This is a genomic window from Acinetobacter sp. 802_lipA, from assembly GCF_058242885.1.
Window position 1 is genome coordinate 1,730,148 of sequence record NZ_JBZAYP010000001.1, and the last position, 57,671, is coordinate 1,787,818.

Annotated in this window: 58 protein-coding genes and 1 pseudogene (2 of these 59 cut by a window edge); 24 read left to right on the forward strand and 35 right to left on the reverse strand. The window is 39.7% G+C overall.

All coding sequences use genetic code 11. The features are described from left to right. From AC4CU3_RS08560 to AC4CU3_RS08570, 3 genes are all read right to left on the reverse strand, one after another. Nucleotides 1–503, reverse strand: the start of a protein-coding gene (locus AC4CU3_RS08560; protein WP_490738100.1) for a UDP binding domain-containing protein. The gene continues 751 nt to the left of window position 1, outside the view; only the first 503 of its 1,254 coding nucleotides appear in the window; its start codon is at nucleotides 501–503; its stop codon lies off the left edge, out of view. Nucleotides 504–521: 18 nt separating this feature from the next. Continuing rightward, nucleotides 522–1,397, reverse strand: coding sequence for a UTP--glucose-1-phosphate uridylyltransferase GalU (gene galU, locus AC4CU3_RS08565; protein ID WP_004684257.1), 876 nt, complete (start codon nucleotides 1,395–1,397; stop codon nucleotides 522–524). A gap of 128 nt (nucleotides 1,398–1,525) precedes the next feature. Further along, nucleotides 1,526–2,863 (reverse strand): undecaprenyl-phosphate glucose phosphotransferase, encoded by a 1,338-nt coding sequence (locus AC4CU3_RS08570; protein WP_490738101.1) that lies wholly within the window; start codon nucleotides 2,861–2,863, stop codon nucleotides 1,526–1,528. Between the two features lie 302 nt (nucleotides 2,864–3,165). On the opposite strand from AC4CU3_RS08570, the gene AC4CU3_RS08575 reads away from it, so the two are divergent. Then, nucleotides 3,166–4,593 carry a mannose-1-phosphate guanylyltransferase/mannose-6-phosphate isomerase gene (locus AC4CU3_RS08575; protein ID WP_004684252.1) on the forward strand — a complete coding sequence of 476 codons (1,428 nt, stop codon included), beginning with the start codon at nucleotides 3,166–3,168 and terminating at the stop codon, nucleotides 4,591–4,593. A gap of 33 nt (nucleotides 4,594–4,626) precedes the next feature. Here AC4CU3_RS08575 and AC4CU3_RS08580 read toward each other — a convergent pair whose 3' ends face one another. The 24 genes from AC4CU3_RS08580 to tviB all read right to left on the reverse strand — a co-directional run bounded on the left by AC4CU3_RS08580 (nucleotide 4,627) and on the right by tviB (nucleotide 29,098). Then, nucleotides 4,627–5,778 carry a glycosyltransferase family 4 protein gene (locus AC4CU3_RS08580; protein ID WP_348937305.1) on the reverse strand — a complete coding sequence of 384 codons (1,152 nt, stop codon included), beginning with the start codon at nucleotides 5,776–5,778 and terminating at the stop codon, nucleotides 4,627–4,629. Between the two features lie 45 nt (nucleotides 5,779–5,823). Beyond that, a complete protein-coding gene (locus tag AC4CU3_RS08585) occupies nucleotides 5,824–6,876 on the reverse strand; it encodes a glycosyltransferase family 4 protein (protein WP_138742805.1) in 1,053 nt (350 codons plus the stop codon). Beyond that, entirely contained in the window at nucleotides 6,873–7,601 is a 729-nt protein-coding gene (locus AC4CU3_RS08590) for a glycosyltransferase family 32 protein (protein WP_138742806.1), read from the reverse strand. The genes AC4CU3_RS08585 and AC4CU3_RS08590 overlap by 4 nt, the downstream gene beginning before the upstream one ends. Beyond that, complete coding sequence (locus tag AC4CU3_RS08595; protein ID WP_490738102.1) at nucleotides 7,602–8,876, reverse strand: hypothetical protein; 1,275 nt, start codon at nucleotides 8,874–8,876, stop codon at nucleotides 7,602–7,604. Further along, a complete protein-coding gene (locus tag AC4CU3_RS08600) occupies nucleotides 8,876–9,955 on the reverse strand; it encodes a glycosyltransferase (RefSeq protein WP_490738103.1) in 1,080 nt (359 codons plus the stop codon). The genes AC4CU3_RS08595 and AC4CU3_RS08600 overlap by 1 nt, the downstream gene beginning before the upstream one ends. A gap of 13 nt (nucleotides 9,956–9,968) precedes the next feature. Next, nucleotides 9,969–10,892 (reverse strand): glycosyltransferase family 2 protein, encoded by a 924-nt coding sequence (locus AC4CU3_RS08605; protein ID WP_283324851.1) that lies wholly within the window; start codon nucleotides 10,890–10,892, stop codon nucleotides 9,969–9,971. Between the two features lie 30 nt (nucleotides 10,893–10,922). Further along, a complete protein-coding gene (locus tag AC4CU3_RS08610) occupies nucleotides 10,923–12,164 on the reverse strand; it encodes a flippase (RefSeq protein ID WP_283324850.1) in 1,242 nt (413 codons plus the stop codon). Nucleotides 12,165–12,178: 14 nt separating this feature from the next. Beyond that, the gene (gene rfbC / locus AC4CU3_RS08615; protein WP_490738104.1) at nucleotides 12,179–12,757 is read right to left on the reverse strand and encodes a dTDP-4-dehydrorhamnose 3,5-epimerase; all 579 of its coding nucleotides are present in this window, start codon (nucleotides 12,755–12,757) and stop codon (nucleotides 12,179–12,181) included. A gap of 43 nt (nucleotides 12,758–12,800) precedes the next feature. Continuing rightward, complete coding sequence (gene rfbA, locus AC4CU3_RS08620; RefSeq protein ID WP_153566299.1) at nucleotides 12,801–13,691, reverse strand: glucose-1-phosphate thymidylyltransferase RfbA; 891 nt, start codon at nucleotides 13,689–13,691, stop codon at nucleotides 12,801–12,803. After that, on the reverse strand, nucleotides 13,688–14,596 hold the full coding sequence (gene rfbD / locus AC4CU3_RS08625) for a dTDP-4-dehydrorhamnose reductase (protein ID WP_490738106.1): 909 nt from the start codon (nucleotides 14,594–14,596) through the stop codon (nucleotides 13,688–13,690). The genes rfbA and rfbD overlap by 4 nt, the downstream gene beginning before the upstream one ends. 13 nt (nucleotides 14,597–14,609) lie before the next feature. Then, nucleotides 14,610–15,692: a dTDP-glucose 4,6-dehydratase gene (rfbB, locus tag AC4CU3_RS08630; protein ID WP_153566297.1), complete on the reverse strand. Its 1,083-nt coding sequence runs from the start codon at nucleotides 15,690–15,692 to the stop codon at nucleotides 14,610–14,612. A gap of 181 nt (nucleotides 15,693–15,873) precedes the next feature. Then, nucleotides 15,874–17,739, reverse strand: a complete 1,866-nt coding sequence (locus tag AC4CU3_RS08635; protein WP_490738107.1) for a polysaccharide biosynthesis protein — start codon at nucleotides 17,737–17,739, stop codon at nucleotides 15,874–15,876. Nucleotides 17,740–17,796: 57 nt separating this feature from the next. Further along, nucleotides 17,797–18,972, reverse strand: coding sequence for a DegT/DnrJ/EryC1/StrS family aminotransferase (locus AC4CU3_RS08640; protein ID WP_490738108.1), 1,176 nt, complete (start codon nucleotides 18,970–18,972; stop codon nucleotides 17,797–17,799). A 35-nt stretch (nucleotides 18,973–19,007) separates the two neighbouring features. Next, the gene (locus AC4CU3_RS08645) at nucleotides 19,008–19,664 is read right to left on the reverse strand and encodes a NeuD/PglB/VioB family sugar acetyltransferase (protein WP_490738109.1); all 657 of its coding nucleotides are present in this window, start codon (nucleotides 19,662–19,664) and stop codon (nucleotides 19,008–19,010) included. Further along, on the reverse strand, nucleotides 19,657–20,256 hold the full coding sequence (locus AC4CU3_RS08650; protein WP_111810692.1) for a sugar transferase: 600 nt from the start codon (nucleotides 20,254–20,256) through the stop codon (nucleotides 19,657–19,659). The genes AC4CU3_RS08645 and AC4CU3_RS08650 overlap by 8 nt, the downstream gene beginning before the upstream one ends. Nucleotides 20,257–20,410: 154 nt before the next feature. Beyond that, on the reverse strand, nucleotides 20,411–20,950 hold the full coding sequence (locus AC4CU3_RS08655; RefSeq protein WP_325086977.1) for a serine O-acetyltransferase: 540 nt from the start codon (nucleotides 20,948–20,950) through the stop codon (nucleotides 20,411–20,413). Between the two features lie 32 nt (nucleotides 20,951–20,982). Then, nucleotides 20,983–22,122, reverse strand: a complete 1,140-nt coding sequence (locus AC4CU3_RS08660; RefSeq protein ID WP_490738110.1) for a glycosyltransferase family 4 protein — start codon at nucleotides 22,120–22,122, stop codon at nucleotides 20,983–20,985. Then, nucleotides 22,119–23,213: a glycosyltransferase gene (locus AC4CU3_RS08665; RefSeq protein WP_004684221.1), complete on the reverse strand. Its 1,095-nt coding sequence runs from the start codon at nucleotides 23,211–23,213 to the stop codon at nucleotides 22,119–22,121. The genes AC4CU3_RS08660 and AC4CU3_RS08665 overlap by 4 nt, the downstream gene beginning before the upstream one ends. Further along, nucleotides 23,210–24,328 (reverse strand): glycosyltransferase, encoded by a 1,119-nt coding sequence (locus AC4CU3_RS08670; RefSeq protein WP_004684219.1) that lies wholly within the window; start codon nucleotides 24,326–24,328, stop codon nucleotides 23,210–23,212. The genes AC4CU3_RS08665 and AC4CU3_RS08670 overlap by 4 nt, the downstream gene beginning before the upstream one ends. 33 nt (nucleotides 24,329–24,361) lie before the next feature. Further along, a complete protein-coding gene (locus AC4CU3_RS08675) occupies nucleotides 24,362–24,910 on the reverse strand; it encodes an acyltransferase (RefSeq protein WP_004684218.1) in 549 nt (182 codons plus the stop codon). A 94-nt stretch (nucleotides 24,911–25,004) separates the two neighbouring features. Further along, on the reverse strand, nucleotides 25,005–25,574 hold the full coding sequence (locus AC4CU3_RS08680) for an acyltransferase (protein ID WP_227555144.1): 570 nt from the start codon (nucleotides 25,572–25,574) through the stop codon (nucleotides 25,005–25,007). Nucleotides 25,575–25,597: 23 nt separating this feature from the next. Beyond that, complete coding sequence (locus tag AC4CU3_RS08685; protein ID WP_004684214.1) at nucleotides 25,598–26,770, reverse strand: lipopolysaccharide biosynthesis protein; 1,173 nt, start codon at nucleotides 26,768–26,770, stop codon at nucleotides 25,598–25,600. 10 nt (nucleotides 26,771–26,780) lie between these two features. After that, nucleotides 26,781–27,806 carry an NAD-dependent epimerase/dehydratase family protein gene (locus AC4CU3_RS08690; RefSeq protein WP_004684213.1) on the reverse strand — a complete coding sequence of 342 codons (1,026 nt, stop codon included), beginning with the start codon at nucleotides 27,804–27,806 and terminating at the stop codon, nucleotides 26,781–26,783. 14 nt (nucleotides 27,807–27,820) lie between these two features. Beyond that, entirely contained in the window at nucleotides 27,821–29,098 is a 1,278-nt protein-coding gene (gene tviB / locus AC4CU3_RS08695; protein WP_004684211.1) for a Vi polysaccharide biosynthesis UDP-N-acetylglucosamine C-6 dehydrogenase TviB, read from the reverse strand. 387 nt (nucleotides 29,099–29,485) lie between these two features. On the opposite strand from tviB, the gene AC4CU3_RS08700 reads away from it, so the two are divergent. From AC4CU3_RS08700 to bamJ (AC4CU3_RS08725), 6 genes and pseudogenes are all read left to right on the forward strand, one after another. Further along, nucleotides 29,486–30,556, forward strand: coding sequence for a polysaccharide biosynthesis/export family protein (locus AC4CU3_RS08700; RefSeq protein ID WP_045015057.1), 1,071 nt, complete (start codon nucleotides 29,486–29,488; stop codon nucleotides 30,554–30,556). A 2-nt stretch (nucleotides 30,557–30,558) separates the two neighbouring features. Beyond that, nucleotides 30,559–30,987, forward strand: a complete 429-nt coding sequence (locus AC4CU3_RS08705; RefSeq protein WP_017396973.1) for a low molecular weight protein-tyrosine-phosphatase — start codon at nucleotides 30,559–30,561, stop codon at nucleotides 30,985–30,987. Between the two features lie 31 nt (nucleotides 30,988–31,018). Next, nucleotides 31,019–31,361: pseudogene (locus tag AC4CU3_RS08710) on the forward strand (Wzz/FepE/Etk N-terminal domain-containing protein); the annotation flags it as partial. A gap of 47 nt (nucleotides 31,362–31,408) precedes the next feature. Beyond that, complete coding sequence (locus AC4CU3_RS08715) at nucleotides 31,409–33,217, forward strand: polysaccharide biosynthesis tyrosine autokinase (RefSeq protein ID WP_424895398.1); 1,809 nt, start codon at nucleotides 31,409–31,411, stop codon at nucleotides 33,215–33,217. Nucleotides 33,218–33,430: 213 nt separating this feature from the next. Continuing rightward, on the forward strand, nucleotides 33,431–34,135 hold the full coding sequence (gene bamJ / locus AC4CU3_RS08720; RefSeq protein ID WP_004684205.1) for a BamJ family beta-barrel-assembly machinery protein: 705 nt from the start codon (nucleotides 33,431–33,433) through the stop codon (nucleotides 34,133–34,135). A 54-nt stretch (nucleotides 34,136–34,189) separates the two neighbouring features. Beyond that, nucleotides 34,190–34,882, forward strand: coding sequence for a BamJ family beta-barrel-assembly machinery protein (gene bamJ, locus AC4CU3_RS08725; RefSeq protein WP_004684203.1), 693 nt, complete (start codon nucleotides 34,190–34,192; stop codon nucleotides 34,880–34,882). A gap of 277 nt (nucleotides 34,883–35,159) precedes the next feature. Here bamJ (AC4CU3_RS08725) and murJ read toward each other — a convergent pair whose 3' ends face one another. After that, a complete protein-coding gene (gene murJ, locus AC4CU3_RS08730; protein ID WP_171057596.1) occupies nucleotides 35,160–36,716 on the reverse strand; it encodes a murein biosynthesis integral membrane protein MurJ in 1,557 nt (518 codons plus the stop codon). A gap of 77 nt (nucleotides 36,717–36,793) precedes the next feature. After that, nucleotides 36,794–37,366, reverse strand: coding sequence for a 1,6-anhydro-N-acetylmuramyl-L-alanine amidase AmpD (ampD, locus tag AC4CU3_RS08735; RefSeq protein WP_004684201.1), 573 nt, complete (start codon nucleotides 37,364–37,366; stop codon nucleotides 36,794–36,796). 184 nt (nucleotides 37,367–37,550) lie between these two features. On the opposite strand from ampD, the gene nadC reads away from it, so the two are divergent. Then, complete coding sequence (nadC, locus tag AC4CU3_RS08740) at nucleotides 37,551–38,396, forward strand: carboxylating nicotinate-nucleotide diphosphorylase (protein WP_004684200.1); 846 nt, start codon at nucleotides 37,551–37,553, stop codon at nucleotides 38,394–38,396. A gap of 115 nt (nucleotides 38,397–38,511) precedes the next feature. Here nadC and tnpC read toward each other — a convergent pair whose 3' ends face one another. From tnpC to rph, 4 genes are all read right to left on the reverse strand, one after another. Then, a complete protein-coding gene (tnpC, locus tag AC4CU3_RS08745; RefSeq protein ID WP_004684361.1) occupies nucleotides 38,512–40,116 on the reverse strand; it encodes an IS66 family transposase in 1,605 nt (534 codons plus the stop codon). Between the two features lie 74 nt (nucleotides 40,117–40,190). After that, nucleotides 40,191–40,526 carry an IS66 family insertion sequence element accessory protein TnpB gene (gene tnpB / locus AC4CU3_RS08750; protein ID WP_004642106.1) on the reverse strand — a complete coding sequence of 112 codons (336 nt, stop codon included), beginning with the start codon at nucleotides 40,524–40,526 and terminating at the stop codon, nucleotides 40,191–40,193. Then, the gene (gene tnpA, locus AC4CU3_RS08755; RefSeq protein WP_004684363.1) at nucleotides 40,523–40,906 is read right to left on the reverse strand and encodes an IS66-like element accessory protein TnpA; all 384 of its coding nucleotides are present in this window, start codon (nucleotides 40,904–40,906) and stop codon (nucleotides 40,523–40,525) included. The genes tnpB and tnpA (AC4CU3_RS08755) overlap by 4 nt, the downstream gene beginning before the upstream one ends. A gap of 71 nt (nucleotides 40,907–40,977) precedes the next feature. Next, a complete protein-coding gene (rph, locus tag AC4CU3_RS08760; RefSeq protein ID WP_490738112.1) occupies nucleotides 40,978–41,706 on the reverse strand; it encodes a ribonuclease PH in 729 nt (242 codons plus the stop codon). 161 nt (nucleotides 41,707–41,867) lie between these two features. On the opposite strand from rph, the gene AC4CU3_RS08765 reads away from it, so the two are divergent. Next, nucleotides 41,868–42,545: a TetR family transcriptional regulator gene (locus tag AC4CU3_RS08765; protein ID WP_004684197.1), complete on the forward strand. Its 678-nt coding sequence runs from the start codon at nucleotides 41,868–41,870 to the stop codon at nucleotides 42,543–42,545. Between the two features lie 108 nt (nucleotides 42,546–42,653). Further along, nucleotides 42,654–44,288, forward strand: coding sequence for an O-antigen ligase family protein (locus AC4CU3_RS08770; RefSeq protein ID WP_004684195.1), 1,635 nt, complete (start codon nucleotides 42,654–42,656; stop codon nucleotides 44,286–44,288). Between the two features lie 75 nt (nucleotides 44,289–44,363). Here the strand turns inward: AC4CU3_RS08770 and AC4CU3_RS08775 are convergent, their stop codons facing one another. Further along, nucleotides 44,364–44,981 carry a thiol:disulfide interchange protein DsbA/DsbL gene (locus tag AC4CU3_RS08775; protein ID WP_004684194.1) on the reverse strand — a complete coding sequence of 206 codons (618 nt, stop codon included), beginning with the start codon at nucleotides 44,979–44,981 and terminating at the stop codon, nucleotides 44,364–44,366. Between the two features lie 180 nt (nucleotides 44,982–45,161). Here AC4CU3_RS08775 and ubiG point away from each other — a divergent pair, with 180 nt between their 5' ends. The 4 genes from ubiG to AC4CU3_RS08795 all read left to right on the forward strand — a co-directional run bounded on the left by ubiG (nucleotide 45,162) and on the right by AC4CU3_RS08795 (nucleotide 47,925). After that, a complete protein-coding gene (gene ubiG / locus AC4CU3_RS08780) occupies nucleotides 45,162–45,878 on the forward strand; it encodes a bifunctional 2-polyprenyl-6-hydroxyphenol methylase/3-demethylubiquinol 3-O-methyltransferase UbiG (protein ID WP_004684193.1) in 717 nt (238 codons plus the stop codon). Beyond that, nucleotides 45,875–46,570: an HAD family hydrolase gene (locus tag AC4CU3_RS08785; protein WP_004684191.1), complete on the forward strand. Its 696-nt coding sequence runs from the start codon at nucleotides 45,875–45,877 to the stop codon at nucleotides 46,568–46,570. Before ubiG ends, AC4CU3_RS08785 begins: the two co-directional genes overlap by 4 nt. Nucleotides 46,571–46,606: 36 nt before the next feature. Further along, nucleotides 46,607–47,353 (forward strand): YciK family oxidoreductase, encoded by a 747-nt coding sequence (locus AC4CU3_RS08790; RefSeq protein WP_004684190.1) that lies wholly within the window; start codon nucleotides 46,607–46,609, stop codon nucleotides 47,351–47,353. 152 nt (nucleotides 47,354–47,505) lie between these two features. Beyond that, nucleotides 47,506–47,925, forward strand: a complete 420-nt coding sequence (locus AC4CU3_RS08795; RefSeq protein ID WP_026056511.1) for a hypothetical protein — start codon at nucleotides 47,506–47,508, stop codon at nucleotides 47,923–47,925. A gap of 120 nt (nucleotides 47,926–48,045) precedes the next feature. Here AC4CU3_RS08795 and AC4CU3_RS08800 read toward each other — a convergent pair whose 3' ends face one another. Then, a complete protein-coding gene (locus tag AC4CU3_RS08800) occupies nucleotides 48,046–49,263 on the reverse strand; it encodes an RNA-guided endonuclease TnpB family protein (RefSeq protein WP_004684187.1) in 1,218 nt (405 codons plus the stop codon). A 39-nt stretch (nucleotides 49,264–49,302) separates the two neighbouring features. Between AC4CU3_RS08800 and tnpA (AC4CU3_RS08805) the strand changes: the two genes are divergently transcribed. From tnpA (AC4CU3_RS08805) to AC4CU3_RS08850, 10 genes are all read left to right on the forward strand, one after another. Then, nucleotides 49,303–49,701, forward strand: coding sequence for an IS200/IS605 family transposase (tnpA, locus tag AC4CU3_RS08805; RefSeq protein WP_004684186.1), 399 nt, complete (start codon nucleotides 49,303–49,305; stop codon nucleotides 49,699–49,701). A gap of 220 nt (nucleotides 49,702–49,921) precedes the next feature. Then, nucleotides 49,922–50,077: a hypothetical protein gene (locus tag AC4CU3_RS08810; RefSeq protein ID WP_004684184.1), complete on the forward strand. Its 156-nt coding sequence runs from the start codon at nucleotides 49,922–49,924 to the stop codon at nucleotides 50,075–50,077. Nucleotides 50,078–50,417: 340 nt separating this feature from the next. Then, on the forward strand, nucleotides 50,418–50,801 hold the full coding sequence (locus AC4CU3_RS08815) for an RcnB family protein (RefSeq protein ID WP_004684183.1): 384 nt from the start codon (nucleotides 50,418–50,420) through the stop codon (nucleotides 50,799–50,801). A 299-nt stretch (nucleotides 50,802–51,100) separates the two neighbouring features. Further along, nucleotides 51,101–51,457: an RcnB family protein gene (locus tag AC4CU3_RS08820; protein WP_004684182.1), complete on the forward strand. Its 357-nt coding sequence runs from the start codon at nucleotides 51,101–51,103 to the stop codon at nucleotides 51,455–51,457. A 124-nt stretch (nucleotides 51,458–51,581) separates the two neighbouring features. Next, the gene (gene argA / locus AC4CU3_RS08825) at nucleotides 51,582–52,934 is read left to right on the forward strand and encodes an amino-acid N-acetyltransferase (protein WP_490738114.1); all 1,353 of its coding nucleotides are present in this window, start codon (nucleotides 51,582–51,584) and stop codon (nucleotides 52,932–52,934) included. Between the two features lie 332 nt (nucleotides 52,935–53,266). Beyond that, nucleotides 53,267–54,232, forward strand: coding sequence for a sulfonate ABC transporter substrate-binding protein (locus AC4CU3_RS08830; protein WP_490738116.1), 966 nt, complete (start codon nucleotides 53,267–53,269; stop codon nucleotides 54,230–54,232). 10 nt (nucleotides 54,233–54,242) lie between these two features. Continuing rightward, nucleotides 54,243–55,238, forward strand: a complete 996-nt coding sequence (locus AC4CU3_RS08835; RefSeq protein WP_490738117.1) for an aliphatic sulfonate ABC transporter substrate-binding protein — start codon at nucleotides 54,243–54,245, stop codon at nucleotides 55,236–55,238. Between the two features lie 26 nt (nucleotides 55,239–55,264). Beyond that, nucleotides 55,265–56,422 carry an FMNH2-dependent alkanesulfonate monooxygenase gene (gene ssuD / locus AC4CU3_RS08840; RefSeq protein WP_490738118.1) on the forward strand — a complete coding sequence of 386 codons (1,158 nt, stop codon included), beginning with the start codon at nucleotides 55,265–55,267 and terminating at the stop codon, nucleotides 56,420–56,422. 16 nt (nucleotides 56,423–56,438) lie between these two features. Continuing rightward, nucleotides 56,439–57,254, forward strand: a complete 816-nt coding sequence (gene ssuC / locus AC4CU3_RS08845) for an aliphatic sulfonate ABC transporter permease SsuC (RefSeq protein ID WP_234963255.1) — start codon at nucleotides 56,439–56,441, stop codon at nucleotides 57,252–57,254. Nucleotides 57,255–57,264: 10 nt separating this feature from the next. Then, nucleotides 57,265–57,671, forward strand: the 5' portion of a protein-coding gene (locus AC4CU3_RS08850) for an ABC transporter ATP-binding protein (protein ID WP_004684173.1). 394 nt of this gene lie beyond the right edge of the window; only the first 407 of its 801 coding nucleotides appear in the window; the start codon lies at nucleotides 57,265–57,267; its stop codon lies beyond the right edge, outside the window.

The following is a 57,671-nucleotide window of genomic DNA, read 5'->3' on the forward strand; positions in this document are numbered from 1 at the left end:
GGTCGCAACATTTCCTCTAAGTCACCCTGTGCTTGTTGGTCAGCACAGCCAATAATCACTTTAGAGGCACTCGTCACACTTTTAAAAGCTTGACCTTCCTGAATAATATCAGGGAAATAAACCCAATGATCTTTTGTTAATACGGCTTTTAATTTTTCTGTACCATTAAGACCAAAAGTAGAGGCATTAATCATCAATTTAGGATGAATAATCGTGCGCATTTTTAATTTCTGTACAACATCAAGTGCCTCAGCCTCTTGAGTTGGATTGAAACTAAAAAAATACGCATCAATATCCAAGGGAAGAGCCGCAAAATTACAATAACTTAGAAAACCACTTTGATATTGTTTTTCTAAAGCATGAACAACATCTTGATCTCTAAGATTGAATAGCGCTGTATGGTCTTGTAAATCATTACAAATAAAGACCTGATGTCCACTCTCTGCAAGTAATGATGAGATAACACCCGCATACAGTGTTGTACCAAACATTGCGATTTTCATGGCCCATCCCTCTTTTTTTTATAACTCTAACTCTTTAATCAGTGCTTTAAACTCATCACCTAACTTGAGATGGTCAACACCATAATGTAAAACTGCTTTCAAATAGCCAATTTTGCTACCACAGTCGAACGTTCGTCCTTTCATGCGATATGCTTCAACAGGCTTTGATTGCTGTAGCATTGCAATCGCATCTGTCAATTGAATTTCATTCCCAGCACCTTTCGGTGTTTGTTCTAATAAAGTCATAATCTGTGCAGGCAATACATAACGCCCAACAACTGACAAATTAGAAGGAGCCATACCTATTGCAGGTTTCTCTACAATTCCTTGCATGACATAACTTTCGCCTTCAGCAGGAATTTCAGCAACATCGACAATACCATATTGATCAACCAAACTATCAGGGACAGCTTCAACCATAATTTGGGCTGCGTTTGACTTAGTATAACGCTCAATCATTAAGCTTAAATCGTTGCGCGTATCACTATCTTTAACCAAGACATCAGGCAGGAGCACAGCAAAATCATCATCACCAACAATAGATTTAGCACAAAGAACAGCATGGCCAAGCCCTAAAGGTTGTGGTTGGCGTACACTAACAACACTTACACTTGCAGGTAAAATGTCGGTAATTTCTTTAAGTAAATCAAACTTCTTTTTTTGTTCTAATGTCGTTTCTAATTCAAAGTTACGATCAAAATAGTTTTCTATAGATGCTTTCGATGAATGTGTGACTAAAATGATTTGCTCAATCCCAGCAGCTACTGCTTCTTTGATAACATACTCAATTGCTGGGCGGTCTACCACAGTAACCATTTCTTTAGGAATCGCTTTACTTGCAGGCAAGAATCGGGTACCTAGTCCAGCCACAGGAAGAATCGCTTTTTTAATCATCGAAGATACACTTTTTTATCAAAAAATTATTTATTAACACTACACTATTTTTTATTTCAAAATGTTTAAAAATAGTGCAAACAACCCAAAGTTTCTATAAACGTATCAAATATTGAAAACACAAATATTTAATATGCAGATTTATTAATGAAACCCTTAAACACCGTTAAAAATATAATTTTAATATCCAATAGAAGACTCCAAGTTCGGATGTATTCCAAGTCACATTCAACACGCTTTTCCATCTTATCCAGAGTATCTGTTTCCCCACGCCACCCACGAATCTGTGCTAAGCCCGTAATACCAGGTTTCACTTTATGTCTAAGCATGTAGCCCGTAATTAGTTTGCGATATTCTTCATTGTGCGCTGCTGCATGTGGACGCGGACCTACAACAGACATACTGCCTAATAAAACGTTAAAAAATTGCGGTAGTTCATCTAAAGATGTCCGTCTTAAAAAACCACCTATTGGGGTCAACCGAGGGTCATTTTTAATGGCCTGAGTTACTTTAGTTCCATTTTCCATGACATTCATACTTCTAAATTTGTAAACTAAAATCGGCTTTCCATTTAAACCATAACGCGTCTGCTTAAAGAAAACTGGACCTTTAGATGTTAATTTAATAGCAATTGAAATGCCAATTAAAATTGGAGAAATCAACAATAAAATAACCAGTGAAAAACAAATATCTTCAATGCGCTTCAATAAAGTATTAATACCTGTTAAACGAGTATCTATAATTGGAATAATCGGCGTACCATTAATATCCTCAACACGCGAGTATAAAAAGTCATGCGAGAACAACTCAGGAATAATAACTGTTGAACATGTAGTATCTGCTAAAGACTTGATAACTTGATCCGCTTGTTCAATATTATCTTGATTGATCACAACATAAACCTTATTAATTTTTTGTTTGTCAACAATCTCCATCGCATCATCAAGTCCACCAGAATAAACAAAGCGGTCATAGTCCTGTCTAAATGAGAACACACCTATTGGGTTAAAACCTGTCCATTCGGAGTCTTTTAAATCTTGAAAAAGCTTAAGTGCTTTATCAGAATCACCGAGGATAAGCACATCATTAGCGCGAATAAAATACTTAAAAAACAATGCATAAGATAAACGTATAGCAATACGCAGCACAGACATGATGAAAACCACACTCAAAAAGTAGGTGAATATCACTTGTGCATTCATCTTGCCTAAAAAGAGTAAAATAGGACCAATTAAAGCGACACTAAAAAAAACATTTTTCAAACAAAAAATAAGTTCATTAAATAGACTAACGCCACGCCATGAGCGATAAAAATCGGTTAAGCCACCAATGAGCTGAAATAAACTAACTACACTCAAAAACATTAAAAGCGTTCTATTATCTATAGGCATATTATTTATTTTAGAAATAAAATAAAAGCCCAAATAAATTGCTACAACATCACAAAAACGTTGTAATATTGACACATATGATGCGTGTAACCTTGAAGCCATTTTTTGCCTATTAAGAATTGTTATCAGACTTATTAAAAGCTAAATCTTTATAAAGAATAACTTTTTTGGATATTCTTCATCAATAAAAATATCCTAACCCTATAATTAAAATGGAATAAAATATATTATTATTGTAGCAATAATTCAAGTTTTATCTATAATTGTTTAATCTAAGTAAAAATTCATCACTATTTTGTTGTTTTTACAAAACAATATTCGATTTTTCTTAGAAAAACCATATAAATAGCACATGAAACACAAATAAGAGATTTTCAATGATACCTGTAATTTTATCTGGTGGTTCTGGTTCACGACTTTGGCCGTTGTCTCGCTCAAGCTATCCAAAACAATTTTTACCAATCACAAACGAAAGAACATTATTCGAACTTACTCTAGATCGTATTTCAAACCTAAATGCATCTTTAATTAACTTTCAAAATCCTATCATTGTAACCAATGAAAATCATCGCTTTATTGTTGCTGAACAACTTCGCCAACAAAAAATGACAGCTAAAATTGTGTTAGAGCCTGTTGCAAGGAACACAGCTCCCGCAATTGCAGCCGCTGCAGAATTTGCGCTGTCTTATGGTGAAGACCCCATTCTCCTCATTCTTGCCGCCGACCATGTTATTCAAGATCAAGAGGCATTTAATCAGGCCATTAAAGTTGGCTTAGCAACTGCCGAAGCTGGAAAAATGGTTACTTTTGGTATCGTGCCCAATTCACCAGAAACAGGTTATGGTTATATTAAAGTAGCAGATTCTATTCACACGGCGGGGAAACCTCAAGCTTTCAACATAGAAGGTTTCGTCGAAAAACCGAATTTAGTGACTGCACAACAGTATCTAGCTGATGGCTCTTTTCTCTGGAATAGTGGCATGTTTATGTTTAAAGCATCTGTTTATCTAAAAGAATTAGAAAAGTTCAATCCAGCTATTGCTAGCAATGCGAAAAAATCAGTGAATGAAAGCAAAATTGACCTCGATTTTGTCCGTTTAGGTCAAACAAGTTTTGAACAATGCCCTGAAGACTCCATAGATTACGCTGTTATGGAAAAAACAGATAAAGCTGTTGTCATTCCTTTAAATGCCAATTGGAATGATGTTGGAGCTTGGAAAAGCGTATGGGAGGTCAGCAAAAAAGATGCTTTAGGCAATGCATTACGCGGCGATACCATCATCCACGATACTCAAAATTCACTGGTATACGCTGAAAGTCGTTTAGTGGGTGTTTTAGGTCTAGAAGATATTGTCGTCATTGAAACATCTGATGCCGTACTTGTCGCACATAAAAATAAAGTTCAAGATATTAAGAAAATTGTAGAAATATTAAAAGCACAGCAAAGGACTGAGGTCGACTTACATAGAAAAGTATATCGACCATGGGGTAATTACGATTCCATAGACAGTGGTGACCGTTATCAAGTCAAATGTATTGTTGTTAACCCAGGGCAGAAACTTTCACTACAACAGCATCATCATCGTGCAGAACATTGGATTGTTGTCAATGGGACTGCAAAAATTCATAAAGGCAAGGAATCATTCCTTCTTACAGAAAATGAATCTGTATATATTCCTTTGGGAGAAATTCATGCACTGGAAAACCCAGGAAAAATTCCTCTCGAACTAATTGAAGTACAATCTGGTTCATATCTTGGAGAAGATGATATTGTCCGATTCGAAGACTTATATGGTAGATGTTAAATTTTATACGCCTAGCAACTGCTAGGCGTATTTTTATAAAGTGCTCATTTCCTCTTGCTTCATTTGCCATTTACTATGTACATAAATTTCTAGCTCTTGCTCAAATCGCTGATTTGAAAATTTCAAAGCATTAGTACGACAATTTTCTGGTAAATACAAATTCTCATTTTTTTCAAAATACTCAACCGCAGTAATTACGCTAGGGACATCTTGCTTTTGAAAAAAAGTTCCTGTCGGATGCAATCCAACCTCACAATTCACTGTTTCAAGTGCCCCACCTTTACCAAAAGCAATCACGGGTGTGCCGCATGCTTGAGACTCAACAGGTGTAATACCAAAATCTTCTTCCGCTGCAAATACAAAGGCTTTAGCGCGCTGCATATGATCTTGCATCACGCTGTTCGGTTGATACCCTAAAATTTCGATATTAGATGTCGCTTTAGACTTGATTTTTTGCATATCTGGGCCATCCCCAATCACGACCAATTTTTTATTGGGCATATGAGAAAAAGCTTCAACAATTAGATCAATTTTCTTATAAGGCACCATACGTGAAGCGGTAAAGTAAAAATCATCTTTGTTTTCACGTAGTGTAAAACGATCTGTATCTACAGGTGGATAAATCACATCTGCATCGCGGCCATATACCTTATGAATACGACGCGCAATAAATTTAGAGTTTGCAACAAAGTGATCTACCCCATTGGCGGTGCGGTAGTCCCACATCCGAATTTTGTGTAATAACCAACGTACAATAATGGCTTTTATGCCCTTGGTGAGCCCCAACTCACGTAAATACTGATGCTGTAAGTCCCATGCATAGCGTATAGGCGAGTGAACATAGCTAATGTGCAGTTGGTCGGGCCCCGTAAGCACACCTTTGGCTACTGCATGGCTACTCGATAAAATCACATCGTAGGCAGAGACATCTAACTGCTCAATGGCTAAAGGCATAAATGGAAGATAATTGCGGTATTTTGTTTCAGCTTTAGGAAATTTTTGAATAAATGTTGTTTGGGCGTGTTTACCTAAAAAATGCTGTCGACTTTCATCGCTTAAAAAATCAATCACAGCAAATAGATCTGATTTTGGGAAAACTTTTAATATTTCAGTCATTACGCGCTCAGCACCCGCATAGGTGACAAGCCAATCTGCAACTAAAGCTGTTTTTACATTTTCATTCATTTTATTACCAAAGCCCTGAACTAAATTCATTATACGGTATAAGATTTACTGAGATAAAACTTGATCAATAATTTCATTAAGCTTCTGTGCAGATTTATCCCAAGAAAAACGTTTTATATTTTCATACCCATCAATTACAAGCTTTTCCATTAAAACAGTATCTAAATTTACAAATTCGATTGCTGCCCTAATAGAATTAACATCATTAGGTTCAAAGTAAAATGCAGATTCTTTTAAAACTTCAGGTAATGATGCTGCGTTTGAAGAAATAACAGGACAACCACACGCCTGAGCTTCCAGAGGTGGGATTCCAAAACCTTCATACAAAGAAGGAAAAATAAAAAATTTAGCATTTTGATAAAGCTCGACTAACTCTTGATCACCAACCCTACCTAAAAATTTTATTCTAGGATCATTATTGACAAGTGAAGTTTGATCATTAAATGCATTTGACAGTGAACCAATAATTTTTAAATCTAAATCTACATTTGATTTTAGAAATGCATCAATCAGATTTGGGAAGTTTTTATGTTTATTTGGTGAAGATACTGCTAAAGCATATGTCTTCTCCAATTTTTCTGTTACAAGAGGATAAAAAAAATCTGATACTGCATTATAAATTACATCAATTTTTCCTTTATCTAAATTATATTCTTTAGAGATATCATCTTTAGAAAAATTACTGACTGTTAATATTTTTTTACTAGTTTTTAAAACAAGTGGAATTAAAACTTTATAAAACGCACGAAATTTTAACGAATAACTCTCAGGATATCTTAAAAAAGTAACATCATGAATGATTGAAATTTTATTTCCATAAAAAATTGGTGCCGTATTACACAAATTAATCAACAAAGGATTGCCTAAAGACCTAAGATATCTAGGTAAAGTAAATTGCTCCCAAAAGTGACCAAAACCTCCCTTAATCTCTTTGATACTAAACTCATTGAAACAGGACTTATCGATAATTAAATCAACACTTGGCACCAAAAAGACTATATCATCACGTTTTTTTGAAAGAGACTTACATATTTCTAAAGCAAATCTTTGAACACCTGTAGTATTTTGAGTTAAAAATCTTGCATTAATATAGATCATTGGTACTTCTTCCACTCTTGATAGAATGGTGAAATTTTTAAAGACTTTCTACACATTAAAATTCTATAAAAATATAGCCCAATTATAGTTTTTACTATTTTTTGAAAATTTCGCTTAAATTTAGATTTTTCTCTCCAACTATTTTCAAAATGATGAATTGTATAGTTCTTTTTTTTAAAAAATGATGGCTGCTCAAAAACCTCTTTAGGAAAAACCTTAATGCCATCTACCATCTGCTCTTTACCATTCAGTTTAAAACCCTCTACTTTATCTATAAAGTACTGAGTAAATAAGTCATTATTTGGTGAATCTACAGATATATTTAAAGTATCATATAAGTCCAAAATATTTTTGACATGCTCATTTTTCTTTTGTGATCCTATAACTGCTGTACCTAAATTACAATCAAACATAAAACCTATAAACATATTTAGTTTCAATAAATTATCAAAGTTTCTAACCACCTCAATATCTTGATCCAAATATATTCCACCATGATTAAATAAAATATCTAAACGAGCATAATCTGATAAATGTGCCCATTTCTTATTGTTGTAACAAAAAGTTGTAAAATCATTCTTATAAACATCATAATTATCTTCTGTCCACTCAAAAATTTTATAACCAGATTTTTTTAAAATATCTAATGTAGAATTAAATTTTTTGATATCATCAGATTTTTCCGATTTTCCAAACCAAAAAATATGAATATGCTTAGCTATCATTTAATTAGCTCCTTTTTTAGATTCATCAACAATAGCTGAACTTCTATAAAAAATATTTGCAAATATAAGGTTCCACATTATTGGATTAGTTAGTTCAGGCATAGAAACAAAGGATCCAAAGAAAGAAATTAAAAGCATCATTCTTAGAGTATAGCCTACTTTATCATTTTGAATAGGAGAAAGTAGCCTGTAGACTATATATATAAGCAATGGACCAAATAAAAAACCTAAGTTATTAAATAAAGTTAAGAACATAGATGATGTTCTTTCACTTCCCAATCCAATGCCAAAAAAATAACTTTTATAAATATTAACAATAGAATTAGCATTTACTTCTGCTCTAACTTCACCAGATTGACTTAAACTTTTTGAGTCAATATAGGAAAAAAATTCATCACCAAATAAAAAGAATAATAGAGAAATTAGAATTATTAAAAGCATTACCCATAAAACTTTATAGTCTAGTTTTAACTTTGTACTGAACCAAATAATCAAAAAAGAAACTATTAAAGAAAAAAACAGAGTACTTGATAAATTTAAAAATGATAAATAAATAAATACTAAACCTAATAATTTTATATTTTTATTCTCATGCACAAGAAATGGTATACAAAGAGTAGAAATATATAATCCAGCTGCTGATGGCTCTAAAAATGTACCAGACAATCTAGCCTCGTGTAATGCATTAATAGCATAACCCAAATTATTAAAAATATAAAATCCAATAATAGAATACAAATCAGGTTGAAATTTCCAGATAAAACTGATAAATATAAAAATTAGCGAAGTTAAAACAATAGTTTTAAAATAAAAAATTTTAGAGATAACATCTTTTCTCTTATAGCAAATTAAAGCAAGAAGTAAATGAGCAGTCAGCAACATTAGCTGATTTATGTTAGCACTACTCCAATTTAGAAAAACACCGCCAGTTCGATAATTATCTTCCATTGTATTTATGGAAGAAAACACTCTTAAATCTCCGAATAAATTTGCGACCAAATAGGTATATAGCCATAACGAAATAATAAATAGTAAGTAAACAAAGCTCGTACTATCTTTAAAGGTAAGAAATTTATGATTCTTATTTGGAAGAATTAATCGCAAAATTACCATAATTTCAACGAAGAAAAATATTGGCACATCGCTAGAACCTATTGAAAAAACTTTCCCAGCACTAAAAATTGAAGCAATAGATAATAGTATAATTATAGGTTTATACCCAAATGGAAATAAAAAAACTGTTAGAAAAATCCAAAATAAACCCCAAGCATCCATTAGATGACAGCCTCATTAAACAAAGATTTGGATAATTCTAATTGTCTATCAATATATCCATTAGCATTAATATTTTCTTTAATTAAAAACTCTTGAGCATTACTAGCTTTTCTTAAGTAATGATTATAGTTATCATGTACTTGATCTATTATGTCAGCTAGATCAAGATTATTATAAAAAGTTACAACTTCATTATTAAAGTAATCACTTAAACCTCCTTTATTGGAACATAAAACTGGAATTCCAAAAATTATACTTTCTTGGATTGCAGTTAATCCACTCGCATGTAAATTATCTTTTAATGGAACAATTGATAAATCTTGCTTCAATACAAATTCAACAAAATCTTTTTTATTATTAAAAGTTCTTACTTCAATATTTTTATAATTTCCAATAATCTGATGATTTATTGTTGTTGAAATAATAGTCAATTTTACATTAGACTTTCCACCGCAAACTTTTACTAGCGACTCCCAATCTCTGTGGATATCATTGCCGATAGCTACAATATTTAAGTATTTTTCCTTAATATATTTCTCTTTTACTGGATACATTTTCTCAGTAGGTATTCCAAATTTTACGACTTTAATTTTTTCTTTAGAAAAATAGAATTTTTCTTTTGCTAAATTACTATTTAATATAGAAAGAAATGTTAATATATCCACACGCTTAATTAAATTCAAATATATCATTTTCTTTAAAAAAGAAAATTTAGACCATTTATCTAACAACCAAACACTCTGACCTAGTATTTTAACGTCTTTTTTCCAAAAAATTAATAAAAAAGATACTGCTAAAAATTCAACTTCAGTATGTGTCCAAACAATATCAGATTTGAAAATTTTATTTCTGAATCTCAATACATTAAATAAATCAAAACCTAATAGTTTTCTGATAATTTTACATATAATCATATTACGAGGAGAATCTGAAAACTCGACAGTATGTCCTTTATTATTTAATCTGGCATACCCATATGGTGACTCAGAATCATTTATTCCTAAAATTTGATCTTTATCAAATTTTTTTTTCCATTCATTGATTGACAAGTGAGCAGGTAGTTGTATAAAAATTTTCATTAAATTTCTCAAATTAAGATTTCAAAGTATAAATTAAATAGTTGAGTCCTCTCTTAAATTCTCTACGTCTGAATCTATTAAGAATAACTAAAAACGTAAAAACTTTTACAAGTAACAGTCTTTTCTTATTAAATTTTTTTACAAGTTTGATTCTATTAAGTACTTGGCATTGATCTGCGACGTCACTTAACTTAGTTGAAACACCTTGTTCATGGAAGACTATACTTTTAGATGCTATTCCTATTTTATAACCATTTTCTTTTGCTCTGTTACAATAGTCTATTTCTTCGTAATATAAAAAATAATCTTCACATAAGAATCCATTTTTTTTCAGACAATCTTTTGTAACGAAAAAAGAAGCCCCAATTACGTAATCAATTTTTTTCTCAAAATTATCTTCATCAATTTCATCCTCTATATTAAATTGCCTACCTATTTCCTTAGTAGTAAAAAAGTAATTATGTACCAATCCACCAATGCCTTGAACACTGTGTTTATCATCCAGTCTTACAAGTCGAGAGCCTATTATCCCATATTCATCACTTGTATTTTTTTTATTTAAAATTTCAATCAGAGTATCAGGCTGAACAACAGTATCATTATTTAATATCCACACATTTTCCATATCGTTATCGTTCAAAGCAAGCTGAATCCCTCTATTATTTCCGCCAGCATAGCCATAATTCTCTTTATTTTTAATTAAAACAATATTACAATTGTAATTATCATTATCAATATTTTCTTCATTTAACTCCACAAAATTATTGTTTTTCAGTGATGACAAATGGCTTTTTATTGTCTCATAAGAGGAATTAGACGAATTATTATCACAGATTATTAGTCTACAATCCGAAAAATTTTTTAATTCTAATAAACTGTTCACACAATTTATAGTTTCATTTTCCGAATTCCAATTTAGTACAACTATATAATTCATATATCACCTATTCAGTCAAATGGTTTAACTTTATATTATAACCCATTTTTTTAATTGCCTTACAAACATAAGAAATAAAAAAAAGGAAATCAAAGTTTCAGTAATTAATATTGATATAGCTGCTCCAAATATACCAAATTTCATAAGCATTACAAAAACATAGGTCAAATGTAAACATCCAAAAAATAGATATATTTTACCTAACAGCTTCGCCTGCCCAATAATTACTAATCCCCATTGACCAAAAATAATACCTATAGATACCACCATCGGTAAAAAACTCAAAACTTGAAGAAGATGAATTGACTCCTTAAATTGCGTACCAAAAAGTGTAAGAATTATAAGTTTTGATAAGAAATACAAACTAAATGTTATGCACGAAGAGACAAAAAATAAAAATAATCCATATTTTTTTAAATTACTTATATATTCATTTTTTGAATTAAAGCAAGCCAAATTTGGAAATATAGCTTGACTAATTGGAATCATTAAAGATTGTGCTGTACTTGTAACTTTTTCTGCCGAACTATAAATACCAAGTTGCTTTAAATTTACGTAAAAACTCATTATGAATGTATTTAGTGTAGTATAAAAACTAGTACCCAAGTAACTAATAAAAATATAAAATGACTCTCTAGTTAGATCTAAACAATCATTTAATTTTATCTTACAAAATGAGGCTAAATTCATTTTAAAAATAAAATAAAAAGATATTATTCCACCAGCAAGTGCGTTAATAGACAACAAAAGCATTGCTAAATTAATGTCTTGCTTAGTATGAATGAAATTAAATATAAGTAGTATCACAACTATTTTTGGAAGAACTGCAGGTATTATCAATGTATTCATCTTTTGCAACCCCTGAAACAACCAAACAGGATTTATTGCAGCCCCCAAAAGTGAAAAAAAACCTATATATATTAATTGCTTGACATCACTTAAACTCTCAACAAATTGACTTATTAGCCCCGCAAAAAAAACTAAAACTATAAAAAAAACTATTTTAAGTATTAATGTTTGTGTAAATAAATTGTTTATTTGATTTTGATCTTTATTTTTTTCTGCTAAACTTATCTTTCTTGTAACAGTAAGACCAAATCCAAAATCAACAATGAATCCTAAATACAGTATTATTGCCTGAGCAAGTGTTAATGCACCTATTCCTTCAGGACCAAAAACTCTCGAAAGAAATGGTATGGTCAACAAAGGAAATAAATAATTAATTCCCTGAATAAATACTAATATAAATATATTTTTTTTAACCAAATTCATTTTAAATTAGTATCTCATTTAAAAAAATCTTTAGCCATACAAACTTTTTTGAGTAGTAAAGCATTTCGATCTTTATCAGTTAGCTTTATATTCAATCCTTCTTCAACAGGCCAATCAATCGCAAGATCTGGATCATTCCATACAATACTTCTTTCACATTCCTTAGAGTAGTAATTCGTGGTCTTATATAAAAACTGAGTATTATCTTCGAGTGCTATAAAGCCATGTGCAAAACCAGAAGGAATCCAAAACTGCTTATGGTTTTCACCAGTAAGCTCTACACCAACCCATTGACCAAATGTAGGAGAATCTTGGCGAATATCGACAGCCACATCCCAAGCACGGCCTTGTACTACACGTACCAATTTGCCCTGAGCATGTGGATTCAGTTGATAATGCAACCCTCTCAGTACACCTTTTTGAGAGTACGAATGATTATCCTGAACAAAATTTGGAACCTCAAGACCGCGCTCTGTTAAAGCTTGTTCAAAGTTTTTTTGGTTAAAGCTTTCCATAAACCAACCACGGTCATCTCCAAACACGCGTGGTTCAAGTATGAGTAGGCCATTAATTTTTGTTTCAATAATATTCATTCGTATCACTCAGTTTTATCTAGTCTTTTTTTTCTAGCAATGCTTATGCTTGGTGCTCTTTAAGCAATTTAAGCAAATACTGACCATAGCCAGTCTTTTTAAAGAACTCGCCACGCGCTTTGAGCTGATCGGCATTGATCCATCCATTGTTGAAAGAAATTTCTTCCAAACTCGCCACTTTCAAACCCTGACGGTGTTCAATTGTTTGTACAAACTGACTTGCTTCGAGCAATGAGTCATGCGTACCTGTATCTAGCCACGCAAAACCACGGCCAAGCACTTCAACATTCAACTCGTTTTGCTGTAAATAAAGGTTATTTACATCGGTAATTTCTAGTTCACCACGGTACGATGGCTGAATATTTTTAGCAATTTCAACAACTTTGTTGTCATAGAAATATAAACCCGTTACCGCGTAGTTTGATTTTGGTTGTTCAGGCTTTTCTTCAATACTGAGAGCCTTTCCTTCTGCGTCAAAGTTAACTACACCAAAACGTTCAGGATCATTTACATAATAACCAAAGACTGTTGCACCACTAACTTGTGACGCTGCACGTTTGAGTTGCTCACTAAAGTGTTGACCATAGAAAATGTTATCGCCCAAAATCAGACAAACATTATCCTCACCAATAAACTCTTCCCCTAAAATAAAGGCTTGAGCAAGACCATCTGGTGATGGTTGGACTTTATAAGAAAGTTTAATTCCGAGCTCTTCACCTGTACCTAAAAGTTTTTCAAAATTAGGTAAATCTTCTGGTGTCGAAATAATCAAAATTTCATTAATCCCTGCCAGCATCAGAACTGACAAAGGATAATAAATCATAGGCTTATCATAAATTGGGAGTAACTGTTTTGACGTTCCCATAGTAATTGGATACAAACGTGTACCTGACCCACCCGCAAGAATAATGCCTTTGCGTTTTATTTGACTCATGGAAGAAGTTCCTCTAATACTTGTGCTACACCTTGCTGCCAATGTGGCAGGTGTAATTTAAAATTTTGTTGTAACTTATCTGTATTTAAACGTGAATTTAAAGGGCGCTTTGCTGGTGTTGGGTAAGCTTGTGTTTTTATGGGATTCACTTGTTTTAAAATCAGCGGTTGATTATGTTCACGTGCCTGTGCAAACACAAATTGTGCATAATCATACCATGTTATTTCACCTGTAGGCGCTAAATGGTAATGACCGTGCAGCAGTATTTTTTGTTCATCCGACTGTAAAGTATAATAGCGAATAGCTTGAGCCGTGACATCTGCAATCAGTGCTGCTCCAGTAGGTACACCAACTTGATCTTGGATGATATTCAGCTCTTCTTTCATTTGCGCCAATTTAAGCATGGTCTTAATGAAATTATTTCCTCGCGCCGCATAGACCCAACAGGTACGGAAATTTAGAAATGAAACTCCGCTTTGCTCTAAAGCAAGCTCACCATCTCGTTTAGTTTGACCATACAAATTAACTGGGGCTGTTTGTTCATCCTCTTTCCATGCCAAAACACCTGTGCCATCAAACACATAGTCTGTTGAATAATGAATCAACAATGCACTATGCTTTTGACATTCCTCAGCCAAGTGCTTAACTGCTAAAGCATTGATAAGATGTGCCTGTTCAGCATCAGATTCAGCCTTATCTACAGCAGTATAAGCGCTTGCATTCACAACAATATCGGGACGAATTTGTTCAAAGGCTTTTGAGATTTCTGCAAAGTTTGCAACATCACCACACCAACCCTCAGGGTTTGTTTGACGATCTAAAGCAATCACCTCTCCAAGTGGTTGGAGTGCACGCTGTAACTCCCACCCCACTTGGCCATTTTTTCCTAACAACAGTATTTTCATAGTATTACGCAACTTAATTTGTTTCTTCTGCAACCTGATACTGTTGATTGATCCAATTTTGATATTCACCACTTTGAATATGTTGAACCCACGCTTGGTTATTCAAATACCACTCAACGGTTTTTCTTAAACCCGTTTCAAAACTTTCTTCAGGCACCCAACCGAGGTCTTTTTGAATTTTGCTTGCATCAATTGCATAGCGTAAATCGTGACCAGGGCGATCTGTCACATAAGTAATCAAGTCTTCATAACGAGCCACACCATTTGGTTTATTTGGTGCAAGCTCTTCTAACAATGTGCAAATGGCTTTAACAACATCAATATTCTTTTGTTCGTTATGACCGCCAATATTATAAGTTTCACCAACAGCAGCCTCAGTAACCACTTTATATAAAGCACGTGCGTGGTCTTCTACAAATAGCCAATCACGAATTTGATTCCCATTACCATATACAGGTAATGCTTTGCCATTGAGGGCATTCAAAATAATTAATGGAATCAGCTTTTCTGGGAAATGATAAGGGCCATAGTTGTTTGAGCAATTGGTTAAAACGACAGGTAAACCATAGGTTCGGTGCCATGCACGAACCAAATGATCTGAACTAGCCTTACTTGCTGAATATGGTGAACTTGGAGCATACGGTGTTGTCTCAAGGAACAAGTCATCTGTACCTTCTAAGTCACCATAAACCTCATCCGTTGAAATGTGGTGGAAACGAAATGCTTGCTTTTTATCTTCGCTTAAACCGTTCCAATAATGACGAGCAGCCTCCAACAACTGGTATGTTCCAATAATATTGGTTTCAACAAATGCAGCAGGGCCTGTAATTGAACGGTCAACATGCGATTCAGCAGCCAAATGCATCACAGCATCTGGTTGAAAACTTTCAAATAATTGATCTAATGCAATGCGATCACAAATATCAGTTTGGGAAAATTGATAACGCTCATTATTTTCAACCAATGCCAACGATTCTAAATTACCAGCATAAGTGAGTTTATCGACATTGAGTACCTGATGGGGTGTATTTTGAATAATATGGCGAACGACTGCTGAACCAATAAAACCAGCAGCGCCTGTTACCAATAATTTCATATTTTCCTGCTCTTAATTTAAATTGATTGATAGCAAAATAATTTTAGGTTATCTATAGATAAATAAGATGTTTCTTTATTCTAAAACTATTTCAGTATTTTATTCAAAATATGTGAATGAATTGTATAAATAGTTTAATTGAACACGTTAGGCTTTATCAAATGAACATCAATAAAATATATCAATTCTTGTGCAAATCTTTGGTTTTGTAACCCTCTACATAGGTTTGTAGGATATTTTTAATTTTTACCTGATTCTCTCCTTGTTCAGATAAATCAGATAACTGCAAAAATACGCTGTTAATTTGATCAAAAAGATAAAAATGCTCATACGATTTTAAAATTCGTTCATGGTCGGTTTTAGTCACATTTTCAGATTCGATGAGTAGCTCTTCATATAGTTTTTCACCTGGACGTAGGCCAGTAAACTGAATTGCGATATCCCCTAAGCCTTTTTTATCCATAGGTTTAAACCCACTTAGACGAATCATCTGTTTAGCCAAATCAACAATTTTAACGGGTTCACCCATATCCAGTAGAAAAACATCTCCGCCTGTTCCCATTGCCCCCGCCTGAATCACCAACTGCGCAGCCTCAGGAATAGTCATAAAATAACGAGTCACCTCAGGGTGAGTTACTGTAACAGGTCCACCTTTTTCAATCTGTTTTTTGAACAAAGGAACGACAGAACCTGATGAACCTAATACATTACCAAAACGAACTATACTGATTTGTGTTTGCGGTTTTGTGGCAGCTAAACCTTGGCAATACAATTCTGCCATCCGTTTCGATGCACCCATGACATTGGTTGGGCGTACAGCTTTGTCAGTAGAAATCAGGACAAAGGTTTCAACCCCTTGAGCCACAGCAGCGTCAACACTACGGGCCGTACCAATTGAAGTATTATAGATCCCTTCAAAGGGGTTGGCCTCAACCAAGGGAACATGCTTATAAGCTGCTGCATGGTAAACCGTTTGCACAGCATGGTTTTGCAATATACGTTCCAACTTTATTTGGTGAGTTACAGAACCTAGTATAGGCACTACTTCTACACCTGCGTTTTGTAATTCGCGATCAATGGAATACAGTGCAAATTCAGACATTTCAAATAAAACAAGGCATTTTGGTTGATGCTTCACGATCTGACGGGAAAGTTCTGAACCAATTGATCCACCTGCACCAGTTACCATCACCACTTTATTTTTAATATTTTTTTCTAAAAGGTCTAACTTGGGTGGTACTGGATCACGCCCCAGTAAGTCAATAATATCGACTTCTCGAATATCGGAGACTTGAACTCGCCCGCCCACCAGTTGGGTGACCCCTGGCAGTTCCATAATTTTGACATTAGACGGTTCAAAAGACTCAATAATTGCTTTTTTACGTGCACGACTTACAGATGGCATAGCCAGTAATATTTCTTCGATGTGAAACTTACGAAATGCTCCAAGCGCCTTTTTCGGTGAAAAGATTTTTAGTCCACTTAAAGACTGCCCTTGTAGCGAAGCTTTATCATCAATAAAACAGACGGGCAAATAGTCATCCGAGCGATATAATGCGGCCGCAATTTGCTGCCCCGCAAGCCCTGCACCATAAATCGCGACACGCTTACGGTTTTGCTTTTTCACAAAAGTACGCAGTGTGGCATAGCGAATTACAGCACGGCTCCACCACATCCAAGAAAACAGCACAAAGCCGTACATGAGTGGAATGCTCATGGGAATAAAAGCTAAACCGAGCTTCTTAACTGCATATAAACCAACAATTTGGATAAATGTCGCGATCGAGATCCGTAGCAAATAATCTTCATTGAAGGAGCGCACAATCGCACTATAAATACCGAGTAAGGCAAAAATTGCGACACCAATGACACCGACATACAGATACCAAAAATCTAAACCTTCCATCACCGGAACATTTGGTTTGGCTAGTCGAATGGCATAAACCAGCCACATCATCAAAGGCAGGACACAGATATCCATGACCACTAAAACAACTTGTTTTTGGCGGCGCGGTAATGATGCAATAACTCGGATAATGTCTTTCACGATGGACTCAACGGGCTAGATGAAGGCAAAAAATTGCATGGCAAATTATACGCTGTTTCACATGGAGATTTGTGAGATCACCTGTTGGATACTATCCACCGTTTTTTGCATGTTGCTGTCGGACAAAGTCGGATGTACCAAGAACATTAAACTGCTGTCCCCCAAGCTTTTGGCATTGACCAATCGTTGCTCAGGTCGCCATGGTGTTCCATCAAAGGCTTTTTCTAAATACACTTCTGAACATGAACCACTAAAGCATGGCACACCCAGTGCATTAATTTCCGCCATAATGCGATCACGCGACCAACCTTCTGGCAATTGTGCTGTATTCACTTGGACATAAGCCTTATATGCCGCATGAACATAATTCGCAGGTGGCATTGCCACAGTAAAATAAGGGTTATTTTCAAAACTTGCTAAAACGCGACGCATATGCGCATTACGCACTTGCGTCCATTCTGGCATTTTTTGGAGTTGTAAACGTCCGATAACAGCCTGCATTTCCATCATGCGCCAGTTGGTGCCAAAGCTGTCATGCAACCAACGGAAACCCGGTGGATGTTGTTTGTTATAGACGCTATCAAAGTTTTTGCCGTGGTCTTTATATGACCACATTTTTTTCCATAAATTTTCATCATTGGTGGTAACCATACCGCCTTCACCGCCCGTGGTCATGATTTTGTCTTGGCAGAAAGACCATGCACCAATATGCCCGATTGAACCAGCTGATTTGCCTTTGTACATTGCACCATGCGCTTGGGCACAATCCTCAATCACAAAAATGCCTTTTTCCTCAGCCAACTGCATGATCGGGTTCATATCACACATCCAACCCGCCAAATGCACACAAATAATGGCTTTGGTTTTCGGAGTAAGAATAGCTTCAATGGTACGACGTGAAATATTCTGTGAATCCAGTTCAACATCGGCAAAAACAGGATTGGCGCCTGCCGTCACAATTGAACTTGCTGAAGCCAAGAAAGTCCGTGAGGTGACAATCACGTCATCCCCTACACCAACACCCAAAGCTTTGAGGGCTAAATCGAGTGCCACTGTACCATTGGCAACGGCAACTGCATGCTGAGTTCCTGCAAACTGTGCAAATTCCTTTTCGAATTCACGGCATTCCTGACCTGTCCAATAATTCACTTTATTGGATAATAGGACTTTTGACACCGCGTCGGCTTCTGCTTGGGTAAAGCTTGGCCAAGGCTCAAATGCAGTGTTTAACATGGAATTTTCCCAGTCTAAAAATCGAGTTTAAAAATCTATTTTGAAGTCACAATTCGGGCAGGATTACCCACCACAGTGACGCCTGCGGGTACACTTTTGGTCACGACAGCACCCATACCAACAATGGCACCTGCACCAATCACTAAAGGCTGATCAGGTGTGCCCTGCTTAATCATCGCACCCGCGCCAATATAGGCATGTGCATGTATATGAATATTGCCGTTACATTTTACGCCTGGTGCAAACGTGACGAAATCACCAATCACACAATCATGCTCGACATAACTGTATAAGTTGGCATGAAAACATTTGCCAATTTTAATATTGGATGTAATCGTGACAAAAGGACTCAACGCAGCACCTGCGCCAAGTTCTACCGCATCCATCAGCAGCGTATTATCTGCCTGCACTGACCACAATGGAAGACCATCTTGCTCTAGTTTCAGTGCAATTTTTTCACGTGCTTGGCTGTTAGCAATTGCAATCAGTACTGCTTTGAAAGATACAGGCTGTGCTTTAAATTGTTGGTAGTTCATGGCACGATGACGATTCACTATCGTAATTTCAGTCAAGGCATCATCAATAAACACAATTTCAGCAGGCTCTTGCTGACGTGCTAATTGTTGACGTGCTACAGGCATCAAACTACGTCCACACCCCGAAGCACCATATACGGCATAAAGCTTAGTCATATTTGCTGCCTGTGAATTTATGCATAGTGACATCACCTTCTGCACTAATATCATCTTTCGCGAGCACTTTTTTTACCGTTTTTAGCATGATTTTAAAGTCGAGCCAGAGGGAGTGATTGTTAACATACCATGTATCCAGCTCGAACTTCTTTTCCCATGAGATGGCATTACGGCCATTCACCTGCGCATAACCCGTAATACCGGGGCGCACCTCATGACGTTTGGCTTGTTCGCTATTATATAAAGGTAAATATTCCATCAACAAAGGCCTTGGCCCTACGATACTCATATCGCCTTTAATGACATTCCATAGCTCTGGCATTTCATCCAAACTGGTGGCGCGTAGCATTTTACCAAAAGGCGTTAAACGCTCACTATCGGGTAGAGGATTCCCTGCTGTATCCAGTGCATCTTTCATGCTGCGAAACTTAATCATTTCAAAAGGCTTGCCATGCAGACCCGGACGTACCTGACGGAATAAGACAGGCGAGCCTAGATTTTTTTTCACCTTATAAGCCACCAAAGCATAAATAGGAGACAGCAGCACCAGCGCAGATGATGCAATAACAATATCCAATAACCGCTTTAACATGGTTCACTCTTAAGATTAGATGAAGATGGGGAAATGGTATCCATTTCTAGCAATGATTATACCCTGTTCGACACCATCAGATTTGTAAAATATTTCAACGGTCAAAGGGACTCAAGTAGTCGCTGTTCTAAAAACCGCCAAACAATATAGCTGTTTAGAGATCTGTCCAACGACGATTGACTGCATGACCCGGGTTATTCATGCTGATCACCTTCGCGTAGTTTCCTACTGCAGTTGCATTTTCAGGAATGTCTTTCGTCACCACGCTGCCCGCACCTATAGTGGCATTATTGCCAATTTTGACATGCTCAATGATGCAGACATTGGGCCCAATATAAACATTATCGCCAATTTCTGCGGCTTGACGGCCGCCATTTGCACCAATGGTGGTAAATTGCGATAAATTCACATTATTGCCAATCACGGTTGTCGGATTGACCACCAACGGCCCGCCATGCCCAATAAACAAGCCATAGCCAATTTGAGTTGTGGTATGAATATCTATGCCGTACTGCTTTTTTTTATAATAATAAATCGGATAAGCCAACTTCGCCCAAAAAGATTTTGCACTGGCCAAACGTAGCCAAAATGAAAAATTAAAACCGCGATTGAAAAAATAAGTTTTCAAAAAGGTTTTCAAACTCACATGACCAGTATAACGGTATAAATCACTTTTTATATATTTTAAAGTCATCTGGATCGCCTCTTAAATTGGGTGAATCGCCTTTAATGGATACCCATTTCAGCCATGATGTGCTTATTCACTTGATGCACATCATATTTATTCAGCGCAATTTCCCGCGAACGCTGCCCCATATATTCAATCAATTTTGGATCTTCAATAAAGTACTGCATGCTTTGCACCAGCTCATCGACTGATTTCACCCCGACCAAATAACCATTCACACCATGCGATACTGTTTCACGGCAACCGGGTGCATCAGTGGTAATAATCGCCCGTCCCATAGCCATCGCCTCTAATACCGTACGTGGCGTGCCTTCACGATAGGATGGCAGCACATAAACCGAACTGGCAGCAATTGCTGGACGCACATCACTCAGTTTACCCCAATATTTGAGGAGACTATCTGCAATCCATTCATCGAGGTCGGCTTTAGAAATAGCTGATGGATTATCATCAATCCAACCGACCAAATGAAACTCAGCTTCAGGATATTGTGCTTTGATGATACGTGCCGATTCAGCATATTCACGCACACCTTTATCCCCCAAAAGCCGTGCAATCAGCAAGAATGAGGCTTTGACCACGCCTGCATCATCTTTCGGTAAAGGCATGACATCAAAATCTTGCACATTCACCCCTGAGCCATTTACCACCACAGTGGGTTTATCAGCATCAAGCAAATGCATGTCTTGGAACAGCTTTAAATCGTCTGGATTTTGGAAAAAGACTTTGTCGCTACGTTTTAATGCTTGCGCATATAAGCCATGCACCAGTTTTTGAAACAGACTGCGCTTACCCGCTTCTACATTTTGAAAGGCATAACCCAGACCAGTAATTAAAGCAAAACGATGTGGCACTTTCGCCAGCCATGACGCGAGCGTGCCATAAATCACAGGTTTAATAGTATAGGACAGCACATATTCAGGCTGAATTTGACGAATTTGCCGATAGATATGTTTTAACAGTTTTAAATCCGCCAGCGGATTAGTGCCTGTGCGCTGCATGGGAATTTCATGCAGATGATAGCCAAGGGCTTGCAGTTTTTGCTGTTCTTCTGGGAATGATGCGAATTCAGGTGCCATAATGTGAATTTCATAGCCTTGCGCATGAATGGCTTCCAGCAGTTTCCCGCGGAAATTTAAAACCGAAGGCAGAAAACTGCTGATCATTAGAAATTTCAACGGCTTTGCTCCCAAACTTGCATATATTGCCGACTCACTTGCTCAATACTAAAATACGCTTCTACGCGCTCTCGCACGGCTTGTTTCAACTGCAATTTTTCATCATTGCTTTGCTGCACATATTTTAAAATTGCTTGTGCCAAAGCTTGCGCATTACGTGGCGGAACAATCCGTCCTAAATCCTGCACAATATATTTGGTATCGCCCACGTCGGTACTAATACAGGGTAAACCTGAGGCCATCGCTTCTACCAAAACATTCGGAAAACCTTCGGTGATTGAAGTCATTAGAAATACATCTATCGATTGATAAAAAGCAGGCATGTCCGAGATTTGATCAAGCAAATGCACTTTTCGAGCATCTAACTGATGCAGCTCAAACAAAGCTTTGACTTCGGGATTTTCTAAACTCGCGCCGCTGCCAGCAATTTTAAAGATGATGTTTTTATCTTTCAGCAAACCCATGGTTTCAAATAAGTATGGATAACCTTTGGCGGTATGATAACGTCCAGCAAAACCAATCACCGTTGGTTCCTTTAACTGTAAATTCGGCTGAAACTTATCGAGAAAAACACCATTGGCAATCACTTGGCTATTGCCATTTTTAAAGCCGAAGGCCTGATGCTGCTGCATAGACGAATGCGCACAATAAATAATGGCACTGGCTTGTTGGGACAGTATTTTGCTTAAGCCTAAGGCAATTTTCGTGCTGATGGATTCATCTTTAGGAGAAGCAAGAGAATGATGAATGCCCCACACCACATTCGGTTTTTGAGCTAAACCAAGCATACTTAAACTTGTGAGCACATTGGCATGATACATCCAACATTGCACGGTTTTGGGTTGTAGTTGTTTCAGTAAACCACGCAGTTTTTGAATCGTACCCAACGTATTTAAACCATTCCACTGCAGTGCATAATATGACTGACAACAATCTAAAGTACGTTGATAAACCTCAGAGGTTTTCATCAATGCAATGATCACATGTTCGTATTGGTGTTCAGTACATTGAATCAGGCGTGCCAACATCATCTCAGCCCCCCCCACGCCTGCAAAATTGGTAATCACATGTACCATTAACGGTTTATTCATATTGCAGACTCCATCATATTTAAGTACTGCTGCAATACCGTTGCTTTATGGAATTGCTGAATATGTGCTTCAAAGTCAGCTTCTGAATAATGTACATAATCGGCAAAAATCGCCTGTTGCATGGCTTGCATCAAGCCAACTTGATCATTGCATTCGACCAATAAGCCAAATTTTGCATGGTCTAAAATTTCCATTGGTCCACTTGGGCAATCGGTACTGACCACCTTCACTTTAGAAGCCAGTGCCTGAATCAGTACACCCGGTAAACCTTCCCAATTGGAACTTAAAACAAACAGCGATGCATATTTAAAATAAGCGTATGGATTGGCATCAAAGCCCGGCAAATCCACCACATCGTTTAAACCCAAGTCAGCCACTAGAGCCTCAAACTCAGCTCGTAATTCGCCTTCACCTAAAATCAATAATCGGGTTTCAGGATGCTGATTATGCAAGGCTTTAAAGGAGCGGATCAGAAAACCAAAGTTCTTTGCTTCAGTGAGACGCCCCACTGCCAAAATCACTTTATTACTATCATTTAAAAATTGATGTGTGACTGGCGCTTTAAGTTTTTCAAAATAGACATCATCTAGCACAGGATTATAAATGGTGCCGAGATTATTATTTTTATAGCCATAATATTCATGAAAATCGGCTTCTACCCCTTTAGAGACACAGATCACTTGCTGTGCCATGGGATAAGTCCAATTCACCAAAGTTTTCAGCACAAATTTAGCAATGCCTTGCAACTTCATATTTTTTGACGGCGTAGATACTTCACGGAAGATCAAACGTGTTGCAACACCTGAGAGTTTTTTCGCAATCCCTGCCACAATATTGGTATGGGTTTGCGTGGCCACTAAGCAATCATATTGCTCAGATTTCATTTTTATTTTTAAAGGCGTGATGCTATTCATCACCCGACCGCAATTAAAATTGACCAATTCAATTTTAGAACTCACTTCGGGTAACAGCTTGGCTTTATCGCCATTCAGGTCACATACGCCTAAATGAATTTTAAGTCCTTGTTCAGCAAAACTGTTCGCCAGTTGAATGACCGTACGTTCTGCACCGCCACCGCCCAAGCTTGGCAAAAAGAACATGACTTTATTCAACATATGCAGACCTAAACTTTATGAAATGGGAGAATATTAAAGATGGTTTTTTGAGGCTTGAATCGAAATGGCACGTTCCACACGGGCACGGTAATCGGTAATGCCAACCAAGTCGCTATCACTGGCACAGATGCTTTGAATTTTGGCTTGATAATCAGCAAAGCTCGACACCACTTTGGCAGGTACACCAATCGCCACGCTATGGTCAGGAATATCTTTGGTCACCACCGAACCTGCACCAATCACGACATTTGAGCCAATGCTCACGCCCGGCATAATAATGCTATTCACACCTATAAAGACATGCGAACCAACTTGAATCGGAGCAAAACGTTGATAGCGTTTGCCTTTATCATCTTTGACTAAGCAGGTACTGCCATCATGGGTAATAAATTTCACGCCTGAAGTCACCGTGACATGATCTCCAATTGAGACTAAAAACGGTTCTGAGCCCCAATTTTTAATATAAATTCGGCAGTTTTCACCAATTTTCACCCCCTTTTTACGTGCATATGCCACACTGCCCTTTGCCATAAAATAAGCAAGATCAAACAGCTGTCGAAAAGCAGAAACCATAAATGCCATACGCATGACCTATGTCAGGATCAGAAAATCAAAAGGGAGAAAATTAAGCTGAATATTTTACGCTGAAAATATGTTTTACGATATGCATAGCACTTTATACGGATTTGATTTTTTTGGCTGGAATACCGACATACACCCCTGATTCAGGTAAAGGTTTAGAAACCAAACTGCAAGCACCAATCACGCTATCATCGGCAATAGTTACACCATCAAGTACCGTAACTCGTGCACCAAGCCAAATATTTTTCCCTAAACTCACGCCCTGCTTGGTAATAGCATCTTTCACCAACAGATCAGGCTCACCAAATTTATGATTACTAGCAATCAAAATACTTTGCGTACCAATACGGGTATTGTCACCAATGCTTACACCACCACAACCATTAATAAAAGACTTAGAATTAATGCTGACATCTTGACCAATCGACACTTTTCCGCCAAAGCATTTGATATAACAGCTTTCACCAATAAAACTGTTATCTGCAATTTCTAAAATCGCACCTTGCTCGACAATTAAACTGACATGATCACCAATATAGACATTCTTACCGATCTTGACTTGGCCATTAATCTCTAGGGTACAGGCTTTGCCGAAGTAACGAAATTGTGTGCCAAATGCCATGTTGTACATCACTTTACGGCACTGTGAAGCAAACCAATTCATGTATTTTAAGATTTTAAAAAACATCAGTTTTTGTTTCTCCACACCCCATATAAAATGGCAAAGTTATAGAAAATTAATGCCACAGGCACCGCAAGTAACATATACACTTTATCAACAAAGACAGCATAGAAGCCTGCAAATAAAGCGAACTTAATGATGAGTTCTACGATTTGCAACTTAAACAACACTTGGCTGTTGCGCTGAGCAATCAGAAAAGCCGAGCTTGGTGGATTACAGAAAATCGCCCAATAGCCCAAAGCTAAAATTTGGAAATAGCTCGAAATACCCACCCATTCACTGCCAAAAACCCATAAATATAAAGATTCAGGCAGAATGAAGAAAATGGCAAATAACGGTAGTGAAACCAGACTAAGCAGCACACTCGCCTTTAAGGCATTTTGATTGGATTCGGTGTTTTTAAATTTGCGAATAAAAAACTGACGCAAGGTTTGCGAAATCAGATTGATCGGTACACGAAGGGTACGCTCGACAATGGCATAGAAACCCATCGCCTGCACACCGACAAAATGCGACACAACATAGTAGGGCAAGTTATGCGAAAAACTATTCAGTAAGGCATGGGGCGTATTGGCATAGATAAAGTCTTTATAATTTTTAAATGTCTGCCAACTCACTTGATAGAGCTGATACTTCAGTAAATAAATCAGCACCGCGACAATCATGATAATGGAGCTGACGTTATAACTGTTCACCAAGCTAATTTGCATCACGAGCGGTAAGGACAGTTGAACCGCTAACACAATAGCACTACGAAAAACATTTAAACCTGCACAGAAATATTCTTTATGTGCGGAAAATTGATAATTATACAGACTTTGAATCAGGGTATTGGCAAGCACACCTGTGGCAACAGCCCCTGCCATTTCAACATTTAAAATTGCACTGATGACGATGCCACTAATGACAGCAATCGCAGTTGAGAATACAGCCCCTTCAAAAATCAGACTCTTTTTATCTTGCTCGTCCGCGACTAACAATGCTTGATCAAGACGTAAATTGGCAACCGTGGATAAAATACTGACAATCGCCAATGCAATCCCGTAAGCACCAAAGTCAGCAACTGAATATAGGCGTGTTAAAACAGGAAGTGCGATAAATGTAATTATCGCACCGACCAGTAAACTTAATGTAATCAGTCCAATGGACTGATATTTTGCGAAAATTTTCGCAATCATCTGTTCAATATCATTTTAAGTTGTTTACGTACCAACGCATAGCCAACTGAATACCTTCGTCAATTTTGAACTGCGGTGCATAACCCAAATGCTGCTCAATTTTGGCAATGCTCGCTTGTGAATGACGTACATCACCCGCACGGAATTCACGGTAAACAGGATCACGCTCAAAGTTCACATCATTTGTCGCAAGCGCTGCCTGAATAGCACGGTACAACGCATTCAAAGTAGTGCGGTCGCCTAGTGCCACATTATAGACCTGATTTTTTGCTTCATCGCTTTGCGTTGTCGCAGCTAAAATATTCGCTTGCACAACATTTTGAATAAAACAGAAATCTCGACTGGTTTCACCATCACCGTTAATAAACACATCTTCACCAGCAATCATTGATGATGTCCATTTCGGGATCACTGCTGCGTAAGCGCCTTTCGGATCTTGGCGTTGTCCAAACACGTTAAAGTAACGTAAGCCAATTGCTTTAAACCCATAAGTTTTCGCAAATACGTCTGCGTATAACTCATTGACGTACTTCGTCACTGCGTAGGGTGAAAGTGGATTACCAATATTTTCTTCTACTTTTGGCAATGCGGGATGATCACCATAAGTCGAACTGCTGGCTGCATAAGTAAAGCTTGCAACACCTGCATCACGTGCTGCAGTGAGCATATTTAAGAAACCACTGATATTGGTTTCATTAGTGGTGATGGGGTCAGCAATTGAACGCGGTACAGAACCGAGCGCTGCTTCATGCAAGACATAATCCACACCTACACATGCTTTTTGGCAATCTGCAAACTGACGTATGTCACCTTCAATAAAGCTGAATTTTGCCCATTGCTCCGCAGTCACTAAGCTTTGTACTTCGTCCAAATTATGCTGATGCCCTGTGGCGAAGTTATCTAAACCTACCACAGTTTGATTGAGCTTGAGTAAAGTTTCTAAAAGATTCGAGCCTATAAAGCCCGCAACACCCGTCACCAACCAAGTTTTGGGTGTAGCTTGTAGGTTTGCACATACCTGTTGATATTGATTCATAGTGGTATGTCCTCTTATAGACGAAGGTCAGATTCGGCTTGAGATAACACATATTTCAAGTCATATAACACATGCTCAGATTTACCTAAGGCACGGATGGCTTGCACGCCCATATCTTTAAACTGGTGATGGGCAACAGCCAAAATTACAGCATCATATTTGCCATTTTCCAGCGCCTGTACTGGGCTAATGCCGTACTCATGTTCAGCTTCAGCTGCATCTACCCAAGGGTCATAAACATCAATTTGAGTGTGATATTCCTTGAGTTCATTGACGATATCAATGATGCGTGTATTACGAATATCTGGGCAGTTTTCTTTAAAGCTTAAGCCTAAAATGAGGACCTTGGCATCTTCAACTTGAATGCGTTTTTTCAACATGGCTTTAACCAGTTGAGTCACCACATAAGCACCCATACCATCATTTAAACGGCGGCCTGCCAAAATAATTTCAGGATGATAACCCATCGACTGTGCTTTATGGGTTAAGTAATACGGGTCAACCCCGATACAGTGCCCACCCACTAAACCTGGGCGGAACGGTAAAAAGTTCCACTTTGTCCCCGCAGCTGTGAGTACATCTTCTGTATCAATACCCATTTTATTGAAGATCAAAGCAAGTTCATTAATTAACGCAATATTCACATCACGTTGCGTGTTTTCAATCACTTTTGCTGCTTCTGCGACTTTGATACTTGGCGCTTTGTGCGTCCCTACCTCAATAATAAGATTATAAACTTCATCGACAAAATCAGCGACTTCGGGTGTAGAACCTGAGGTGATTTTTAGAATACTGGTGACACGATGCAATTTATCGCCTGGATTAATACGCTCTGGGCTATAACCTGCATAAAAATCCTGATTGAATTTTAATCCTGAATTTTTTTCTAAAACAGGAATACAAACTTCTTCAGTTGCACCTGGATAAACCGTTGATTCATAGACAACCACATCGCCTTTTTTCAGTACTTTAGCAATACTTTCGGATGCTTTAACCAAGGGAGTCAGGTCGGGTTGCTTAAATTCATCGATCGGGGTTGGCACTGTCACAATAAAGAAATTACAGTCTGCTAACTGCTGTAAGTTTGTGGTGTAGCTTAAATGCGTTGCTTGCTTTAATTCTTCTGGTGAAACTTCTAAAGTATGATCTTGTCCGCTCTGTAGCTCATCAATACGCTTCTGGTGAATATCAAAGCCCACCACAGGAACTTTTTTTCCAAACTCTACAGCTAGAGGTAAACCAACATAACCTAATCCGATGATGGCAATTTTTAATTCGGAGAGTTGTAACATACTGAAGCCTATGTCATCGATGAATTATCAATCATCGTTATGTTGTAAATAGCGTTAAATTATATCAGAAAATCAAATTTCGATTGTGTAATGATGTTCTAAACATACATAAAAAGTCATACTTCCCGATTCAAATAGATCAAATCTATGGTCTTTTTTTCTATATGCTATTTTGTTAGGATCAAAGTCTCAGGTACATTTTTTATATTTTATAAAAAACCTAATGGAATTACGTTTTAAAACATCAATAACTATATTAAATAGCACGAATAGTATAGAATTTTGCAGTCTGAAACGTACAATTAGGGTTCATTGGCCCGTTCAAAAACATTCAAATTTATAAATAGGATTTATATTCGAGTGAATTACTATCGTTATAGCGTTATTATGCTGGTTTTGAGTTTAGGAATTACAGGATGCGCAATGACCCCTGGACTTCAGACATATGATTTACCACAACAAGGTTCCTATAAAACAGATCAAGGTGCTGAATTAAATGTTGTACCTTTGACACAAAATAATATTCCTGCTATTTCTCAAGCGAATTCGCAAAATTTAGCTCAAATTCAAACGTTATTTCAGCATCAGCAATCCATATATAAGTTAAGTGCAGGTGATGTTCTGTCGATCCAACTTTGGGCTTATCCTGAAATTACACCACCAATTCAAGATGCAACTAATGTAAAAGCTGTTGGTTATCCCATTGATCCTAACGGTAATGTACAGCTTCCTTTAGTCGGGTCAGTTAAAATTGCTGGGAAAACGCTTGCTCAAGCGAATACATATTTGCGTAGTCAATTTAGTAAATATTTAAAACACCCTGATGTTGTCGTTAGAGTGTTATCTTACGAAGGCAAAAGATACTTCGTAAATGGTCAAGTACTTAAAAGTGGACAATACACTTTAAATGATCAACCAATCAGCCTCTATACCGCACTAGGTCAAGCCGGTGGTATTGATACCAAAACTGGCGACACCACTAATATTCAACTCATTCGTAATGGCGCTACGTATAATTTAAATACCATTCAACTCGAAAAAAATGGTTTATCACTACATAATTTATTAATTCGCCCGAATGACACAATTTTTGTAAATACAAAACAAGATCAAAAACTTTATGTCATGGGTGAATCAAGTAAAAGCCAAGCGATTAACTTACGCGATCAAGGCATGTCTTTAAGTGATGTATTGGGTGAAAGTGAAGGGATTAACCCTTACTCAGCTAGTGCAGCTAGAATTTATGTCATGCGTACAGATTTAGATCAGAAGCAGTCAACTATCTATCACTTAAATTTGAGTAGTATTGGTAATCTAGCATTAGCCAATCAATTTTCCATGAAAAAGAATGACATTGTATACATTGATGCAACTGGTTTGACTCGTTGGCAGCGTGTAGTCAATCAGATCATTCCATTCTCGAGCGCACTTTATAGTTTTGATCAGCTTGGGAAATAATTATGGCGTTTAAAAATATACTCGTTGTCTGTGTCGGAAATATTTGCCGTAGCCCGATGGCAGAATATTTCCTAAAGACGAATTGCCCAAAACAACACATTGAATCTGCAGGATTGTCCGCAATGGTAGGACATCATGCAGATGAAAAAGCAATTCATTGTATGGACCAATTTAATATTGATATGCGTCCACATATTGCAAAACAGATCAATGCATCTTTAATTAAGCAAGCAGACTTAATTCTAGTAATGAGTACGAATCAGGCTCAGCATATAGAAAAACAATGGCCGTTTGCAAAAGGTAAGGTCTTTAGATTAGGCCACTGGCAAGGAAAAAATGTCCCTGACCCTTATCAACACGATCAAGACTTTTTTAATGAGTCCTGTAAAAACATAAGCAATTATGTTCAGGATTGGATGCCACATTTTTAATATAAATTATTGAATAATCAGTTGTTAAATTATGACTCAAAACTCAAAAACTGAAGATGATACTATTGATTTAAAAGAGCTCTTTTTTTCTCTGGTTGCTCAATGGAAAACTATCGCTCTTTGCATCATATTAAGTTTAATCTGTGCCTTACTCTATATTCGCACCACACCTTCCATATATTCTACGGATGCTTTAGTTCAAGTCGAAGATGGCAAAAGTGCCGCGTCTGCTGCATTACTAGGCGAACTCAAAGAAGTCTCTGGTGGTCTTGGTCAAAAATCGCCTGCCGATGCAGAGATTGAGATCTTAAATTCTAGAATGGTGTTAGGCAAAGTGATTGATGACCTCAATCTGAACATCAGTATTCAAGATCAAAATAATAGCTTCTTTAAAAAACTACTCTCTTCAGAAAAAGGCCAATTGAAATTTGATGGCCAAGGTGTTAGTTATAGCACCAAGCAAAATAATTTTTTAGTTAAAGAGTTCAGTGTTCCAAATTATTATTTAGATAAAAAACTGACTTTAGATTTCAAAGCAGACTCTAAATTTACCCTAAGTCATAAAGATAAAGTGATCTTTGAGGGTCGTTTAAATCAACTCAATCAATTTGTTGACGGCTATGGAGCTTGGAAAATTAATATTTCAAGTACACAGCCATTTGAACACGCTTTTATATTATCTAAACTCTCACTGCCTTCAGCTGTCAAAAACTTAAAATTAAATTATGGTGTAGCAGAAAAAGGGAAAATGACAGGTGTCATTGGTTTAAATTATGCTGGAGAAGATAAACAGCATATTACTAATGTGCTGAATCATATTTTAGAAATTTATCACCAACAAAATATTGAGCGTAAATCGTTAGAATCAAAACAAACCCTCAATTTCTTAGATCAACAATTACCTGAATTAAAGCAACAACTTGAACAATCTGAAATTAAATTTAATGAGTTTCGTGAAAAATACAATACGGTAGATGTCACTCAAGAAGCTGAACTCATGCTCAAGCAAAATATTGAACTTGAGAAAATGCGTATTGAGTTAAAACAGAAACAAGCCGAATTGTCTGCTAAATATACACTTGATCATCCGTTGATGGCTGAAATTAATGCACAGGTAAATTCTTTAAATCAAAAGACTCAAGAATTAAACAAGTCTATTAAACAACTTCCAGAAACACAGCGCCTGTACTTACAACTTTATCGTGATGTCAAAGTAAATACTGAGCTTTATACATCACTTCTTAATAGCTACCAACAGCTCAAAATTGCAAATGCTGGGGAAATTGGTAATGTCCGTATCATCGACACAGCTGTTGAACCTGAACGACCAATCAAGCCTAAAAAATTAATCATTTTGATTTTATCATTATTTGTAGGTGGTTTTATTGGTGTATTAATTGCACTTATTCGTAACATGCTGCGTTCGGGTATCAAAGACTCTGCTCAAATTGAAAACAACCTTGATCTACCTGTATATGCAACGGTGCCGCGTTCTCCTGTTCAAGAAAGCCGTATTAACATTCTGAAAAAGAAAAAGAATATTCCTATTTTGGCTGTTAAAAACAGTGATGATATTGCGATTGAAAGCTTACGTAGTATGCGTACCGCCATTCATTTTGCTTTAAGTTCTGCAAAAAATAACCTGATTATGATTTCAGGCCCAGCACCAGAAGTCGGGAAATCTTTTATTTCGACCAACTTAGCCACAATTTTGGCGCAAAGCGATAAACGTGTTTTGATTGTAGATGCTGACTTACGTCGTGGATATTTACATAAGTACTTTAACTACGACACTCAACCAGGTCTCACTGAATTACTCAATGGCCAACACAGCTTAGAGACAGTGATTCGAAATACTGAAGTACCTGGCTTAAGCGTCATCTCCAAAGGTAAAAGTCCAACCAATCCATCTGAACTCTTAAGCTCGGCTCAGTTTAAGAACGTCTTGGAACAACTGTCTGAGAAGTTCGATCATGTGATCATCGACACACCACCAGTACTGGCTGTAACGGATGGGATTATTATTTCTCAATATACAGGCGTTAATTTAGTGATTGCGCGTTATGCGAAAACACAAATGAAAGAGCTTGAGTTAACCATCAATCGCTTTGAACAAGCTGGCGTGAAAGTCAACGGCTTTATTTTGAATGATATTCAACGTGAAGCAGGCGGTTATGGCTATGGTTATAACTATGCTTATGCCTATAAAGCCAATAAAGAATCAGACTAAATACATTCTCTAACCGATAAAAAGCCAGAACTTGATTTCTGGCTTTTTATTTTGTATGACAAACGTTTATATATTCAAATCCTTATAGTTTTTTTAAGGACTTCGGCATATATTAATTTGAAAATGTACTGGTGGTACAAAACACGTCATTCATGAAGTCTGCTAAGATGCTAAAAAACTTTTTGAATGTAATAGAATTAGGAAAAATTTCACATGAGTAAAGCCTTACCCATTGCTGTAGCTGTTATTCTAGGCGGTGCTGCACTTGTTCCCGTTTATTATGCATCTCAACACCCAGCTTCAGCCGAAGCCCAAGTTTCAAAAAATGCATCTGCCGTAGAAAAAATTAGCTATGCACTGGGTTATGAGGTTGCTCATCAAACTCCACCAGAACTCGATATTAACAGTTTTGTAACGGGTGTCCGTGCCGGTCATGCTCGTAGCCAACCTGCCTATAGCGAAGAAGAATTAAAACAAGCCTATGAGCAGTTCCAAGAAGAAATGCAGCAAAAACAGGCTAATGATGCGAAGCAAGCACAAACAACCAGTGACAGCTTCTTAACTGAAAATGCGAAAAAACCTGGGGTAAAAACCACAGTGTCAGGCTTACAGTACAAAATTACGCAAGAAGGCACAGGCAAGCAACCCACTGCCAGCTCTGTCGTTACCGTGCATTACAAAGGCCAATTGGTCGACGGTAAAGTCTTCGATAGTTCGCTTGAACGTGGCGAACCGATTGAGTTTCCTTTAAACCAAGTGATTCCGGGTTGGACTGAAGGTCTACAACTCATGAAAGAAGGTGGGAAAGCGACCCTCTACATCCCTTCGAACTTAGGTTATGGCCCACAAGGTGTACCTGGTATGATTCCAGCCAACAGCACGCTTATTTTTGATGTTGAACTGATCAAAGTAAAATAAGACAAGTCAATCAAAGGAGAGCTTTTGCTCTCCTCTTTTTATTGAGAATACAAGATGAAAATTCAAACAACATTACTCTGTGGCTTGTTACTTTCTACACCTGTTTTTGCTGCACCGATTAATAATAAAAGCAGTATCAACCAACAAGTCGGTTATAGCTTTGGCTACCTCATGGGTCGGAGCAATGCCGAGTCTATTCAAGATTTAGATCTCGATGCTTTTGTGCAAGGGTTACGTGAAGCATCTAAAGGTCAAGCTGCTTCATTAAGTGATGAAGACATGGCGCGAGTACTCACCCAATATAAACGCCAAGCCGAGGCAAAACAGTTATTAGAAGTTAAACAACTGGCTGATAAAAATGCCAAAATTGGTGCAGCCTTTTTAGCTGAAAATGCGAAAAAACCCGAGGTAAAAACCACGGCTTCAGGCCTGCAATATATGGTTTTACAACAAGGCCAAGGCAAGTCACCTAAGGCCAACAGTAAAGTCAAAGTCCATTATGAAGGGCGTTTGATTGATCAGACCGTTTTTGACAGCTCGATTGCACGTCAACAGCCTGCGGAGTTTCAAGTCAGCCAAGTGATTCAAGGTTGGACTGAAGGCTTACAGCTAATGAAAGAAGGCGCAAAATATCGCTTCTTTATTCCTGCTAAACTGGGCTATGGCCAAATTGGTTCAGGCGATGTGATTGAACCGAACAGCACCTTGATTTTTGATGTGGAACTGATTGAAGTGTTGCCAAAATAAAGTAGCAATGCAAAGGTAATACTATATACAAAATAAAAAGCCTGATCTTCGTGATCAGGCTTTTTATTAATTTCAATAGGCTTTGTTGCACAAAGATTTCATAACTATATGATTTTAAAAGTTTTGATTATTTTTTGATCCAAAATTAAATTTATTTAAATCAGATGCTTACATATTTATGCAACAAAGCCATTTCAATATATTCTTAAATCAAGTCATGCTTTTTTAAGCTACGCGCTTCGCTTGTCTTGAAGCAGAAAAAAAGCAGCACCTTGTTTTATGCTTCATGTTTGAGGTGACGTGGTCTAAAGCCTGTAAGGAGTAAACCAACCGCATAAGCCACAACACCCACCACACACAGCCCGATCACTTCGGCAACGCGAATCCACTGTGACACGTCACCATTATACCAAGTCAATGCATACCACAAAGCCGCAATCATCACGGCGTTAGAAATACCGAACTGGATAAACAGTTTTTTCCAATGTGCACCAAAACGGAAAATATCGCGTTTGTGTAGATAGAAATACAGCATCCCCGCATTCACCAGAGCAGAACCCGAAGAGGCTAAAGCCAAAGCCATATGCTCTGCCTGCCAGTCAATCAGTTTAAAGAAGCCAATAAATACCACGTTTAAAATCGCATTTGCGGCAACGGCCATTAAACCGACACGAACTGGTGTTTTGGTGTCTTGCTGCGCATAAAATCCAGGTGCAAAGACTTTAATCAACATAAATGAAATCACCCCAGCACTCATACATTGCAGAGCTAAAGCCGTCATTTGAGTATCTTCAATGGTGAATTGACCGCGTTGGAACAGGGCCTGAATAATGGGGGTCGATAACATAAACAGCGCGATACTCGCTGGCACCCCCACTAAAACAATGACCTTCGCAGCCCAATCCATCATGCCACGGAACTTCGACATATCTTGCTCTGCATGACGGGTCGACAATGCGGGTAAAATCACCGTACCAATCGCTACCCCAATCAAGCCCAAAGGTAATTCAGTCATACGTTCCGCACTGTACAACCATGACACTGAACCGTCTTGCATAAACGAAGCCCAAATGGTGTTCAGGAGTAAGTTGATTTGCGTGACGGAAACACCAAATAGCGCTGGCAGCATCAATTTCATGATGCGATCCACCCCTTCATGTTTAAAATCAACTTTCGGTGGAATCAGTAATTTTTTATGCCAAAGTTCAGGAATTTGGATCGCTAATTGCAATACACCCGCAGCAATCACTGCCCAACCGAGTGCCATAATCGGTTCTGCCATATACGGCGTCAGCCACCATGCCCCCGCAATCATCGCAACATTCAGCAATACTGGTGAAAATGCGGGTGAAGCAAAGGATCCATAACTATTTAGAATACTGCTGGCAAAGGCTGTCAGCGACATAAACAATAAATAAGGAATAGTGAGGCGGAACATAGAAACTGCAAGATCAAACTTCTCTGGATCGGCATGGAAACCCGGTGCATAGATGTATAACACTGCTGGAGCTGCAACCATAGCGAGAAAGGTTAAAGCCGTCATAACCGTCATCAAACAACCAAAGACACGGCTAATCAGAATCTGAACTTCCGCATGGGTACGCCCAGTTTTATATTCGGTCAGTACTGGAATAAACGCCTGTGAGAATGCTCCCTCAGCAAATAACCGACGGAAGAAGTTCGGGATACGAAAGGCCACCACAAAGGTATCGAAATCTTTCCCCGCACCAAAGACATTTAGTAAGACAATGTCTCGTACCAAACCCAAGACCCGAGAAAGCATGGTCATTGCACTTACAATTACGGTTGACCGCCACAGCGCCATCGTATCCACCTAGTTTTTCATTTGCCGCTATTGTAATGAAACTTCAGCGAATATTTGATTGTTTAATGTTGTTGTTGACTCTCAATTCATTGACTTTTTAACTGCTGCAAACGATTTCGATAGTCTAACCAATCAAAAAATGGGCCTGGATCGGTCTTACGTCCTGGTGCAATATCGGAATGTCCCGCCAAATGCTGCTGAATTTGAGGATAGGCCTGTTGTAAACAGGCCGTCACGTGTACCAATGTTTCATATTGAGCATCTTCAAAAGGTAAGTCATCACTGCCCTCAAGCTCAATACCAATCGAATAATCATTGCACTCTTTTTTAGCCAGATAGCTTGAGCGTCCTGCATGCCATGCACGGTCGTTAAAATTGACAAATTGTAAGACTTCGCCACTTCTTAAAATCAGTAAATGCGCTGAGACTTGCATGCCTTGAATAGTTTGAAAATATGGATGTACTGACCAATCTAATTGATTTTGAAAAAATTGTTCAATATAGCCGCCGCCAAACTGTGAGGGAGGCAAGCTGATATTATGGATGACAATCAGTTGAACCTCAGTATCAGCAGGACGTGCATTAAAATTAGGCGATGGAATTTGTCTCGCTCCTAGCAGTTGCCCTGCGTGCACTTGAAACGACGGAATGACCTGCATATTTTTATTCCTCAAACCCATTACGCCCTTTGGGCAATCTTTTTTAATGTCTCTCATGCTAAATCTTTCCCCGTTATTTCTCAAATTGATCAGCGTTTGATTCTGAAATTTTCACGCCTCTTTCAGGAAAAATGCTAATATATTGCGCAATTTTCATGGCTTCTATAAAGATACGGACAATCGGATGAGCATATCGCAGCAACTGCTTGAACAATCTATTCAACTGAATATTCAACAGGCATTACAAGAAGACATTGGTGATGGTGACATTACGGCACTTTTGACGCCTGAAGATGAACAAGCGACTGCGACCATTATTAGCCGTGAAGACATGATTCTTGCAGGTCAACCTTGGGTCAATGCATTAATTGCAGCTTTCGATTCCAGTGTACAAATCACGTGGCTAAAAAATGATGGCGATCTGGTTCGTGCCAATGAAACCATTTTTAAACTGGCGGGTTCAGCACGCAGCTTACTTACGGTTGAACGCCCTGCACTCAACTTTGTACAAACGCTATCTGCTGTGGCCAGCAAAACTGCGGAATATGTCAAACAGCTCGATGGCTTAAACACCAAGTTGCTCGACACCCGTAAAACCCTACCAGGTCTGCGTATTGCCCAGAAATATGCTGTCGCGGTCGGTGGTGGTCAAAACCACCGTTTAGGTCTATTCGATGCTTTTTTAATTAAAGAAAATCACATCATGGCAGCGGGTGGCATTGCTCAAGCTATTGCCAAAGCGCATCAAATTGCCCCAGGCAAACCTGTCGAAGTCGAAGTTGAAACTTGGGCTGAATTAGACCAAGCATTGGAAGCCCAAGCCGATATCGTGATGTTAGATAACTTTAGCCAGCAACAAATGATTGATGCGGTCAAGTATGTTGCAGGACGTTGTAAATTGGAAGCGTCAGGGAATATCACCATTGCCAACTTACGTGAAGTCGCAAGCACAGGCGTGGATTATATTTCGATGGGTGTATTGACCAAAGATGTCAAAGCAGTCGACCTTTCTATGCGTTTTAATGCTTAATTCCAATAGTTCGCATTCAATCCACACGCAATAAAAAACGCACTCTAGAGTGCGTTTTTTATTGCGTTAAAACTTACCAGCCCAGTAAGCGTCCGCTGAACCCCATGCCTATTTTTTAATTTGAGTTGGATTTCCAGCGATGTGGTAGTAATTCTTCTATTTGGGTCGCTTTATGCGTCGGCAGCCTTTTCAGCACATCACTGAGATAGGCATACGGATCCAACCCATTCAGCTTTGCTGACTGGATTAAAGTCATGATATTTGCCGCTCGCTGTCCACTGCGCAGCGAACCTGCAAACAACCAGTTCTTACGGCCCAATGCCCAGGGACGCATTGAGTTCTCTGCCCAGTTATTGTCAATGGGTAGATTGCCATCATCCAGATAGCGGCTTAAGGCTGGCCAACGCTTCAGACTGTAATTGATGGCCTTGGCGGTGGGAGAACTCGATGGCACCGTCAGATAATGTTGGTTGAGCCATTCACACAGTTGTTGCATCACCGGTTGGCTGTGCTGTTGTCGGTATTCGCGGCGGTGTTCTGCTGTACCATCGGTCTTTTTCCTGAGTTCTGCTTCTATCGCATACAGTTTCTGAATCATCAGTAATGCCTGTTCAGCGATCTGACTTTTCCCGGTCACATGTAGCTCATGGAATTTACGACGTGCATGCGCCATGCAGCCCACCTCTATGACATCGCCTGATTTAAAGCGTGCTTTATAACCACTGTAATCATCACAGACCAGATGGCCCTGCCAGCCATTCAGGAACTCTTCTGCATGCTGACCTGAACGGCTATCCTGAAAGTCATAGATCACCGCTTGAACTGGATTGTACTGTGTAGTGGCATAGGCCCAGACATAACCTTTCTTCGGTTTTTTCTCATCATCACCCATCCGCATGATGGTGACCGGCGTTTCATCGGCATGGATCACCCGCTGTTGCAGCACCACCTGTTTTAAGGCATTGGCCAGAGGTTCCAGTTCCACACCGCAGCGACCTATCCAGTCAGATAACGTTGATCTAGAAAGCTCGATTCCCGCCCGCTGATAGATCAGACGTTGACGGTACAGCGGTAAATGATCGGCATACTTCGATACCAGCACATGGCTGAGCAGTTCAGGTGAAGCAATGCCTTTATCAATCACATAGGCAGGCATCGCTTGCTGAGTCAGGGTGTCACACTGATCACAGACCCATTTGCCACGCACATGCTGTTCCTTATAGAACTGTGCCGGTCTGAAATGTAGTTTTTCACTGATATCTTCGCCGATACGACGCAAGGTGCAGCCACAAGCACATTGGGTTGATGTTGGTTCATGCTCGATACGGATGGTGTGTAGATGATCGGGCAGCAGTCGACGTTTAGGTTTGTTGACTGTGGCTTTGTGTGTCGCTGCATCAGTTTTATCTGCATTCAGCCGTTCCAGTTCCAGATCAACAGCGGCAATATCTTCTTCGACCGCTTCATCCCACAGATGGATTTGTTTTGCGGTGAGATGTTCGTTTTTACTGCCAAATTTGTGCTGTTTAAATAGTGCGAGCTCATGCTCGTATTTTTGCGTGAGAATGGAAAGATGTTGAACTTTGGCATCCAATTGCTGGTTTGATTTTTCTAATTCTTGATTTGATTGTGCCAAAGACTGATGCTGCATTGCCAACTGCCGGGTAAATTCCAGCAGTTGTTCATGGGTCAGTTGGCTTAAATCAGGCAGTGTATTCATGACCGCAGTATGCCTGAGGTCATGAGAAGAATGAAATAGAACGTTTGGAGAATAGCAGAATGGACCAAGCTAGTTTAGAGCATTGTGACCACTTGCTGTCGTCCAATGCGCTGCCAAGGCAAACCCTGGATCAGTGCCTGTAACTGTTCTGGGCTGAGGGCTACGCTTTCACCCTGGTGAACTTTAGCCCAGTGAAATTTTCCCTGTTCCAACCGCCGGGCACACAGCCAGATGCCCAGTCCATCATGTACCAGCACTTTCATGCGATGGCCACGTTTATTACAGAACAGGTAAGCACAATGCGGTTTGATGTAGCCAAAGGCTCTCACCACCTGAGCCATGGCCGTATCCATACCTGCACGCATGTCCATGGGCTGAGTAGACAACCAGATTTCATCGATACGGATCATGTTGTAAGTGCCTTGAGTAATTCTGCTAAAGCAGATATTTCTGATACTTGCCATTTCAAGCCAATTTCTGCTTTTGAGTGGGGTAAAGTAATTTGAACCGTTAACATGCCAGTAGGGATAGGATCTAATGGTGCGGAGCAAGATAAGGTAATAAATGCAGGTTTATTCGGTAGTAGTGAGCGATCATTCCCTGGCTTAGCATCAATTAAGCGAATCCATTTGGATACAAGATTTGTATTCAATCCATGTTGCAAAGCGACCGAAGCAATTGAAACCTCCGATGCTTTACACGCCTGAACGATCTGCTGTTTAAATTCAGCACTATATGTTCTTCGTTTTATCGTAAGAGATGCGATGGATGTCTGGTTATTTGTAGTCATAAATTTAAGTTCCCACTTGTTTTTAAGTCAGGACTAAATTAAGGCTTATAGGACGAATTCATAAGGTGTGTTCAGCGGACGCTTACCCAGCCCAGTGCTTGCTGCTGTTTTTTCACCAATTCTTGAATGCCCTTTTCCGCCATTTCTAACATGGCATTGCACTGTACACGGGTAAATGGTTTATCTTCTGCCGTACCTTGAATTTCAATAAACTCGCCAGCTTGGGTCATGACCACGTTTAAATCCGTTTGGCAGTTTGAGTCTTCTTCATAGCACAAGTCTAAAAGCACTTCGTCTTGGAAAATACCGACTGAAATTGCAGCCACTAAGCCTTTTAATGGATCTTGCTTAATTTTCTTTTTCTCAAGCAATGTGTTCATCGCATCAATGAGGGCCACCGCAGCACCAGTGATCGCAGCAGTACGTGTACCGCCATCTGCCTGAATCACATCACAGTCGATGGTAATGGTGTTTTCACCTAATTTTTTTAAATCCACCATAGCGCGTAGACTACGGCCAATCAAACGTTGAATTTCTTGAGTACGACCACTTTGCTTACCACGCGCAGCCTCACGGTCACTACGGGTATGCGTCGAACGTGGCAACATGCCATATTCAGCGGTTACCCAGCCTTGACCCTTGCCTTTTAAAAAGCGTGGCACTGAGTTATCAATACTTGCCGTACAAAGAACTTTGGTATGACCAAACTCAACCAATACCGAACCTTCCGCATAACGTGTGTAGTTACGAGTAATGGTGACATCACGTAATTGATCTAATGTTCGTTGGTCGATACGCATAATACGCCCTTCATCTGACTAAATAGGTTGGCGCATAGTATAGCAGAAGCAGACCCAAAGCATTTGTCTGACTGCATTGCATTTGTAATTGATCGCCTGTTTCCCTACCCATCCATATTCTTTGTTAAACTGAAGCTTAAAAGAGGCTGAGGCAATCATCTATGTCGATTCGAGAAGAACGTAAACAACAAAGCCGCCAAGCTTTGCTGAATGCTGCATTACAACTCAGCACCTCTGGACGTTCCTTTGCTCGCATTAGTCTGCGTGAAGTCACTCGCCAAGTAGGGTTAGTACCGACCGCTTTTTATCGTCACTTTAATGATTTGGATGAGCTGGGACTTGAACTGGTCGATCAAGCTGCGCTCCACATCAAAAGTATGTTGACGCAATTAGGACAAAGCTATGTTTATGGTCCACATGCCACGATTGAGCATAGTTTAGATCTATTTTTTCATGCTGTAGAGCAACATCCTGAACAGTGGATTTTCTTGATTGGAGAACGTTGGGGTGGGTCAGCCTTGATCCGTGCAGCCGTTGAGCGAGAAATTGCCTTTTTAATCGATGACTTCGCCCATGAACTAACCCGTATTGAAAGCATGCAACATATTCATGACAGCGAAGACCTCAAAGTATTGGCCAATATTTTAATGGATGCCTCCTTTAACTGGGCCATGCGCTGGATTGGTTTGAGTCGAGATGTAGCTCTCGATAAACTCCAACAGCAGCAGGCTGCATTTAAACTGCAAACCATCGTGCAGATTCAACTCATGTTCCGTGGAATCTCCAATTGGCAACGACCATCTGCTCAAACCAAACACGCCAATCCGACTTTGCATTAAGCCGCTCGCAGACGCAATTTTGGTGTATTACAAAATTTTTAATGCGCTTTACTCAAACTTGGATGCTTTTTCACTATCATAGAGCCAGTTTTTTCATCTGTAGCTCCTATGCGTTTTTTTCTTTTTTTAGCGGCGAGTGTCTGTATTGCCTTGGCATGGCTATTGCCCATTCATTATCGCCCTTGGGTCACCTATACAGGTGAATTGTTTGCATTTTTATCTTTATTTGCACTCTCTGCCTTATTTTTAAAAGAAAAACTCTTGCTCCCGAAAGTGAGTCTGCCACTATTGCTATTGAGTCTGGTGCCCTTCATTCAGTACGGTTTTGGCGAGCTGTTCTTTTTCAGCAAAGCACTGATGTGTGGCTTATATATCTTTGCATTTTGGCTGAGTATGGTTTTAGGTTTTAACCTGAGCCAAAAACCCTTGGAACGTGAGCAATTATTTAGTGGTCTGTGTAGTGTATTTTGGTCGGTCGGTCTGGTAACAGCGCTCATCGCCACTTGCCAATGGCTCAATATTGAACAGTACATTCCCGGTATGACCACTTTAAAAGGCGATCGTCCTTATGCCAACTTTGCTCAGCCGAACAATATGGCAAGCTTTCTGATACTGTCCTTACTCGGCACACTGTACCTATTTGAAAAGAAAAAACTCAGCTCGATTCTGCTGTGCGCAAGTGCTGCATTGATGTTATTTGCGGTAGCCCTGAGTCAGTCCCGCACATCATGGGTCGCAAGTATCTGTCTACTGCTGTATTTGCTCTATCAACAGTACAAAGGTGTGGTTCAACTGAAGTGGTATAGTGCTCTCGCATGGTTTGCGTTGTTCATTGCATTTACTGCGTTTATTCCACAACTCAATCACCTGTTGGCTCAGCTGTCTAATGTCGAAGTGACCCAAACCCGTGATGCGGTTGCGCGAGCAACGGGCGATATGTCACGTCTTGCCATTTGGCAACAGATGCTCCATGCCATTGCTGAGCGACCTTGGTTTGGTTATGGTTGGCATCAAACCAGTGTGGCTTACACCCTAATCAGTGATCAGTTCCAAGGCCCCGTTTGGGTGAAAAGTGCGCACAACTTCATTCTCGACTTTATGTTGTGGAATGGATTAGTGATTGCGATTCCATTTTTTGCCTATCTCAGCTATTGGGGCTATCAACTGCAAAAGCATGCGACATCGCTCGAATCTGTCATTGGACTTCTGATGGTCGGCGCTTTACTGATTCACGGTATGCTCGAATTTCCGTTGTTCTACGCTTATTTCTTACTACCACTCGGGTTGATTCTAGGGATCATTCAATCCCAGCAAAAAGTGAAAACGTGGACTTTACCGAGCTTTGCCATGCCGATTACATTTACTGTCTGTGTGGTCTTGGTCGCACTGATTATTCGTGACTATGAGTTGATGGTACCAAAGCTGAATCAAGCTTCTCGTTATGAACACACCCCTGAAAAGTTCACCAATCAAGATCACATTTTACTGCTGTCGGAGTTTAACCGCCGCATTGAATGGATTCAGTTAAATCCATACAGCAAAGTCAGCCCTGAGCAAATTCGTGACTATGAGGAAATGGTGCTGAACTACCCGATTCCCTATGATTTGATCAAATTTGCCAAACTCTTGGCCTTTAATGGACATGAAGCCGAAGCTCGTCATCAACTATGGCGCTTAAAAACCTTAAGAAAAATTGAGCTGCGTTATGAGGATTTATTGCAGCCAGCATCAGCTGCGCAATAAACATCATTAATCCATAAAAAAAGCCTGCATCAGCAGGCTTTTTTAATTGAATAAGGACTTACAAACACATTCAGCTTATTTTGCAGCGCGTTCTTTTTCAATCAAGTAATCCACGACTTGAGTCACTTTAGCATCTTCACCTTGCACAATATATTTACCATTCACCGTCACAGCAGGAACACCACTGAGTTGATAGCGCTTGGCTAAGTCTTGTGCTTGTGCAATTTTTGAAGTGATCGCAAATGATTTATAAGTGCTGTTAAATTTCGCTTCTGGAATACCAAACTGAGTATAGAACTTGGCTAAAGCAGGTTGCTCTAGAATTGGTTGATTTTGATCATGAATGGCATGGAATAAAGTCAAGTGGGTCTTTTTACGTACACCCAAGGCCTCAGACACATAATAAGCTCGCGCCGCTTGCTCCCACACTGGATTCATGGCTGCTGGCGTACGCACGAAACGCACATCTTTCGGTAGTTTTTTCAACCAAGTCTGCATATGCGGTTCAAGTTTAAAACAGTGACCACAGCCATACCAAAAGAATTCGCGGACTTCAATTTTTCCTGGCACTTCCACCTGTACAGGTGTTGGTACGACGATATAGTCCTGACCTGCCACAAAATTTGCAGCCAATGCGCTACCGGAAATAGCGAAAACAGCGGTTGCTAAGCCACTCAAAAGGAGTTTTTTCATTGAACTTATTGTCCTCAAAATCATTATGATAAGTTTATGCAAATACTATAAATCAAATATGCCAAATTCGTTTTCATTCTGTGAACTTTTTTCAGGCTTTTATCGCTTTTTCTAGAATAAACGCTACACTAAGCCCTATTGAACGTTTTAAATATCATGACTTAAATTGAGGTGCCGACGATGTCGCAACTGAATGTTGATCCACAAGAAATTGCCAAATTTGAAGCATTTGCTGCCATATGGTGGGATCAGCACTCGGAGTTCCGCCCTTTACATATGATCAACCCACTACGCTTAAACTGGATTGATGAACATGCAGGTGGACTCAATGGGAAAAAAGTTCTTGATGTCGGCTGTGGTGGCGGAATTTTAGCTGAAAGTATGGCACGTCGTGGTGCAGATGTGCTCGGCATTGATATGGGCGAAGCTCCGCTGAATGTGGCACGTTTACATGCAGAACAAGAAGGTGTTGAGCATATTGAATATCGCCAAATTCCAGTGGAGCAGCTCGCAGAAGAACAAGCAGGACAATACGATGTCGTGACCTGCATGGAAATGTTGGAACACGTGCCCAATCCAGCCTCAATCATTGAAGCCTGCCATAAACTGGTGAAACCAGGTGGTCATGTATTCTTCTCCACCATTAACCGTAATCCCAAAGCCTACCTGTTTGCTATTATTGGCGCTGAATATGTACTGCGCATGTTAGCCAAAGGCACCCACGATTATCAAAAATTCATTAAGCCCTCAGAACTGGCACATGATATTCGCGGCGCAGGGCTCAAACTGAAAGACATGACGGGTTTACATTACAATCCATTGACCAAACGCTATTGGTTAGCGCCAAATGTCGATGTCAATTACATGGTCTATACCGTAAAAGAAGGTGCTGCATGAAAGCCGTCTTATTCGACCTTGACGGCACACTGATCGACACTGCCGCCGACTTTATTCGCATTATTCAAGACATGTGCCGTGAAAAAGGCGTCGCTGTGGTCGATGCAGACCTGATCCGTAGCCAAGTCTCTGAAGGCGCACGGGCTATGGTGAAATTGGTTTATCCAGAACTGGAAGTCGAAGACCCAATTTTTCTGGCACATCGTCAGCGTTTTTTAGACACCTATGGGGCGGATATTGCGGTAGATACCGACCTATTTACTGGCATGTATCCGCTACTTGAAAAACTTGAAAACCAAGAAATTCCATGGGGCATTGTCACCAATAAACCACGTTGGCTCAGTGAAGCATTATTAGACGCGCTGGATTTGACAAAACGCTGCGCTGTTTTGGTCTGCCCAGAGGATGTCAGCAAAACCAAGCCTGATCCTGAACCAATGTATTTGGCAGCCAAGCACATCACGATTGCGCCTGAAGACTGTATCTATGTTGGCGATCATCCACGTGACATCGATGCGGGTCGTAATGCGCAGATGTATACCATTTTGGCGGCTTATGGTTATTTACCATTCGCGCACAAAGATGACTTAACAGCGTGGCAAGCAGATTGTATAGTGAAGACTGTGGCTGAATTGGACGATGTTATTCAGTCTCTCGTGAGTCAAACTACACCGTCCAATTCACTGACTTGATCACAATTAAAAAATCAAAATAACGAGGAGGTAATGATGAAATATTCAGAATATCAACCTCGCCCCGATCTGCTCAAAGATCGCATCATCTTAATTACAGGTGCGGGCGATGGTATTGGTCGTGCTGCTGCATTAAGTTATGCCCTACACGGCGCAACTGTGGTGTTGCATGGGCGTACCTTAAATAAGCTCGAAGTCATTTATGATGAAATTGAAGGCTTAGGTGCGCCGCAACCTGCAATTTTACCCTTGCAGCTGTCGAGCGCCTCTCCTCGTGATTATGAATTATTGGTTGACACTTTAGAGCGCCAATTTGGGCGCTTAGATGGCATTTTGCATAATGCGGGCATTTTGGGTGAGCGCACCGAACTGGAAAATTATCCTGTCGATGTCTGGGATGATGTCATGGCCGTCAACTTGCGTGCGCCATTCGTTATGACTCAAGAGCTAATGCCACTTCTGAAAAAATCTGAGCATGCCTCCGTAGTTTTTGCCAGCTCAGGTGTCGGACGTGAAACGCGTGAACGTTGGGGCGCATATTCGGTGTCTAAGATCGCGATTGAAGCGGTCAGCCAACTGTTTGCCAAAGAAAATACCTCACCGAATATCCGCTTTAACTGTATCAATCCAGGGGCGACCCGCACTGCAATGCGTGCAAAAGCCTATCCCAATGAAGATCCAAAAACATTGCCAACGCCTGAAAATATCATGCCTGCCTATCTTTACTTGATGGGCGATGACAGTTTGCATATGAATGGTCAAAGTATTGATGCACAAGACTAAAATGTGTCACTTAAGAGGAAGCTTCGGCTTCCTTTTTTTATGCGTCAAACTGAAGCTTAGTCATCTGCAACATGATCTCAAGTTCAGAAAAGGTTGTCTTTTTTCAATTTTTGCGGATACTGATGTCCAACTCCATTTTTGAAGCATATGCCATGACGGACTTGAGCAACATCACTGTACAACCCACTGAAGATGGTATGGTTAGCCTGTTGATTGACCAACAGCCGATTTCAGAAAAATATGGAATGAAGTTTGAAGCCAGTATTGTGGAGGAACTTCAAGCCCTGGAAAATGGCGCCACACTTAAACTTTTCGACCAGTTTGTTTTTGCCCATACCGACTTGAACTTTGAACATAGCTATCACTACGTCACGGTCATTGCTAAGAATGATGAACAATATAAAGCAAAGAAAAGCTTTGTTTATCGCATCAAAATTGACGGTCAGCCCGACATTGAGCATGCCATCAGCAAAAATGGTGAACCGATGACTGCAGCCGATGTACGTGAATTTATCCAAGCGCATGTACAGAAATCATTGACTGATTATACCGACCTCAACTACGCCTATTGACATACTCCCACCACCAAACTAAGAGTTATGGTGGGGGAATTTGTGCGACCTATGCAATCAAATTGATTACACCTTTCGATGCCACACTTGCGCTGACTAGTATTGTGGCATAGGAACTCTTTACACAGCACGAAGCCCTAGTGCATCAGCTAAAGCGAAATTACGGATATTTATACTCGCATTCACATCACGATCTTCAACCAAATTGCAATTTGGACATTCAAACAATCTGACTCTTAGCGGTAACTTTTCCATCTTATAGCCACAGCAAGAACAAGTTTTTGAACTTGGAACAAATCTTCCAATTTGTAGAATATTCTTGCCAAACCATTTTGCCTTGTATTGCAATATCGTAAGAAATTGACCCCAAGCTACATCTGAAATAGACTTCGCTAATTTTCGATTCCTTACCATGTTTTTAATTCCTAAATCTTCTACTGCATACGTGGTCGCTTGGTTTTCACAGATCAAGTGATGCGTTAGTTTATGATGTAGGTCTAAGCGTTGCAAACGCACTTTTTCATGGATGAATGCAACACTTAACTTTTGACGCTGATAATTCTTAGATTCTTTCTGTTTTCGGGCAAATATCTTTTGTTGTATGGCTAAGCGTTTTTGAGCCTGCCGTAAGTGTCTTGGATTTTCAACTTTATCACCATTAGATTGAATGAGCATGTGATTCAAACCCATATCAATTCCAATAGTTTGATCGGGTTGAACTGTTGTTGGTGCAACAAGCTCTAACTCAGACTCAACTAAGATAGAAGCATAATACTTACCTGTTGCTGTTTTGCTAATGGTGACAGTTTTAATTTTCCCATCAAATGTCCGACTAAATACAGTTTTTATCCCTTTAATTTTAGGTACATGTAGTAAACCATACTCAAAGCTCACCGTTGCGTGCTGAGGGCATTGATAAGACCGTTGAGGTACTTTCTTGGATTTGAACCGTGGATAGCCAACAATATGACTCAATGGGCGTTTTTCATCAGGTTTTGGCTTGTAGCCTTTAATTTTCCTGAATTCAATCTTGCCTTTCTTCAATCGCTGAAAAAAATTGTTATAAGCAGTATGCAGGTGAAGTAATCCACTAAGAAGTGATTGACTGTTTACTTCATTCAACCATTCAAATTCAGGTTGCTTCTTCATTGCAACCAATTGGTCTTGAATATCCTTTTTTGATAATAATTTTTGAGTTTCTGAATGAACTTTGGTTTGAAGAGCTAAAGCCCAATTGAAAATAAAGCGAGTGCATCCGAAGTGCTTTTCAAACTGCACTTTCTGTTGAGAATTTGGATAGATGCGATATTTATACGCTTTCAAAAAAGGTTGTTTCATGGTTATAATTTAACAAATTAATTACTTAGTGTAAATATAATGAAATCACATTATCACTGTGTTTATAAGCTCACATATCATTTAGTGTTAGTGACAAAATATCGCAAGAAATGCCTTTCAAATGAAATGCTCAATCGGCTTGAAGAAATCGTAAAAAAGAACTGTGCCGATTGGGAAATTGACTTGCTTGAGTTTAATGGTGAAGCTGACCACATTCATTTACTACTAGAAATGCACCCGAATATCATGCCAAGCAAATTCATTAACAATCTAAAAACAGTGTCAAGCCGACTGATACGCAAAGAATTTGAGGAAGAACTAAAACCGTATTATTGGAAGCCTGTACTTTGGACGAGAGCATACTGTCTACTTACAACAGGCGGGGCTACAATTGATGTAATTCGGGAATATATAAAAAATCAAGAAAGACCTGAATAACGAAAAGTCGTGCTATCCATCACAATCTAAATCACAGATTATAGATGGAGAATTTCGCACAGTTAGTTAAGCCGAATCAGCCAAGTTGAAAACTCAGCTTGGCTAGTTGGATATTTTAAATCGTATTTTTAAATTATTTTAATAAAAATATTCGGTTTTTAAGATCAATGTTTCCTATTTATCATTCTGATTGATCAAGAATTGAAAATAAGGATGCAGCATGGCTGATTTGCAACGTAAACATGACACCATTCGTCATATCCATAATTTACAACTACCCGAAAGCCTGATTTGTGCTTTGGAGGATGCCAAACAAGCTGAAGCAGTGGTTCATTCAATCCGTTCATTACAACATCTAACGCAGCAGTGGAATTAAATAATGCACTATAGTTAAATCACTATAAAATTACTACAAATAAGCCTATGAATTATTTATAGTTTTTTTATAATCTTGTATGGACAATAAAGTAGTTTGACTATATGCGTTCTTTGACAAAGGGAGATCTGAGCCCTCAAAATGAGTCAAAAATCAGAAGATACCGACTGTTTGCTTTGGCCTTTGGCGCAATTGATGATTTAATTCAGGCTTAGAATTGGGCATAATCTTCTTAATATCTCTGCATTTGTTAATAAATACCCAATTCATCTTCACAGTTTCTCTGCATTTTTTTCGTACATTATAGGAAAGAATGAAATTACCTTAATGAGGATTCAACATGAAAAAGATTTTGACAGTATTGGCAATCTCTTTCAGTGCTTTGATGGCAAGCAGTCTCAGTACTGCTGCCCCTCAGTTTGACCACGATCATCCACGCTATGGCAATGAGCCACGCGGACGTGACTTTCGCGATTCAGGTAATGACGATCAGCAAGATCGTCGACGTATGCGCGAAGAGCGCGGTGTCAAACGTTTACAACAGCATAAATGGCAACAAGGTTATGTCATGCCACAGCATTACCGTGGTAACGGCTATAAAGTCGAATATAAAGACCATAATCTTCCAAAGCCAAACAGAAACCAGCAGTGGTACAAAATCAACAATGACTACATCTTAGTCGACGCAGACAGCAACAATATTCTGCGCATTATGGGGCTTTAATCTGCGCTTCATTTTGTATAACTACTCGACATTATTCTTGAGACCTGAATCAACACCCTTTCACCCGCTTTAGTACGACTGCATACTCCTCTTAAGAGACCACAGTCAGGCACAGCATGGAAGGCGTTGTTTCAGGTTTTTTATGTGCCAAAGCTTTTGTTTGCAAGCATTGCAGAAAAACAACCATCTCCTCAGTCTCTTCATACATTTCACAATTCACCTAAATAGCCCTCACGCTTTCTCTAGAGTTATTCGCTAATTTTGAATGATCGAAACAAGACTCATACTGGACGAAAGCAATGAAAAAAATTCTGACTGCAATCACACTCTCTTTAGGCGCGCTCATGGCCACATCTGCAATGGCAGCACCACAATACTATGACCGCGCGCATGCTCATGACTCGCGCTGGGATCATCGCGATGACCGTCGTTGGGACAATGACAATCGCTACCAAAACAAACGTGTTAACCCAAGCCGTGACTGGCGCTCAGGTCAAACCTTGCCACGAGGCTATGACTCATCGCGTTACCATGTCAGTGACCGCGAAGCACGTCGCCTACCCAACACTGGACGCTACCAACAATGGTATAAGGTCAATGGTGACTATGTTTTAGTCAATGAACGCAATAACCGTATCCTACGTATTATCGGTTAATTCTGGCTGGTGTCGCAAAACCGATCGAACACCTGAACATTGCTTCAGGTGTTTTTCTATTTAACACTTCCTCTTCTGCATTTTTTGATTAAAATCATGCTAAGTAGTTCATTTTGAGACAGGCATGCAAACGAATTCGATCGAAACACATCACAGTACAACTTTGCAGTATGTGCATTGGTTTCGACATTCTGCGCCTTATATCAATGCTCACCGTAATAAAACCTTTGTGATTATGTTCGATGGTGAAGCCGTTCAGCATGATAACTTTCAACATATTATTCACGATATTGCCTTACTGCATTCACTCGGTATTCGTCTGATCTTGGTGCATGGAGCACGACCGCAAATCAACCACAACTTAAAACAAAGCCAGATACAAACGCCATTTCATCAACATCGCCGCGTGACCACGCGAGAATCACTAAGTTGCGTGATGAATGCGGTAGGCTCAATTCGTTTGCAAATTGAAGCCTTACTGTCTATGGGACTGGCCAATTCACCGATGTATGGTGCACGCATTGATGTAGTTTCAGGGAATTTTGTTACAGCCAAGCCCTATGGCATTCGCGATGGGGTCGATTTTCAGTTAACCGGCGAAGTTCGTACGGTCGATACCGATGCCATTCAACGCCATTTGGATAATCACAATATTGTACTGATCGGGCCAACTGGCTATTCCACCACAGGCGAAGTGTTCAACCTACTGGCAGAGGAAGTGGCGACCCGCACAGCGATTCATCTTAAAGCGGATAAACTGATTTTCTTGGGCAAACAACATGGTCTGCTCAGTGAACATGGTCAGTTGCAACGCGAAATTTCGCCACACAAGCTCGATGCACAAATTGAGAAGTACCAAGATTCGAATCCAGACATTGCCGTGCTTTTACGCGGTGCTAAAAAGGCCTCCACACATGGCGTCCATCGTGTCCATCTGATTTCCTATGCTTATGATGGTGCCTTGGTTGAGGAGCTCTTCACGCGTGATGGTTCGGGCACTATGATTACCGATGCCCATTATGAAGAAGTCCGTATGGCCAACATTCAAGATGTCGGCGGCCTGATTAACCTATTACGCCCACTTGAAGAAGAAGGCATTTTGGTTTATCGCTCACGTGAACGTCTCGAAAATGAAATTGGGCAATTTGCGGTGATTGAACGTGATGGAATGATCTTGGCCTGTGCTGCGCTCTACCCACTGCCAGCAGCAGAGGGTGAAATCCGCAGCGCTGAAATTGCCTGTGTCGCAGTCGACCCGAGCTATCGCAAATCAAATCGCGGCAGCCAAATTTTGCATTATCTCGAAGGTAAAGCCCGCAGTATGGGCATTCAACAGTTGTTTGTACTGACCACACGTACTGCACATTGGTTCTTAGAACATGGCTTTGAAACGGCTAATGTCGATGAACTTCCCAATGCACGCCAAGCCTTATACAACTATCAGCGTAACTCGCTTGTCTTTAAAAAGCCACTTTAAGTGGCTTTTGCAGGATTATGGATATCTTTATTTCTCATATCTTTATCGAGAAAACACCGCAAAAATCGCTCAAATCTATATTGAGTGAAACACTAAGCTTATTCCAAAAACAAAAATACCTTTTAAATAATAAATATCAACAAGTTAATCTCAATAAATTTTATATTTTTATGTTTTTTATATTGCTGTTTTTTGCATAAGTTTTGCACTTTTGTTTTTATCTTTTTTTCTCATGTCTAAAGCCCGATTTCTTATTTTTTCTGAAAAGAAATGCCCATTAGCGTATGTGTTCACCAACTCACTCACCTTATTTATTTGGAGTTATGAAACACATGAGCACTTCTCGAGCACAGTTCTGGATCAAAACAAGCGTTCTTTCTGCAGCAGTCGTGGGTGCCATGATGTTATCTGGATGTGGGAAAAAAGAAGCTGAGACCGTCACACTCAATATTGGCTTTCAAAAATATGGAATTTTGCCCATCGTCAAAGAGCGTGGCGCTTTAGAAACGGCGCTTAAAGCACAAAATGTCCAAGTGAAATGGGTCGAGTTTCCTGCAGGTCCACAGCTCCTCGAAGGCTTAAATGTCGGCAGTGTGGTCTTTGGGGAAGCGGGGGAAGCGCCTCCGATTTTCGCACAAGCTGCAAATTCGAACTTGGTTTACATTGCCAACCAACCTGCTGCACCTAAAGCAGAAGCACTGATCGTACAAAAAGACTCAAAGATTCAGAGCATTCAAGATTTAAAAGGTAAACGGATTGCACTCAACAAAGGTTCAAATGTGCATTACTTGCTACTCAAAGTGTTAGAAGCGAATAACCTGAAACCCTCTGATGTTGAAGCGGTGTATCTTCCACCATCGGATGCACGTGCCGCATTTGAACGTGGCGCAGTCGACGCTTGGGTCATTTGGGATCCCTTCTTTGCTGCCGCTGAACACCAAATCTCAGCACGTGTGATTGCTACCGGAGAAAACTTAGTCAGTAATCATCAGTTCTATTTGGCCGATCGTAAGTTTGCCGAAACCCATCCAGAAGTTTTAAAAACAGTCGTGAATGAACTCAACACCACCACACAGTGGGTCGAACAAAATCAACAACAAGCAGCCCAGTTGCTAGAAAAACCGACAGGCTTGTCTTTAGACATTTTACAAAGCTCGATTGGTCGTATGGGCTTTGGCGTTCAACCCATTTCAGCCGAAGTCGCAAAAAAACAGCAGTACGTTGCGGATGCTTTCTATCAACAAAAACTCATTCCGAACAAGCTGAATATTGACGCAGCCATTATTAAACAAAAATAACGAGATCATCATGAAAACACTTAAAACAGTTTCCAGTATTGGCATTGTCACCTTGAGTCTTGGACTCGGGGCATGCCAAAAGCAAGACACGGCAGTAACAAATACTTCTGAAAAGCAGACAGCAGCTCCAGTTAAAACCCTGTCGATTGGCTACCAAAAGTCGTCTTTGAACCTGTTGGTCGCACGTGAGCAAAAATTATTTGAGCAGCAATTTCCTCAAGCCAAAATTGAATGGAAAGAGTTCCCTGCTGGCCCACAAATGCTAGAAGCCTTGGCCGTTGGTGCAGTTGATTTTGGCTCAGTGGGCAATACCCCACCGATCTTTGCCCAAGCTGCTGACAAAGAGCTCAGTTATGTCGGTTATGAACAAGTTCCAGCCAATGCTCAAGCGCTGTTGATTGCTAAAAATAGTTCCATTGATTCAATTCAAGACCTAAAAGGCAAGCGGATTGCGGTACAACGCGGCTCAAGCGCGCATGAGTTACTGGCGAAAGTTCTACAAAAAGCAGGACTCAGCTGGCAGGACATTCAACCAATTTGGCTGCCCCCTGCGGATGCACGTGCCGCGTTTGATAAACAGTCCATCGATGCATGGGCCATTTGGGAACCCTACCTCAGTGCAGCAGAGCAAGATGCACAGGCCAAAGTCTTGATTGATGGCACGGCATTTCCACAAACCTATTCTTTTTATATTGGTAACCCCAAGTTCATTCAGACCTACCCTGAGGCCACCGCTCAGTTCATTCACGGGCTGAATCAGGCCGATCAATGGGTGCTAAAAAACCAAGCACAAGCACTTTCAGTCTATACCCAAAGTACAGGTTTACAGCCCTCTATTGCCCAACGCGTCATCGACAAACGTCTGAAGCCTTCACCGATTCAAACCCTGACGCCTGAAGTGGTGCAAGCACAGCAACAAATTGCGGACTTGTTCCAACAAGTCCAGCTGATTCCAAAACACATTCAAGTTCAAAGTACCGTTTGGGTTGCACCGAGCAAACCTTAAACGACTCTATCTAAGGATTTTTTAAAATGAAAATTTTCTGGTTTATCCCAACTCACGGTGACAGTCGCTACTTAGGTACCAGCAAAGGGGCCCGTCAAGTGGACCATGCCTATATGAAACAGATTGCGGTTGCCGTAGATAATTTGGGTTATGAAGGCGTACTGATTCCAACAGGTCGTTCATGTGAAGACCCATGGTTGACCGCAGCCAGCCTAATTGATGCCACAAAAAAATTAAAATTCCTAGTTGCACTGCGTCCAGGCGTGACCACTCCGGCACTGGCTGCACGGATGGCAGCCACCTTTGACCGTCTCTCCAATGGTCGGGTTTTATTGAACTTGGTGACAGGTGGCGATGAAAAAGAACTGCAAGGCGATGGCGTTTATGAAGACCACTCCACTCGCTATAAAACTGCCAATGAATACGTCAAAATTTGGCGTGAGATTTTAACCCGCTCCCATACAGGTGAAAGCTTTACCTTTCACGGCGAACGTCTAAAGGTAGATGATGCCAAACTACTATATCCACCTGTGCAACAACCCTACCCTCCACTTTGGTTTGGCGGCTCATCGGATGATGCCATCGAGTTAGCTACGGATCAGGTTGACACTTATCTGACATGGGGCGAACCTCCTGCTGCTGTTAAAGACAAAATTGACACTGTCCGTGCCAAAGCCGAAGCCAAAGGCCGTACGCTCAACTATGGCATACGTCTGCATGTGATTGTGCGTGAAACCAATGAACAAGCATGGCAAGCGGCGGAAGAGCTCATTCAATATGTCGATGATGCCACCATTGCTGCAGCACAGGCCAAATTTAAGAGCATGGACTCGGTTGGTCAACGTCGCATGGCTGAACTACACAATGGTGACCGCAACAAACTTGAAGTGTCCCCAAACCTTTGGGCAGGCGTAGGTCTGGTTCGTGGGGGTGCAGGTACGGTATTGGTCGGTGACCCTGAAACGGTTGCAGCCCGTATTCAAGAATATGCCGACTTGGGCATCAACACCTTTATTTTCTCAGGCTATCCACATCTTGAAGAGTCGATTCGTTTTGCCGAGTTGGTGTTCCCACTCCTGCCACTTGAAACTCAAACAAAGTTAGCACAACCAAATTTAACAGGCCCCTTTGGTGAGATTGTGGCAAACAACTACACACCCGATGAAAACAAAAAACCAAAGTGATTCAGGAGCCTGCCTAATGTCCAAAATCGTTTCAGTGCAAACCCGCCAGCAGGAAAAGGTTTCACGTGGAACTCAGTTGGGGCAGCTATTGCTGCCTTGGCTCTTTCCTATCGGCTTGATTGTGCTTTGGCAAATTGCCTCCAGCACGGGACTTTTAGAAAGTCGGATTTTACCTGCACCAACGGCGGTGGTTACTGCCTTCTGGAACTTGCTGCTGAGTGGGGAACTTTGGAAGCATGTGCAAGTCAGTGCAGGCCGTGCATTACTCGGCCTATTGGTGGGTGGGGGTTTAGGGCTATTTTTGGGTTTGTTAAATGGTTCATCGAAAACAGCGTCAACCCTGCTCGACACCACCCTACAAATGATCCGAAATATTCCTGCACTGGCACTTATTCCGTTAGTGATCTTATGGTTCGGGATTGATGAAACCGCCAAGCTGTTCTTGGTTGCGGTCGGGGTCTTTTTTCCCATTTACATCAACACCTATCACGGCATACGTTCGGTAGATCCACAACTGATTGAAATGGGGAAAAGCTATGGTTTGACCCGTTGGCAATTATACAAAGAAATTATTTTACCGGGTGCGATGCCCTCTATTTTAGTCGGACTACGCTTTTCGCTGGGTTTGGTTTGGGTTCTGCTGATCGTTGCCGAAACCATTTCTGCCCAAGCGGGCATCGGTTATATGACCATGAATGCGCGTGAATTTTTACAGACTGACATCGTTTTGGTGGGGATTTTACTGTATGCCCTACTTGGAAAATTGGCTGATGTACTGGCCGTCACATTAGAAAAATACCTGCTGCGCTGGCATGCAGGATACCAAAAATAAGGAGTTTGAGATGACTGATTTAAGCCTTGGTCGCCATGCCAATATTCCGTCGCCGCCAAATCACAATCAAGACATTAACCCTCAAGCGGTGCTTGGGGCCGAAATTATTATCGAACAACTGCATAAGTTTTATGGTTCAGTTAAAGTCCTTGAAGACTTAGATCTACATATTCAGCCGGGTGAGTTTTTAGCCATTGTCGGACGCAGTGGTTGTGGTAAAAGTACCCTGCTGCGCCTGATTGCCAACTTAGAACAACAAAGCTACGGCGAAATTAAATTTAAGTCCGCGCGACACCTCCGCGAAGGGATTACCGCAGACGATATACGGGTCATGTTCCAAGATCCACGACTGTTACCATGGCGCTCAATTGAACAAAACGTACAACTAGGTTTGCCGAAACAACAACATGCCACTGC

Coding starts and splice junctions, on each gene's coding strand:
- AC4CU3_RS08590 (WP_138742806.1), bottom strand. CDS start 7,601: ATGATAGCTAAGCATATTCATATTTTTTGGTTTGGAAAATCGGAAAAA.
- rfbD (WP_490738106.1), bottom strand. CDS start 14,596: ATGAAAATACTGTTGTTAGGAAAAAATGGCCAAGTGGGGTGGGAGTTA.
- bamJ (WP_004684203.1), top strand. CDS start 34,190: ATGAAAATTCAAACAACATTACTCTGTGGCTTGTTACTTTCTACACCT.
- bamJ (WP_004684205.1), top strand. CDS start 33,431: ATGAGTAAAGCCTTACCCATTGCTGTAGCTGTTATTCTAGGCGGTGCT.
- AC4CU3_RS08790 (WP_004684190.1), top strand. CDS start 46,607: ATGAAATATTCAGAATATCAACCTCGCCCCGATCTGCTCAAAGATCGC.
- rfbC (WP_490738104.1), bottom strand. CDS start 12,757: ATGAATATTATTGAAACAAAAATTAATGGCCTACTCATACTTGAACCA.
- AC4CU3_RS08765 (WP_004684197.1), top strand. CDS start 41,868: ATGTCGATTCGAGAAGAACGTAAACAACAAAGCCGCCAAGCTTTGCTG.
- ssuD (WP_490738118.1), top strand. CDS start 55,265: ATGAAAATTTTCTGGTTTATCCCAACTCACGGTGACAGTCGCTACTTA.
- AC4CU3_RS08645 (WP_490738109.1), bottom strand. CDS start 19,664: ATGACTAAGCTTTATGCCGTATATGGTGCTTCGGGGTGTGGACGTAGT.
- argA (WP_490738114.1), top strand. CDS start 51,582: ATGCAAACGAATTCGATCGAAACACATCACAGTACAACTTTGCAGTAT.
- nadC (WP_004684200.1), top strand. CDS start 37,551: ATGAGCATATCGCAGCAACTGCTTGAACAATCTATTCAACTGAATATT.
- rfbB (WP_153566297.1), bottom strand. CDS start 15,692: ATGAAATTATTGGTAACAGGCGCTGCTGGTTTTATTGGTTCAGCAGTC.
- AC4CU3_RS08795 (WP_026056511.1), top strand. CDS start 47,506: ATGACGGACTTGAGCAACATCACTGTACAACCCACTGAAGATGGTATG.
- galU (WP_004684257.1), bottom strand. CDS start 1,397: ATGATTAAAAAAGCGATTCTTCCTGTGGCTGGACTAGGTACCCGATTC.
- AC4CU3_RS08785 (WP_004684191.1), top strand. CDS start 45,875: ATGAAAGCCGTCTTATTCGACCTTGACGGCACACTGATCGACACTGCC.
- AC4CU3_RS08810 (WP_004684184.1), top strand. CDS start 49,922: ATGGCTGATTTGCAACGTAAACATGACACCATTCGTCATATCCATAAT.
- ubiG (WP_004684193.1), top strand. CDS start 45,162: ATGTCGCAACTGAATGTTGATCCACAAGAAATTGCCAAATTTGAAGCA.
- AC4CU3_RS08775 (WP_004684194.1), bottom strand. CDS start 44,981: ATGAAAAAACTCCTTTTGAGTGGCTTAGCAACCGCTGTTTTCGCTATT.
- AC4CU3_RS08670 (WP_004684219.1), bottom strand. CDS start 24,328: ATGTTGAATAAAGTCATGTTCTTTTTGCCAAGCTTGGGCGGTGGCGGT.
- AC4CU3_RS08815 (WP_004684183.1), top strand. CDS start 50,418: ATGAAAAAGATTTTGACAGTATTGGCAATCTCTTTCAGTGCTTTGATG.
- AC4CU3_RS08580 (WP_348937305.1), bottom strand. CDS start 5,778: ATGAATGAAAATGTAAAAACAGCTTTAGTTGCAGATTGGCTTGTCACC.
- ampD (WP_004684201.1), bottom strand. CDS start 37,366: ATGCAGGTCATTCCGTCGTTTCAAGTGCACGCAGGGCAACTGCTAGGA.
- AC4CU3_RS08575 (WP_004684252.1), top strand. CDS start 3,166: ATGATACCTGTAATTTTATCTGGTGGTTCTGGTTCACGACTTTGGCCG.
- AC4CU3_RS08830 (WP_490738116.1), top strand. CDS start 53,267: ATGAGCACTTCTCGAGCACAGTTCTGGATCAAAACAAGCGTTCTTTCT.
- AC4CU3_RS08595 (WP_490738102.1), bottom strand. CDS start 8,876: ATGGATGCTTGGGGTTTATTTTGGATTTTTCTAACAGTTTTTTTATTT.
- AC4CU3_RS08585 (WP_138742805.1), bottom strand. CDS start 6,876: ATGATCTATATTAATGCAAGATTTTTAACTCAAAATACTACAGGTGTT.
- AC4CU3_RS08675 (WP_004684218.1), bottom strand. CDS start 24,910: ATGGCATTTATGGTTTCTGCTTTTCGACAGCTGTTTGATCTTGCTTAT.
- tviB (WP_004684211.1), bottom strand. CDS start 29,098: ATGTTACAACTCTCCGAATTAAAAATTGCCATCATCGGATTAGGTTAT.
- ssuC (WP_234963255.1), top strand. CDS start 56,439: ATGTCCAAAATCGTTTCAGTGCAAACCCGCCAGCAGGAAAAGGTTTCA.
- AC4CU3_RS08700 (WP_045015057.1), top strand. CDS start 29,486: ATGCTGGTTTTGAGTTTAGGAATTACAGGATGCGCAATGACCCCTGGA.
- tnpC (WP_004684361.1), bottom strand. CDS start 40,116: ATGAATACACTGCCTGATTTAAGCCAACTGACCCATGAACAACTGCTG.
- AC4CU3_RS08770 (WP_004684195.1), top strand. CDS start 42,654: ATGCGTTTTTTTCTTTTTTTAGCGGCGAGTGTCTGTATTGCCTTGGCA.
- tnpB (WP_004642106.1), bottom strand. CDS start 40,526: ATGATCCGTATCGATGAAATCTGGTTGTCTACTCAGCCCATGGACATG.
- AC4CU3_RS08605 (WP_283324851.1), bottom strand. CDS start 10,892: ATGAATTATATAGTTGTACTAAATTGGAATTCGGAAAATGAAACTATA.
- AC4CU3_RS08680 (WP_227555144.1), bottom strand. CDS start 25,574: ATGAATTGGTTTGCTTCACAGTGCCGTAAAGTGATGTACAACATGGCA.
- AC4CU3_RS08690 (WP_004684213.1), bottom strand. CDS start 27,806: ATGAATCAATATCAACAGGTATGTGCAAACCTACAAGCTACACCCAAA.
- AC4CU3_RS08685 (WP_004684214.1), bottom strand. CDS start 26,770: ATGATTGCGAAAATTTTCGCAAAATATCAGTCCATTGGACTGATTACA.
- AC4CU3_RS08640 (WP_490738108.1), bottom strand. CDS start 18,972: ATGTTAAACACTGCATTTGAGCCTTGGCCAAGCTTTACCCAAGCAGAA.
- AC4CU3_RS08835 (WP_490738117.1), top strand. CDS start 54,243: ATGAAAACACTTAAAACAGTTTCCAGTATTGGCATTGTCACCTTGAGT.
- AC4CU3_RS08610 (WP_283324850.1), bottom strand. CDS start 12,164: ATGAATTTGGTTAAAAAAAATATATTTATATTAGTATTTATTCAGGGA.
- AC4CU3_RS08665 (WP_004684221.1), bottom strand. CDS start 23,213: ATGAATAAACCGTTAATGGTACATGTGATTACCAATTTTGCAGGCGTG.
- AC4CU3_RS08650 (WP_111810692.1), bottom strand. CDS start 20,256: ATGTTAAAGCGGTTATTGGATATTGTTATTGCATCATCTGCGCTGGTG.
- tnpA (WP_004684186.1), top strand. CDS start 49,303: ATGAAATCACATTATCACTGTGTTTATAAGCTCACATATCATTTAGTG.
- AC4CU3_RS08600 (WP_490738103.1), bottom strand. CDS start 9,955: ATGAAAATTTTTATACAACTACCTGCTCACTTGTCAATCAATGAATGG.
- AC4CU3_RS08655 (WP_325086977.1), bottom strand. CDS start 20,950: ATGACTTTAAAATATATAAAAAGTGATTTATACCGTTATACTGGTCAT.
- tnpA (WP_004684363.1), bottom strand. CDS start 40,906: ATGACTACAAATAACCAGACATCCATCGCATCTCTTACGATAAAACGA.
- rph (WP_490738112.1), bottom strand. CDS start 41,706: ATGCGTATCGACCAACGAACATTAGATCAATTACGTGATGTCACCATT.
- AC4CU3_RS08800 (WP_004684187.1), bottom strand. CDS start 49,263: ATGAAACAACCTTTTTTGAAAGCGTATAAATATCGCATCTATCCAAAT.
- AC4CU3_RS08820 (WP_004684182.1), top strand. CDS start 51,101: ATGAAAAAAATTCTGACTGCAATCACACTCTCTTTAGGCGCGCTCATG.
- rfbA (WP_153566299.1), bottom strand. CDS start 13,691: ATGAGTCAAATAAAACGCAAAGGCATTATTCTTGCGGGTGGGTCAGGT.
- AC4CU3_RS08705 (WP_017396973.1), top strand. CDS start 30,559: ATGGCGTTTAAAAATATACTCGTTGTCTGTGTCGGAAATATTTGCCGT.